A 57671-nucleotide genomic window follows, 5' to 3' on the forward strand; every position below is an offset into this window, starting at 1 on the left:
GTGGTTCGTGCTCAAGAATTGGATGCGTCAACGCTGGGATGAATTTGATAGCTTTCGCGATTGTGTCGATGCTGCCTTCAACCATTGTTCGAACGTGTATCCGTAAAGCTATAGAGAACAACGTTTTCCTGCTCATTAGGATCGTTTCGAGCAACCAGCGCGTGAGCAGGTTCAGTGTCACTCAGGTTATGAGGCTGATGGGGAACGCCCGGAGGGATGAAAATAAAATCACCTGCTTCGTTGATAACTGTTTGTTTGAGTCCCTGACCATAGCGAGTTTCAACGCGACCTTTAATCAGATAAATCGCTGTCTCATAGTCACGGTGTAAATGCGGTTCTGCTGAACCCCCTGGGGGAATGATTACCAGGTTCATCGAGATTCCCTTTGCGCCTGCTGTGGTTTCAGAGATGCCGATAAAGTAGGGCAATCGTTGACGGGTCAGGGTTTCAGCATCAGGGCGTACGGTAACGATTTCGGTTGGCTTGCCAGCAGATTGGCGATGCGAAGCAGTTCCCCCTTCAGGGTAATCGGTATCAGAATGATTAGAAGATGAATTTTTTTGCAGTGTCATAAAATGTCTTCCTCTCTGGGTCTCTACTCTTCGTACTCTTCCTCGCTGTATTCCTCCTCTTCCTCATTGTATTCCTCTTCTTCCTCGCTGTATTCCTCCTCTTCTTCGCTTGCGTCTGACTCTTCCTCGCTGTATTCCTCCTCTTCTTCGCTTGCGTCTGACTCTATGTAGTAGCCATAGTCCTCATCGCTCGCGTAATTTTCGCAGAGAGTGTCTAACTCCTCAAGAAATTCATCTGGGTCATCGATCGTCAAATCAAAGCTATTGACGTGAACGATGTATTCCTCTTCGGTTTCTTCCTCTTCGTAATCGAAGTAGTAATCTTCTTCGGTTTCAACATAGTTTTGGCACAATGCGTCAAGCTCCTCAATAAAGCCTTCAGGATTGGTGGTGCGAATGTAAAAATCGTAGAGGAGGAGTGATCCTTCATCTGCAAAAACAGAGTCTCCTTCTTCCCAAACATCCACACTAAAATCGAGATCGTTTACGGCTTTAATAATCCAGGAGTCGTGACCGTTGTAATCCAGGTGCATCACATAGTCATAGGGAATGTAGCAATAGCCTCGATCGCCCCACGCTACGCCCCAGGAGTTTCGCACAATAAACATTCGATCTTTGTCAGAATAGCCAACACATAGCATCGCGTGCCATCCATGCGTTTCCCGCACGTTATCCAATCGCTTGGGCATGGGAACGCGACCCCGATTTTGGGTGGCATCATCAAATGACTCAAAGGTGTTTAACGCAAACGCGATCGGATATCCTTCTGCTAAGGTATGCCGCCAGAGATCTAAATCAGTTTCGATAAACTCTGCTTCTGTAATTTTGAAGTTTGCAGCGTGTTCGTAGGCATTTGTATCGGGTTCTTCGCAGATTAGCGATTCATCATTTGCCCAAATGTCTTCGCAGCAAGCCCCGTATTCAATCAGACTATCGATCGCACAATACATTTGTGAGCCGCAATCGCCGTTTTCATAGCCTTCTCGTGCCCGTGCATTGTAGTAGACAAAAAGACGGCTGACATTGCCCGCTTCGCCCAGATCCCGTTTGGCAAGATATTCATATGCACCGACAAAGGCATTGGCAACGCAGCTATTGCCGACCTGCTCTTCCACTTCGGTCATGTGCTTTCGCAGATCGACTTTGCGGGGAAGCTGATCCGCCTGAAAGCGATCGCTGTGATGATATTTCGTATTCTCTGGCTTCCGCCCAGGACGATAACCCCCGATGCGATATTTCCGATTCTGCAGTGAACTCAGCACCATCCTCGCGGCTCCTTCTTCAGCATTGAGTATTTCTACTAACGCTAAAATGCCCGGACGGGTAACATGGCTCACGATTTGTTTGTGAAGGTTTGTTTGCGAAAGTTAGTGATCGTAATAAACCTGTTCAATTTCCGCAGGATCACACAAGCCACAGTTCTAGTTTAAAAACCTATCTGAACCGATCGCTCTAAAATGAGCGGGAACTGAAGCCCTACCCCAAGCATCAGACGACGCACTCTTCCCGCAATTTAGTCTTGCACGTTGACAAACACCTTTTGTGTTTTGCCACGACGTTGCTGAATTGGAGTATGATTAGCCCCCCTAGCCCCCCAAAATTGGGGGAAACTGATCCTCAAAGTCCTCCAGCATTGGGGGATTTAGGGGGCGATGCAGGGTCTCAAGTTGTGTCTTCATCCTTCAATTCAGCAACGCCTGTTTTGCCACAACCAGAAACAAAGACTTCTCTAACGTTCTGCTTAACCCGCCGTAGATAGCTTGAACACTTTATAGATTAGCCCTCAACGGTCGGGTTCAAGCGGGTTGTTAGCTGCAACCGCAATTTGCAGCAATAGTTACCTCTGTGCGTCCTAGTTGACTAAACTGATTTCGCCTGTATCCAGGTCATAGTAGGCACCCACAACTTTGAGTTTACCTTCTTGTACGGCTGAAGCAATTACAGAAGAGTTTTGCAGCCGCTGTACCTGTAAGCTCACATTTGACTTGATTGCGTTTGTAAGGCGATCGCCCGATTTCCCCTCCGAAGCTTGAACTGCTGGTCGAATTGCAAATACCAGTGATTCAATGACACCTGGCAATTCTCCCCCTTCCAGAGCCGCTGCCACGGCACCACATCGCTCATGTCCCAGAACCATCAGTAGGGGTGTTCTCAAGACACCAACCGCATACTCTTCACTAGCAATGTCTTCAGTGATAGCAATATTACCAGCAACACGAACTACAAAGAGATCTCCAATTCCCTGATCAAAGACAATCTCTGGCACTACTCGTGAGTCTGCACAACTCAAAATAGCGGCAAAGGGTGCTTGCCGTGACGCAACTTCAGCTAGGCGGGCAGCATCTTGATTAGGATTGAGCCGCCTTCTTTGAACAAATCGCTGGTTTCCTTCCATAAGTTGCGCTAGCGCCTGATCAGGAGTCAAAGTACTTTGGGAATGGGCACTCCCAGGATCAGCATTAACAGATTGGGCTTGCTTAGTACGGGATGACTGATCTTCGGCAGCTTGGGCTAATGCGCCCGTTCCCAACCAAGCTGTTAGCGAACCTGTACCAATCAGTCCTGCACTAAATTGAAGAAGATTTCTTCTTGAAAGCCTTTGTTGATTGGAGGATTGTTTCATAATTGTGTCTTGAACAACGAAAGCATTTTTAGAACAAGCGCAAATCGTTTAAAGCTCATTCTTAAATTGAATCTTCTCTGTACAGGTGACACAAAAACTGCTGTTGAAGTAAATCTTTAAACTCAAGCGAAAGTTCTGAAGGGACACGCAGGCTAACGACCCGCTTCACCCGCCACCAGTAACTTCTCGAACTCAACCAATCATATCTAAACGGTCGGTGTGCAAGCGGATTGTTAGATGGCGGGTTACGGCTACCAACTTATGATAAGTGGCAATCCAGGGCGAAAATCTATTTGATGCCCCTGCACTTCCTCATCAAAACCAAGCTCTACGCAATATTCTGCTCCTAATCGTACCCTGACCTGATTGGTGTCGATCACCGTTTGATATTCTGGTGACGGATTATCTGCGGTAGGACTGACCAACTCTACACGAGTTATTTCGCGCAAACCAACATGATGCTTTAGAGGCTGTGCTTCTTCAGCCGGGTATTGGTCTGGACGTTTACCAAATGGAGTTTGAAAGAGCATTGGCTCTGTTAGCACATCACTATTTGTACCCACCGCAATACTTAGTGTTTCAGGCAGATAAGGTGGACGATATGCCCAACTGGAAAATGCAGCGGTGTCACCATCACTTGTTCCTGAACGCAAACAAACTCCAAATGGACATGTGCCATCCTTCCGATTTGTCCATCGCTCCCAAAGACGAGTAGGGCGAATTGGCTCTGATTTCGCCTCTTCTGTATCATGAACCCACAACAATTCCAACAATGCGTTGTGGAAGAAGAAACGGCGATTGGCTGTTCCTTGCCCAGGATGTGTATTAGATGCCCCCTCCACTAAACCAAATGATACTAAACGATCAGCTTCGTCAGCACCAATATCAGTACAGATAAAGAGATGGTCAAATTCAAACGCCATAGTTTCAAAGCTACTTTAAGGATAAGCTTACTCAGCTTCTCAAGTTTAATGAGTCTAATCAACAAACTCCAAGTACCGTCAACACCAATAACTGAAGCCACCTAACGACCCTGCTCACCCGCCGCAAATAACCTTTGCAACTTAACCGAGTATATTGCTACGTTCCGGTGCAGCACTGTTGTTCGGCAGCTGTTGGTGAGTTCAGCAATGTCTTTTGCCGATGTTTAGAGTGAAGTTTCATAAGTTGTCTTCGAACTCCTGTATGAACCACGCAACATCTTCGCGCTTGAGGCCGGTCGCTTGATAAAACGCAACAGCACGAGCGTCATCGGCCATTGCAGGAATATAGAGTGCGCTCAGGCTGCGCGAACGACATAGATTTCTGGCGAACTCAATCAAGGCACGCCCCACGCCCTGCCGCCGATGCGCGGTGGCAACGCCGACCTCGTAGACGAACAATTCCGTAGCCGCTTCGGTATACATCTCCAACTCATAAGCTGTCAGTCCGCCGATGGCTTCATCCTCGCGCAACGCAGCAACGGCGTGAAAATCGGGGCGTGACAGCAAGCGCAGCAGAGTTTCAGACGAAGGCGGCGGTTTGGTCACGTTGTCCTCTTGCCGCCACATCTCGAAAAGCTGCTGTGCCGTTGCCAAATCGTTTGGGCCAAGTTCTCGAATGGAAAATGTCATTTCAAATAGCCCAATAGACATGGAAGGGATTTGCAGTTCATCAAGTCCTTCCGCATGTTACACACTGAGTTTTCTGGTGCAGCCAGGCCGTGCGCAGCAGCCGAACGGTTCTGGTCAGCGGTTGCAAACAATCTGAGCAATGCACTAAGACCTCTCGTCAATCCACTCCAAGCGAATTGTTATGCTGTCCGTTGCTAAGAGTATTTTCCAAGATAGTCAGATTATAATATGCCCTTCCAGATACGTTATTGCTTCTCCTGAGATTAAAACTCTTTCACCTACATCTTTGCAAAACAGTTTTCCAACTCTCGATGATAATTGCAAGGCAACCATAGAATCCTTACCAAGTTTCTCACTCCAATAGGGAATCAACGAGCAATGAGCAGACCCTGTTACGGGATCTTCAAAAATACTCGCCTGCGGTGTGAAAAAACGTGATACAAAATCTACCCCTTCTCCTTTGGCTGTCACAATGACACCACCGGGGTCAAGATTGATTTGGTTAAGAAGGCTTTGATCGGGTTCTAGATGTCGAATCACTTCTTCATCTTCAAACACAAGCATATAGTCTCTAGACTTCAAAATCTCTACAGGCTTATGCTGAAGCGCATCCAAAATTACTTGTGGAGCTTCCCTCGGTTCAGGTTTACGAGAAGGAAAATTTAAGGTTAGTAACTTCTCCTCAACTGCCACTGTAAGCTCTCCACTTTTCGATCGAAACTGGATGAAAGGTCGTGAGAAATTGAGATGCCTTGCTATGACGTGTGCTGTTGCCAATGTTGCATGTCCGCACCAATCCATTTCAATTTCTGGTGTAAACCAACGTATCTCAAAGCCCTTATCTAACTGAATGAAGAATGCTGTCTCAGCAACAAAATTCTCCATTGCTATTCGCTGCATAACATCATCAGGTAGCCACTGTTCAAGAGGGCAAACAGCAGCAGGATTGCCACCAAACACTTTGTCTGTGAAAGCATCAACTTGGAATATTGGCAATTTCATAACAAACCTGAAGCACTGACAGACACTTTTCAGAACACTACCTTACTAATAACTAAAGGCGGCATAACGATACAGCTCAGCCGCCGCTAGAAGCGTAGTGAGGAACAAACGAAGCTGTAAGCGGTCGGTTGCAGCGCCTGGTTCTGCTGCTTGATAGTGACTCTTGCGAATCCTCAATTCTGTGTCGGATGTACGTCCTACGCGACGTCAATCACGACTTTGCCGAAATGCTGTCCACTTGCAAGGTACTCAAAGGCCGCTTTAGAATCAGCGAAGCCAAAGGTCGAGTCGATGACGGGATGCAACTGATGAGCCTCTGAGAAAGCGATGAGGGCTGCCAAATCAGAGCGTGAGCCAGCGTAGATGCCATCAAGGCGGACATTGCGCACCATGAGAGGAAACAAACTCCCGCTTGGCGGACCAAATCCGGTGAGCACCCCAATGAGGCCAATTTGGCCTCCTGCTGCGACACAGTTCGTCGACTTTTCGAGGGTACCAGAGCCCCCGACCTCAATCACATGATCCACACCTTGGCTCTGGGTGTGGCGCAGCACCTCTTGGTCCCACTCAGGGGTGGTCTTATAGTTCACGGTCTCCCAGGCCCCCATTTCGCGTGCTCTGGCCAACTTTTCATCGCTGCTTGAGGTCGTAATAACCCTGGCTCCGGCAGCGGAGGCTAATTGCAGCGCGAAAGTCGAGACGCCACCAGTGCCCAATGTGAGAACCGTGGCGCCTGCTTGCAAGTGACCGCGTGTAAAGAGTGATGCCCATGCGGTCACGCCTGCCACTGGCCATGTGGCAGCCTCGGCATAAGAGAAAGTCTCCGGAACTGGCACCAGCGCCCATTCCGGGGTCGCGATCGTTTCGCGCAGCACGCCGTGAATCGAGCCACCACCAGAAGCCTTGTGATAGTCGAGCGAGAAGCGACCTTCTATCCAATCGCGAAAAAAGCCTCCGACGACTCGGTCCCCTACCTGGAATCTAGTTACCTGGGTGCCGACTGCGACCACCTCACCCGCTCCATCGGAACAGGGGATGAGCGGCGGTGCCAGATTGCCCGGCCGCGCGTTACGTAGGGTGCCGAGATCGCGGTAATTGAGCGAGACCGCTTTCATCGCGACCAAAACATCATGGGGACCGAGTTCAGGCTGCGGCCAATCCACAAGAGCTAGGCCATCTGTATTTCCATGCGCTTCAATAATCCAGGCTTTCATCACGATTTAAGACTAAACAATTCAAGAAACACCTGCAACCACACCGTAACGCGACCGTAAAGCGTAGATTAGGCTGTCACATTGGGTCTGTAATTCTATAAAGGCAACACTGGACGCAAGCAGCAGAACTATTCATAGACTGAAGATTTCCGCCTAAAATCCCATAGTAGGTGGATAGGCAGAATGATTCTGCATAACATCCCAAACTTACTAATTATGCAGATTATTTCCGCATAGTACGCGGCTTAAGCTGAATAGCCAGAATCTTTCCGCATATTTTCAGATTCCTCATGGAGGCGATTACCCCGCAGGGGAACTGCTTCGCACTGCCGTGATCCAACAGTGTGACGATATTTATTAACTGGTCGTGAAGCTACTGTATGGGAGCGGGCTTCGCTTAATTGAAGGTTTGCGATTGCGAGTCAAGGATGTTGCCTTTGCTCAACAGCAAATTGTAGTCAGGGACGGCAAAGATAGCAAAAGTCGTGTGACGATACCGCTATCGAGCGTAGCAGAGGAATTGCGAGATCATCTAGTGGGTGTCTAACTACAGCACCAGCGGGACTTGAGCCGAGGGTTTGGAGCCGTGAATCTGCCGTTTGTGCTTGAGCATAAATATCCGAACGCCGATCGCAAATGGATCTGGCAGTTTGTATTGCCTGCAACTGGTCTGACTCGCGACCCTTCCATATCCCCCTAAAAAAAAGAGGACGGTCAAGCCGCCCCCTGATTTAATCTATGAAATTAGCGAAGTGGTATCAGATTCATTAAGGAATCGCTGCCACTTTCACATCGCTGGTTGCCAACAGCTCTTGCAGTTCTTCCGAGTCTACGGTTTCCCGCTCAATCAGCATATCTGCCAGCATGTTTAGCACCGCGTGGTTTTCTTGCAGTACTTGCTTTGCTCGACGGTATGCCTGGTCTACCAGGTTTCGCACTTCGTCATCGATCGCCGCCGCCGTTTCTTCGGAGAAATCGCGCTCAGCCATAATGTCGCGTCCGAGGAACATTCCGCCCTGAGCGCGACCAAGAGCAACGGGTCCAAGACGATCGCTCATGCCGAAGCGAGTCACCATTTGCCGTGCCACCCGTGCCACCTGTTGCAGGTCGTTCGAGGCGCCGGTGGTGACTTCTTCTTCGCCGAATACCAGCTCTTCCGCAATGCGTCCGCCGAGGGCAACTGCCATCTGGTTTTGCAGGTAGGAGCGAGAGTATAAGCCAGAGTCCATCCGGTCTTCACTGGGAGTGAACCAGGTCAAACCGCCTGCGCGTCCACGAGGGATGATGCTAATTTTTTGTACCGGGTCATAGTCCGGCATCAGGGCACCAACGAGCGCGTGGCCGGCTTCGTGATAGGCAACGAGGGTTTTGCGCTTTTCGCTCATGACGCGATCTTTCTTCTCTGGACCTGCCAGGACGCGATCGATCGCATCGTTGACTTCATCCATTGAAATTTCGGTCAAGTTGCGACGAGCTGCCAGAATTGCGGCTTCGTTCAGCAGGTTAGCCAGATCCGCACCCGTGAAGCCGGGAGTCCGGCGGGCAATTTTCTCTAAATCCACGTCCTTCGACAGGGTTTTGCCGCGAGCGTGAACGTTGAGCACTTCCAGTCGTCCGGCATAGTCGGGGCGATCGACTACGACCTGACGGTCAAAGCGACCGGGGCGCAGGAGAGCTGCATCCAGCACATCGGGACGGTTCGTTGCCGCGATGATGATGATGCCTGTATTGCCCTCAAAGCCATCCATTTCAGTGAGCAACTGGTTCAGAGTTTGTTCACGCTCATCGTTGCCGCCGCCTAAGCCTGCGCCGCGCTGCCGTCCCACTGCGTCGATCTCATCGATAAACACAATGCAGGGAGCGTTGGCTTTTGCTTGCTCAAACAAGTCACGCACACGAGATGCGCCCACCCCAACGAACATCTCTACGAATTCAGAACCCGAAATGCTGAAGAAAGGAACACCTGCTTCGCCTGCAACTGCCTTTGCCAGCAGCGTTTTACCCGTTCCGGGCGGACCGACAAGCAGTACACCTTTCGGAATCTTTGCGCCTACAGCTGTAAAGCGATCGGCATTTTTGAGGAAATCTACAACTTCTGCTAGTTCCAGCTTTGCCTGCTCAATGCCTGCCACATCGTTAAACGTGACTTGCGTTTGCGGCTCCATCTGGACTCTAGCTTTTGATTTGCCAAAGTTCATTGCCTGACTGCCAGGACCGCCCTGTGCCCGTCGCAGCACAAAGAACAGCACCACTAGCAACAGGAACGGAATCAGCAGCGTGCTGAGGACTCGTGCCAGGATATTGTCGTCTGCCTGACGAGAAACGGCAATATCGACACCATTCTCTTGCAAAATATTGAGCAGTCCGGGGTCGTTGGGCAAATTCACCGCAACGCGCTGACCATCGCTGGTTTGTGCCAAAGCTTTGGTGCGATCGGCACTGATCATGACCTTCTCAACCTGACTAGCCTCGACGCGGTCGATAAACTGGCTATATTTCCAGGTTACTGCTGACTGGGGCTGCCGCTCGATTAACGTCGTTGCCAAAAACAGAACAACGATAATTAAAAGCGCGTAAAGCCCCGCATTTCTCCACCGTTTGTTATTCACCGGGGGTTCTTCCTCCTAAAATGTCCGTGCGAGGGGGGAATCTAACCTCTTAATATTAATTAATGTAACTCAATCCTATCAGGATTCTCAGAAAGTGGGTTGGACTCTCTGTTATTCCTATTCTGCCACTCGAAATAAAGGATGGTAGGCGCAGAAAGGCAGGGATTTGCAGCAGGGGCAGGCAGCCGTGCCAGGGCAAGGTGTAACGGCAATATGAACATTGGGTGGGGAATTCGTCCTGAAGATAGACGGGGCGGTCGGTTTCCCAATTCCCTTGGTAGAGGTTTGTAGCGGGCATAACTCTTTACACTGCCCAATGTACCTAGAGATAAAAGTTCGATCCCTTTGCCTTCTTATTGGTTTGCCTTCTTATAGCTTGAGAAAGCTTGGTTGAGAAAGCGGCTTCAGGAGCGATCGACGTTTGAAACTACACTCTCGAAATCAAGGCTTATTATTACAATGAAAGACTTTAATCGTATTGCTTTTGTGAAGCGTTTTGCAGGCGTTATCAGTGCTGCTGCCCTTGCTTCGGCAGTAAGCTTGCCTGCGCTAGCACAAAGCCGTACCGAGCAGCCGTTCCAATCTCCGATTGGTCCCAGTGAATCTCCCTCGGGCAGCCCCAGTGTTCCTGGTTTTTCCTCGGTCGATGACCCCGGTATGGGCAATGGGACGAATCCTGGCATGGGCAACGGGATGAATAATGGTTCCTCAATGGAGCGCGAGTCTTCTAACAGAGTAGAGAGAAATTCATCGCGATCGATCCAGTCAGGTGATCAGGTTCGCTCCCTGCCGTTCCGCACAATTCCGGGACCGAGTGAAACCCCTTCGGGTTCGCCTGCGGTCGTTGGCAGTAACTCCTCTGATGACCCAGCGCGGACGCTCGATCGAAGCAGTGCAGATCGGGTTGAGCAAGCAGAAAGACGGCTTGAAGCGCGAAACATCAATCCAGACTCAGGAGCATCTGAAACCCAAGAGAATAACAGCCGCTCCACGCAAATGAACCAGGGCATGCAAATGAATCAGGGCATGCAGATGAATCGGGGCATGCAAATGAACCAGGGCATGCAGATGAATCGGGGCATGCAGATGAATATGCCGATGAACCAGCAGGGTGTCGATCGCAATTCTTCCGGCGGCATGATGCAAAACGGCATGATGACCGTAAGCAGCCTCGATCGTGAGTTCATCCGTATGGCAGCGCAGGGCAACAACGCAGAAATCGCAACTTCTCAGCTCGCTTTGCAAAAGTCGAACAACCAGGAAGTGCGTGAATACGCCCAGCGCATGATCGATGAGCACACCCTTGCTAACCAGCAACTTCAGCCGATCGCAGCTCGGTATGGTGTTCAGCTTCCGACGGGTGTTGACCCTCTGAGTGCTGCTATTTCTGAGCGTCTGTCCCAACTGTCAGGTGCAGAGTTCGATCGGGCATATATGGAAGCTCAGACCACGGCTCACCTGCGGACGGTTGCTCTGTTCCAAACTCAAATTGCTCAAGGACAGGCACCCGAAGCAAAAGCCTATGCTTCTACCCTGCTGCCCAACATTCAGGATCACTACCAGATGGCAAACGCCATGAGCAATACGTTTAGTGCTCAGCGCATTACGCGATAGGAACTTGTCGGGATCATTCGCCAAACGTAAGCGATCGATCGAGCCTTTCATCTCCTGATGCAATCCTGATGGAATTTAAGGGCAAGGAAAAATCGATCGCAATGTTAATCAGCCGGAACGGAGGACGTATCTTGTCTTCTGCTCCGGCAATTTTCTTTAATATTAAACTTAAGTATTGAACTTATCTTTATTAGTCTAAAGCGGGTAGATAAATCGCGTAGCCCTGTGAGGTGTAAAACACCATGAGAATTCTTGAATCAGGTTATACAATTCGTTCTGCTCGTGCTGAACAACTAACCCTACTGTCTCAGGTTGAGCAATTAGCAAATCGCTTATTTCTTGACACTCCCTATTCTTTCCTAGTGAATGCTGAACCCCTGCCACTCGACTTGATTCGAGAAAGATTTCAAGCAGGGCAGGTATGGGTTGCAATCGATAACCAGGATGCTGTGGTTGGGTTTGCCATTACTCGCGAAGTTGATGACACCCTCTATCTCCAGGAAATTGATGTGAATCCTGCACATGGGCGAAAAGGCATCGGATCAGCACTCGTGAATACGGTTTGTTCCTGGGCAAAACTTCAGGATTATCGGGCGGTAGCGTTATCGACTTTTCGGCACATCCCCTGGAATGCGCCCTTTTACTCAAAATTGGGATTTCGCATTTCTGACGAATCAGAACTAACAATTGGTTTGCAGCAAATTAGACTTCAAGAAAGGGAAGCCGGATTACCAATCTCCGATCGCGTGATAATGCAACTTGAGCTATAGCTCTGATTTGGCTGGACGTACCATTCACCATAGAGCCATTACAGCTAAAATCGATTCATCGCCCTACTATTAGCCAATACAGGAGAGTTTAATACTGTAGAATTTACTCTATTTCAGTAGTTAAATTCGCAGCGAATTTCAGCAATTAAAGCAATTAACCAGTAACAAGAAAGAAGATATGAGCGCGATCGTTTTTGACTGTGATGGCGTGTTAGCGGATACCGAGCGCGATGGACATCTGCCTGCATTTAATCAGATGTTTGCGGAGTACGGGTTGCCTGTGCAGTGGTCAGAGTCCGACTATACCGAGAAGCTCAAAATCGGCGGCGGCAAAGAGCGTATGGCACGTTTGCTCACGCCGGAGTTTGTAGCACAGGCTGGATTGCCCACAAACCCAGAAGAACAGCGTCAATTGCTTGCTGAATGGCACAAGCGCAAAACTGCCATTTACAAAGAAATGGTGCAGAGCGGCAAACTGCCTGCCCGACCGGGGATTAAGCGAATTACAGAAGAAGCGATCGACGCAGGCTGGACGCTTGTTGTTGCTTCCACGTCCGCAGAAGAATCGGTGCGATCGGTGCTGGGGTTTGTGGTGGGAACAGAGCAGGCAAAGCACTTCAAGGTTTATGCCGGGGATATGGTGCCGCGCAAAAAACCTGCCCCTGATATTTACCTATTGGCAAAGGAGCAGTTGAACTTATTGCCTGAAAGTACGCTAGTGATTGAGGATTCGCGCAATGGACTAGTGGCAGCGATCGCAGCAGGATTTCGCTGTCTGGTGACGACTAGCAGCTATACGCAGCAGGAAGATTTTCACGAAGCGATCATGGTGGTTTCAAGCCTGGGCGATCCGGCTCTACCAATGCAAGTGATTGAAAATCGCAGTGCTAGTCAGCCCGGAGATTACCTGACGCTTGCAGAGATTGAAGCCTGTTTCAAATTGCCGTTTCAAAATAGGGCGTAGTTCAGATAAAGACGATCGCCTTACGCCAGAACATTCTTACTGCCCTTGCAGGATAGGCATTTCACCTGTTTAAGTAGTGCAGGCAAGATGCCAACCCCGCAAAGCGCAGTAGGTTATGAGAATGCAGGAATCGTTCCAGTCCAAAAGTCTACGCCGACTTGCTTTTATCGCGGTTCTGGAAGGTTTTGTGGGTAATCCACTGCATCACGCCGGGGAGAATGCTGCTTACGCCCAGCGATAGCTTTGCTGAACCGACGACCACTTCTGTTTTTTGATTTTTCACCGCATCCCAGATAGAGTTTGCCACATCTTCCGGCTTTTCCACCACGGGCACTTGCAGCACTTGCTCAAGCTGTCTGCGGCGATCGGCTTCGTCCTGCTCATCAATGCCCCGAATCACTGCCTTCCCTATAAAGTCGGACTTGATGATGTTGGGGTAAATGCCGCAAACCGTAATGCCTTTGGGCGACAGTTCTGCATGGAGGGATTCGGTGAGTCCTGTCACGCCATACTTGCTGGTGACGTAGGGAACGAGATACGCCGAGGAAGATTTGCCAGCGATCGAGCTGAGATTCACAATCATGCCTTTGCCGCGAGCAATCATGTGAGGCACAACCGCATGAACCATGTGAATATAGCCCCAGAGATTGATATCGATAATCGTATGCCAGTCTTCCAGCGAGAAATGATCAACTGGTCCAGTCGCAAAGATTCCGGCATTGTTAATCAACACATCGATCGCACCAAACTGCTGAATTGCCTTTTCGACTAGATCTTTAACTTGATCGGGGTTGCGAGTGTCCGCAGGCATGGCAAAAACAGGATGATTTGCGGCGCGAAAGCCTTGCGCTACTTCTTCGAGGAGCTCAGCTCGACGTGCGGTGAGAACAAGATTGTAGCCATGCTGGGCAAACAGATTTGCGGTCGCTTTGCCAATGCCCTGCGAACCGCCAGTAATGAGAACGGTGGGAGCCATAAAATTCTTGAGGAATAATACTACAACAAACTTTATCTTTCTAGTCTGAGCAAAGGACGATCGGAAACCGTCTCACTTTTGCGGGATCTTTTTGTTGATAGGAATTTGTGAGCTGCACGAAGCGAACGCGATAAAACGCTGTGAATCCGACGCAGAATTTGAGGCAGTGTCGATGGTGGAACTCCCGATCGCCCCGCTTGCAAAAACACAGCATCTCTGGATTGCGATCGATCAAATCATGGCAACTCAAACCGTTCTACCTGGATTATCGCCCTGGCAACTCTACTGACTTGAGCGACGCTTCGATCGCCTGCTGGCAAACTTCCACAGGCTGACGCTGTTCCATTGCCGTCACCAGAGCCTTATACGCAACTGTCTGGTCTTGCAGCAGTGTTTTTGCCTGAAGCAGTGCCCATCGCTGTTTGAGATCGGCTTCCCCCATCGATCGCTGAAGTTGCATCCACAGCAGTCGAATTTTCTGGCGATCGTCTGTGCCCCCCTCAGCATTGCCGTATTCGATTTGTTCCGCCGCGATGCCCGACATCCAAACCGTGCAGTAGCGATCGATAAGCTGAGTCGAAAGCTTCCCAGTCGTAATTTGTGCTTCCAGTTCTGCTGCACCAAAACTGACTCCGCCCTGCCCGGCTTGCCCTTGCCGTAAAGCTTCCCAAGCATTGAGCGTGTAGCCCGTCACCGGAATTTCTAACAAATGCGCCGCCAAAAAATGTCCTGCCTCATGGCGCACAATCCGCGATCGGTGTTCCTCGGAAAATTGGGCGATCGTGTCTACGACCAGTGTTCCTAATCTGCCCTGAAGCGAGAACGCATCGAGCGTGGCAATGCTGAGCAGACTAAATGCCGCGACTGCCGGAACAACCGGAGACAAATGCAGCAATGGACCCAGCAGACTCGCCATCACCAGGGAAAAGATCGTGATCGCAATCAGGTTTAGCGTAGTCTGGCTCATTGGGGTTTTGGTGGGGTGGTCTGCTTTTCTTGGGGTCTGCTTTTCTTACTGTAGAGGAAGTAGAGGAATTGGTGGGAGAGTGGGGAGGTGAGGGAGCGGAAAGATGAGGGGTAAGGGGGAGTTAAGGTCGGGGGGTTTCTCTTGCGCGGTAAAAGGTTTCCAGGCTGTTTCGATCGCCTACAAATCGCCAGTGCCAGGGTTCGTAGCTCACGCCCATCGAGTTGTTTTTAGGAAAGGACAGCTCAAAGCTATAGAAGGCGGCATTCTGCTGGAGCCAGCGATAGGCAGCCGTGGTCTCAAAGCTTGTTTGCAGGTCAGAGGCAGGTCGCTTACCGTCGCCGATGTCGATCGCATAGCCGGTGTGGTGTTCGCTGTATCCAGGAGGGGCACTGACGGCTGCCCGTTTTTCGGGATCTTCACCGCGCTGTGCTTTCGTATCAAAAAAGACGTGATCTTGCTCTGCGATCGATCGAAACCCGGAAAGGGGAGCCAGGATGACTCCGTTTGCTTTTGCCGCTGCCGCCATTTCCTTGAATTTAGCTGCCGCCGAGCGCCGAAGTAAGACCTGTCCATCGGATGAAACGGGCTTCAGGTCAGCACGGGGTGCCTCTGCATAGGGCAGATGATTCAGTAAAGGGGCAGCCTGTCCGTTGAGTAGGACGATCGCCTGTCCCATAATCTGCGGAGTGATGTTTGCGAGAGGTTCGATCGGGGCAGAAGCCGCTCGCAGCAGACGTGGCATGAGCCACAGCCCAAGCAGCAGCAGGGCAATCAAGCCTGAGCCTAATCCCCACAGAACTTTTGTTTGTTTATGAGAGGAGGAAGTTTCTACGAGCGGCATTTCCCGCACTGCCTCAGGAATATCTGAGTGCGGCAGATCAGCATAATCGGGAATTTCAGCCGATTCTTGCGGTATTCCTGGGGGTAATCCTGCATTATTCACAGGCCATTCCTCCTATATCTGGTGGCAATCCTGCTTATTCTAAACCGAGCTAGTTTTCGTACCACTTTACCGTAATGGAGGAATGCAAACGAGCCGCAAGTTCTTAGGATCACTTCATGAACCAAATGATGCGCCTGCTCGGACTCTATCTACCCCTGGTTGGCTGGGTCGGCTTTGGCTTATTTCTAGGACGGGTGCTGCCCCCGCGCATTCCTGCTCTGATGGGCAAGTTTCTGTTTTGGGTGGGTATCCCGATCGGGATTTTTGCATTTTTGCGGCAGGCAAATCTATCGGCTTCGGTGTGGCTGGCTCCGATTGCCGCCTGGGGAGCAATGCTGTCTGCTGTGCTGCTGGCATGGGGCTGGATTAAAGCACAAAACTACCTGTCACAGAGGATTCAACACCAGCGATCGCATCCCTGGACAAAATATTTGATTTCAGATCAGTTGCAGCAGCGATCGACGCAGGGCAGCTTTTTGCTGGCAGCAATGCTGGGCAACACAGGATATTTAGGCTATCCGATTTCGCTGACGCTAGTGGGACAGAAATATTTTGGCTGGGCGGTTTTCTATGACACGCTGGGCAGTACCCTGGGCGCGTACGGGCTGGGCGTTTTGCTGGCAGCCTACTTTAGCGATCGAGCGCAGCAGCCAAACCAGACTCGCTGGAAACAGATCGGGCAAGCTTTGATTAACAATCCGGCACTCTGGAGCTTTTGGATTGGCTTAGCAGGTCGCTCGCTTGCACTGCCTCAATCAGTCGAACTGGGACTGAAAGGATTCGCCTGGGGCACGATCGCTCTCTCACTGCTGCTGCTGGGAATGCGGTTAAGTCAATTGGCTTCGTGGCAAAAAATTCAGCCTGCGATCGTCAGCCTGATGATTAAGATGCTGATCGTACCGCTGGTGCTAGGGCTAGAACTGTCGCACTTGGGCTTGTCTGAACTGCCACAGTTAACGATCGTGCTGCAAATGGCAATGCCGCCTGCGTTTGCAACGCTATTTATTGCTGAGGCTTATGACCTCGATCGCAGTTTTACTGTAACTACGCTGGCACTGGGATCGATCGCGCTACTGCTTGTTTTACCGCTCTGGCTCTGGCTATTTGCGCCTTGATGTTCTTTTTGCCTACGCCACTATCACGTTTTAACCTATCGCGTTTTAACCAACCCAGTTCACTTCACTATCCGAGGAATTTATAGGCGGCAGGGGTTTGGCGATCGGTGCATCCCGACGCACAAAGGGCCTTGCTCCATTCGCCGTGGTTTCAGAGGGCTTTGGCGGTTGAGCAGTGGCTCTGGAAGACTGTTGTTTTGCTTGTTGTTTTGCCTTTTGAGAAAGCACAGTCTGGATTGCTTTACGCTCAGGCTCGATCACCTTTGCCATGATCCATTCGATCGTTTGTTCTTTGAGCCAGCCTCTGGCAACAGCAATATCACCAAACCGCATTCCAGTTGCCCGCTGGTCATTCAAAATGACCTGAATCTGGTCAGCCGTCAATAGCCCTGCTTCGGTCAGATAGCTGCCGATTCGCTTTGGCGTTGAAAGCCCACCCGGTGAGCCTTGATAGAGTGAGGAATTGAGCATGGGTCACTCCGGGAAAAATTAGAGCGGCGATCGAGGGAGCAGATGCCCGATAACAAAAAGGTTAAGAACTGGTTTAAGAGATTCTACCTAGTATAGCAACTCTGTTTATTCGACTTGAGCTACAGTTCATCTTTTCGGAAAGAAGAAAAATGAAGTTAAGCTAAGCATTCCGCAATACTACTGAGCCTTCTAATTTTTATACCATCAGCGATCTAAGTATAAACATCTGGATGAGGACAGAGAAAAGCAGAATAGTAATCTATACAATTTGACCGAAGGCATCAGAGCAAGGGCATCGTTTCCACACCCTGTTTCTTGGTGTTCTGACGCACGAGGCGATCGTCACTGGATGAAACTGGATGAATGGGTGTATAAATTCGATCGCGTGTTAGTTCAGTTGGGCGATCGGGCATGACTAAGCAGGATGTTTTGTCGGGTCTGCATCGTGCCTCTTCCTTCACCTCCTCCTTCACGTCTGCTGAATTCGCTCTGGTTTCGCGGGTTGGTTTTGTTTGGGTTGGGGCTACTGCTCGTGTGGCTCGTCTCTGCCCGTCGTCCGGTCGCTGCCTTTCGTCCCCCTTTGCCGCCCCTGCCGCAAGATCCGATTATTCAGGTGTATTTCAATCAGTCACAATCCTCGTTTTACACAGAACCTTATCGACAGCAGCAGCGATTGGGCGATGACCTCGAACAGGTGATTGTGGAGGCGATCGATTCAGCTCAAGTCTCTGTAGATCTGGCAGTGCAAGAGTTTAATCTGCCGAAAATTGCTCAGGCCTTAATTGCGCGGCAGCAGGCAGGCGTTCCAGTACGGGTGATTGTGGAACATGAATATCGCCAATCCCTGAGCAAACTTACACCCCAGCAGGTTTCTCGGTTAGACGATCGCGCCCAGAAGAAATATCAGGAGTTTGTGCAGTTAGTCGATCTGAATCGAGACGGTCAGCTTGCCCCTGAAGAACTGGCGCAGCGCGATGCGATCGGGATGCTCGAAACCGCCAAAATTCCCCTGATTGATGACATGCAAGACGGTTCGCGCGGCAGTGGCTTGATGCACCACAAGTTCCTGGTGATCGACGGGCAAATGGTGCTGACGGGATCAGTGAACTGGTCATGGAGCGAGGCTCACGGGGATTTCCTCACGCCAGAAAGTTTAGGCAACGCAAACCATCTACTCAAAATCCAGAGCGGCAGAGTCGCTCAACTCTTCACCCAGGAATTTAACCAGATGTGGGGAAACGGCACCCCCACCAGTCGCAAGTTTGGCTTAAAAAAGCTCTACCGTCCGCCGCAAACTATTTCCCTTGCTCCCAATTCCTCAATCACCGTGCAGTTTTCGCCCACTTCGACTCGTCAACCCTGGCAACAGAGCGGGAATGGGCTGATCGGTCGTGCCCTCAGCCAAGCGACTCAAGCCGTTGACCTAGCTCTGTTTGTGTTCTCAGATCAGCAACTGAGCAATATTCTGGAAGCCGATCGTCAGCGGGGAGTCCAAATTCGCGCTCTGATCGATCCCCAGTTTGCTTTTCGGGAATACAGCGAGGGACTAGACTTGATGGGCGTTTCGCTACCGGACAAAAACTGCCGTACCGAAGTCGGAAATCGCCCTTGGAAGCCGGGGATCAATACCGTCGGCATTCCAGCTCTGACACGCGGCGATATCTTGCACCACAAAGTCGGCATTATCGATCGCCGCTGGATCATTACGGGATCGCAAAACTGGAGTGAAGCCGCAAACGCCACAAACGACGAAACGCTGTTGGTCATTGACAATCCTACCGTCGCAGCCCACTTTCAGCGCGAGTTCGATCGCCTTTACAGCACCGCAATCTTAGGTCGATCGCCCTCCCTTCAGCGCAGACTCCGGGAGCGGGAACAGTGTCGAGTGCAGACCTGATCGAATGCAAATTCCTCCAGAGTATTAATCGATCGCCTGAAAATCTAAAGGAAATTAAGAGAGCCAGATGTCTATAAATCAGCAGATGTTAGACTGCTGGCAATCTTACATAAGAAAAGAAGGCTTGAGAAAAGAACGATCGTCGCTGCAAAAACTAAATCAGTATCGATTGACTCAAAGCTTTGAGACTGTAAGCCTGATCAAAAGCTTGACTGTGAACTTAACGAGAAGAACTTAGTTACAAGGAGATTGAATCATGCCCGTTAAAGTGGGAATTAACGGCTTTGGTCGCATTGGGCGACTCGTCTTTCGGGCAGGCGCGAAAAACCCGAACATTGAATTTGTCGGCATTAACGATCTGGTTCCGCCGGACAACCTGGCGTATTTGCTGAAATATGACTCCACCCACGGTCGCTATGACGGCACAGTTGAGGCAAAAGAAGACGGCATTGTCGTAGACGGCAAATTTATTCCCTGTATGGCGATGCGCGATCCCGCAGAACTGCCTTGGGGCAAGCTGGGTGCGGATTATGTGGTGGAGTCAACCGGGCTTTTCACGACCCACGATGGGGCATCCAAGCATCTACAGGCAGGCGCGAAGCGGGTGATTATCTCAGCTCCCACTAAAGACCCGGATCAAGTGAAAACGTTTGTGGTCGGCGTCAATCATCAGGAGTTTGACCCCGCAAAGGATACGATCGTCTCCAACGCAAGCTGCACCACCAACTGCCTTGCTCCCGTTGCCAGAGTCATCCATGAAAACTTCGGGCTGGCAGAAGGCTTGATGACCACCATTCACTCGATGACTGCCACTCAGCCGACGGTCGATGGTCCCAGCAAAAAGGACTGGCGCGGTGGACGGGGAGCGACCCAAAACATCATTCCTGCCTCCACCGGAGCCGCAAAAGCTGTCACGCTGGTACTGCCTGCCCTCAAAGGCAAGCTCACCGGAATGGCACTGCGCGTCGGCACGCCCGATGTGTCTGTCGTAGACCTGACCTTCAAAACTGAGAAATCCACCAGCTATGAGGAGATTTGCGCAGCAGTCAAAGCGGCAGCCGAAGGCGAGCTGGCAGGCATTCTTGGCTACACCACTGAGGAAGTGGTCTCAAGCGATTTCATCACCGATCCCCATTCCAGCATTTTTGATGCCGGGGCAGGAATCCAGCTCAATCCCAATTTCTTCAAGGTTGTGTCCTGGTATGACAACGAGTGGGGCTACTCTTGCCGCGTGATTGATTTAATGCTGTCGATGGCAGGCAAAGAAGGCTTGCTCTAGGCTTACTTAGCTCGCGTTAGCCGTTGTCGTATTGCAGAGCCAGGCTAGAACGCAGGAAAAATCTAATTTCTATGCAGAAGGCGATCGCTACTTGTGGGACGATCGCCTTTTTTCATCACTTCTCTAGGGGGATCGCTATGCTGAGCGAGCTTACACCGCGTCAGGTCGCAATTTAATGCAATTTAACTGGGATAGCCCATTTCCCCTGTAAACACTAATTCTGCGGGTCCAGTCATATATAGCCGATCGTCTGCCGCAGACCATTCAATTTCTAAACAGCCACCCGGCAGTTCCACCGTTGCGCGGCGATCGCATCGTTCAGTCAGCACGCCTGCCACCAGCGACGCACAGGCTCCAGTTCCACAAGCCAGTGTGATCCCAGCTCCTCGCTCCCAGACGCGCATTTTTAGATAGTCAGACTTCACGAATTCAATAAACTCGGTATTGGTGCGTTGAGGGAATACCGAATGATGCTCAAACTGAGGCCCGATCACCGCTAGAGGAACTGCGGCCACATCGTCAACAAAGGTGATGCAGTGAGGATTGCCCATGCTGACACAGGTGACTTCCCAGGTTTGCCCTGCCACTTCAAGCGATCGACTAATCACCTTTTCTTCTGCTTCCGCTAGCGTTGTAGGAATTTCCTTTGCCAGCAAGCGTGGTAGCCCCATGTCCACCGTCACCCGTCCATCGGCTTCCAGTTTAGGGATGATCACGCCTGCGAGGGTATGAATCTGATAGGCGATTGTATCCGTCGCGGAGCGTCCTTCCAGATCGGCAATGAAACGAGCCAAACAGCGAATCCCGTTGCCGCACATCTCAGGCTCAGAGCCGTCTGAGTTAAAAATTCGCATGGTGTAATCAGTGTCGCCCTGTCCGGGTAGCGCAAAAATTACGCCGTCTGCACCAATTCCAAAGTGCCGATCGCACCACTTCACCGCCTGCTCTGGCGTAATGCAGGGTTCGCTCTGGTGGCGATTGTCCACCAAAATAAAGTCATTGCCTAAGCCGTGATATTTCGCAAACTGAGAGGTCATGGGCGACTCCGGTTAGAAATTGCAGGAGGTGATGCGTCTCCTGTCGAGTAATCAGGATCAAAAGTTATTGTTGCACAAACAGGATTCTGACCCAATTCAGACCAAGAGAAGGGAAAGACGGTAACGAAAATTTGTATTTTTGCGGTGAATCTGGGTTTTATAAAACGGGAAACTTAGAATAAACACATCATCGATCGTATTAGCCCCACTTTTTTATGACTACCGACCTGCCTACTGGATTACCAAGTGTCCGCCAGATTCAAAGCCTGATCCGCGAAACGAGCGAAGTCGAAATTATGATCAGCACCAAAGATCTGCTTGTGGGCAAGATTCGCTGGCAGGATACCGACTGCATTTGTCTGGTAGACCACTACGATCAGCCAACTATTATCTGGAAGCAGGCGATCGTTTACCTGAAGCCGAAAGCGTAGAGTTATCCATAATCGACACAGGCTTTGTCTCCCTTAGGCCGAGAGCTTAGACTCTTCTTCTGTTAGGGGTACATCGATCGATAGCAGTTCTGCCACAGGTGTATTGGCGATTGTCCCGTCGGAGAACTGCGACGCAGCCGAGATTGGCAGCACCGAGGCTTCAGAGCGGCTGGGAGCAATCCACCGACTCGCTTCAGCCAGAGCATGAAACTTACCACATAGGAGAAGCCGATCGCCAATTTGCAGGTCGCTCTCGCCGTGGGGAAAGCTGATGAACTTACCTTCGCGCCGGATTGCCTGCACTAGAATGCCAAACTGTCTGCGGATATGCAGATCTGCCAGCGTTTTGCCAACCACCGGGCTGTCTTCAGGAACCAGCAGCCACTGACAGGACGCATTCTCGGTCGGAATTGCTGCCTCGCCTCGTGCCAATTCAGTCAGTGCTACCAGCTCACTTGGTTCGCCGACTATCAAAAGCCGATCGCCTTCTTCGATAATAGTTTTGGGTTCTGGATAGTCAATTTCTTCGCCGTGGGCGCGACGAATTGCCATCAGACTGACTCCTGTAAGGCGGCGCAAATTGGTTTCTTCCAGCGTCATTCCGGCTAAGGGTGACCCGGCAGGTAGACTGACCCACTTGCTGTTCATATCTCTGGCTGCCACTTCCAAATCATGCGACACTTGACGGGGCGATCGCTCCGATCGCAGATCGAGATAGTGGGAGCTGCGAATTTGCTGTGCCTCGCGCTGAATAATCGGCAGGGGGATGCCCAGCCCAGTCAGAAGATGGCTGGATAGCTCCAGGCTTGCTTCAAATTCTGGCTGCACCACTTCTTTTGCGCCAAGCTGATACAGCAGTTCAATATCCTTATCCTGGTTTGCTCGCACAACGATATCCAGATCCGGCGCGAGTTCCAAGGCACGCTTAATCGTGAGGCGAATGCTCATCGGGTCAGGAAGGGCGATCGCCAATCCTTTTGCCTGCTCGACTCCGGCAGCCTCCAGCACATGCAAACTGGCAGCATTGCCATAAACATAAGGAATTCCCGCGTCCCGAAGCTGCTGAATCACCTGCTCCGACTGGTCGATCACCACCACAGACTGGTCATGGCTTTGCAAAAGCTGCAAAATATTTCGCCCGATACCACCATAGCCACAAATCACTAGATGCCCCTGTCGCGGCAGATTCTCAGGCACCTCCATTGGCTCCTCGCCCCCATCCAGCAACGCTTTCAACCAGGGAACTGCATCTGCCCAAACGACCAACTGAGGCACCAGGCGCAGCACAAAGGGCGTAATCACCAGCGTTACCGCAGTCGTTCCCAGAATCAGCAAATAGACACGGCGAGAAACTAATCCCAAAACCTGACCCTTACTGGCAAGCACAAAGGAAAATTCCCCGATCTGCGATAGCCCCAGTCCCACAATTAGCGAGGTTTTTAGCGGATAGCGGAAAGCGCGAACCAGCGGGGTTACAATCAGGAATTTGCCAATAAACACGATCGTCACCAGTCCCAGAATCAGCTCCAGGTTGTTCCAGATAAACACTGGGTCGATCAGCATCCCAATCGCCGCAAAAAACAGACTGGCAAAAATATCCCGAATCGGCTCCACGTAGGTGAGCGTCTGGTCGGCGTATTCCACCTCCGAGATCATGAGTCCAGCGATGAACGCTCCCATCTCGATCGATAGCCCCAGATACTCAGTCATCAGCGCAATGCCGAGACAGAGGGCAACTACCCCCAGCAGAAAGAGTTCGCGGCTTTCGGTTTTTGCCAGAAGGCGCAGCAGGGGAGGAATCAGCCAGATCCCGGCAACGATCGCCCCACCCGCAATCAGAGCCGTTTTCAGCAGGGCAATGCCCACTGCCAGCCCAATTTCCTCAGACGGACGGTTAAGCGCGGGCAACACCGCCAGCATTAGCCCCAGTGCGAGATCCTGCACGACCAGAATTCCCAGCATGACGCGCCCGTGAGCGGTTTCGGTTTCACCCTTTTCCATCAGGCACTTCAGCACCACTGCCGTCGAAGACAGCGACAAAATCGCGCCTAAAAAGACTCCCTGGGTTGGAGACTCCACCCAGCCCACACCGATCGCCACCAGTGTCGTCACTAGGATTGTGGTGAGAATTTGCAGACCGCCGCCGCCCAGACTAATGCCCTGAACTTTTTTCAGCTCCGCAAAGGAAAACTCAACGCCCAGCGCAAACAGCAGAAACGCCGCGCCAAACTGTGCCAGGGTTTCCACCTGAATTAGTTCTTTCACCAAGCCGAGTCCCGCTGGACCAACGATCGCTCCACCTAGCAAATACCCAAGCAGCACGGGCTGTCTCAGTAATGCCGCCAGCAGCCCCCCGCCTGCCGCAGCCGCAAGTACCACCACCAAATCGACAATCAGCCGAAAGTCTTCTTGCACAGGTTTCTTATCAGAGTGAGAAAAAAGTTAAAGTCTTTTAATCTAAAGCATACAGACTTTTCCGTGCCCTGGGGATCTCCCTTACAAGGATTGCGTGATAAAACCTGCATTCTGGTTGGAACTCTGGGGCAAAAATGCTAATCTTCTGTCCAAAATGCCCTATCCCTCCTCACACCCTATGTCCTACCTTGTTTCTCGCGCTGGCTTAGTTCGGCGTTTTCTGTGGAAATTTCGGCTTCAGCTTGGAATTTTGCTGAGCAGTGCGGCGATCGTTCTCTGGCTTTCGACTCCGGCGCACGCAATCCAGGCGCAGATCACTCCAACCAATCCTCAGCTTGGCGATACCCTTTCCGTTGTTGTGCAGGGCGATGGGGCAACTGTTCCCACCGTCACTTTTCAGCAAAAAACTTATCCCACCTTTGCGATCGGCAATAACCGCTACCGGGCACTCTTGGCAACCACGCCGCTCGATCGTCCCGGACAATTGACGATCCAGGTGAAAGCAGGCGATGCCGTGCAAAATCTGGCAGTCCAGCTCCGCAGTCGATCGTTTCCGAGTCAGAGTATCTGGGTGAGCGGCGGCGGCTCCGATGGCACGAATGCTGAATTCGATCGAGTGGATGCGTTTAAGGCGATCGTCTCTCCGCAGAAATTCTGGAACGGAGCATTTGTGCGTCCGAACCAGGGGGAAATTACGTCCGTGTACGGAGTTCGCCGCTACTATAATGGCGAGTTTGCTCAGGACTACTATCACCGGGGCGTAGATTACGCCGCTCCCACAGGTGATCCGGTAGTGGCTCCAGCGGCGGGGCGAGTTGCGCTGGTCGGGCGTGAAGCTGAGGGTTTTCGGCTGCACGGCAATACGATCGGCATTGATCACGGTCAGGGAGTGACGAGCATCTTTATTCACCTCAGCCGGATCGACGTGAAAGAAGGCGACTTTGTGCAGTCAGGTCAGCGCATTGGCGCACTGGGCGCAACCGGATCGGCAACAGGACCAAATCTGCACTGGGGGCTAAATGTGCATGGCGAGTCCGTAGATCCCGTGCCTTGGCGATACACGGGCTTTGAGTAATGCTCATTTAATCTTCACTGAATGCGGTTTTTAGCGATGTGATTTTTGTTAGGAGGCGGGCAAGCTAGAAGCACAGCAAGCTTTCAAGCAGCTCGCGATCAACTCAATAACGGCTCGAATTGAAATACCAGGCTGAAACTACCGCATTTCCAGGAAGAATTCTATGAGTATCGAGAAAATTGTTGAACAGGCTCTTGAAGATGGCTATCTCACGCCTGCAATGGAGGCTGAAGTGGGGCGCATCTGCGATACGACGGCTGAACTGTCGATCGAAGAGTACATGGCACTCGATCGCTTAATGGGAGCCTTACTCACCGGAGAAGTGGTGGCAGTGCCGCGCAAGCAGTTTATTAACTTGATGGAAGAGCTAGTGCTCACGGAAGCGATCGCCCGCGTTGCTGAAATCGAAGCTGCCAGCGATTGCACCCTCGATCTGGGCGATATTGCTGCCTACGCGCTCAACCGCCTGCCGCCGCTCTATGCAACCACCGAAGAAGGCGCAGACTATCAGCGGTTCCGTGCCAGAGAGGAGCTTCAACCCCTGATTGAAGAGCAAGTCAAAGAGGCGATCGCTTGCAACCTGAATCAGCCTGTCTTCTTCCCAGAGCGACAGGCAATCGCTAAAAATAGCGGTAGAGAACTTTTAGACCAGGTGAGCGACCTGCTCAAGACCTATGCCTATCAGTTTGAGGCAAAAGCATCTTAATGCCATGATCTGGATGCCATTCTGATCCTGCACGGGCTGTAAACGACTGCATGAATTACTGGTTAATGAAATCTGAGCCGTCGGTCTACGGCATTGACGACCTAAAACGTGATCACCAATCCCTGTGGGACGGGGTGCGAAACTACCAGGCGCGTAATTTTATGCGGTCGATGCAGGTGGGCGATCGGGTGTTTTTCTATCACTCCAATACCACGCCTCCCGGCATCGTGGGGCTGATGCAAGTCGTACAAGTGAATCTCGCTGATCCCACTCAGTTTGATCCGCAAAGCGAATATTACGATCCCAAGTCAACCCCCGACAGTCCCCGCTGGCAAACCGTTCAGGTGGAGTTTGAAAAAAAGTTTACCCAAATCCTCAGCCTGGAAATGCTGCGGCAGCAGTTCACCCCCGAAGAACTCTCGGTTATTCGTCAGGGAAATCGATTGTCAGTCATGCCGGTGGAAAGGGCGATCGCGCAAAAAATTCTGAGTCAGGTGCAGATCGTTTAGGCACAGTTCACTAGCTTTTGATTGACTGGCTTTTGGAAGCTGTTTAAGAAGTATCGGAAACCCTGCATCGCCCCTAAATTCCAAACTTTGGGAAGCTTTGAGCAAGCAAGGTAATCAGAATTTTCAGACGTGATTCAATCAAACCATTGCGGTTCTTGCGGTTTGGAGTCCTGTCATCACGGCTGAAGCGATCGCTGTCCAGCCAACGATACCTCCTTGAGCGCGAACCATTTCTAGCGTCGCCTGCTTAAATTCGGGGAAATAGCTTTCGGTGCAGTCTTCAACCATCAGGCATTCATAGCCGCGATCGTTGGCTTCGCGCATCGTCGTTTGCACACAGACTTCGGTTGTAACCCCTGTAAACAGCAAATGGGTAATGCCGCGCTCCTGCAAAATCGACTGAAGCGGCGTCGCGTAAAATGCGCCTTTTCCAGGCTTTTGAATCACAATTTCGTCAGGGAGCGGCTGAAGCTCTGGAATAATGGCATTTCCCGGTTCATCTGCGATCAGAATACGTCCCATGGGTCCCGCGTCGCCGATCTTGAGTGTGCCTTTTCCTCGATCGCGCTTTGCCAAAGGACAGTCGGATAAATCTGGTCGATGACATTCCAGCGTGTGAATTATAGGTAGACGGTTTTCCCGAAAACAGGTCAGCAGCGATTTGAGCGTAGGGACGATCGCCTGAAGTCGCGTGACATCGTTACCCAAGGCATCACCGAAGCCGCCCGGCTCTAAGAAATCGCGCTGCATGTCAATGATTACAAGTGCCAGACGATTTAATTCATCAGGAAGGCTGTACGGATAGGGCTGTGCATTAATTAAGGTCATATTGTTTCCAGAAAAGAAACTTTATTTGCTGGGAGAACCTGTCAGAGCGGTTGCCATACCCAGCCCAATGTAGGTTCCACCTGCGACATACTTTTGCGTTTTACGAAAGCGGCGATTTTGGCTGAGCCAGCCACCCAGCGTTCCTGAAATGAGGGCATAACCGCTGTCGATTACGTTAGCAACAAGGGTGAACACTGCACCCAAGAACAGCACCTGCGCCAAAACACTTCTCGTTGGATCGATGAACTGCGGCAAAAACGCGACAAAGAACAGAGCGGCTTTCGGGTTCAGGGCGTTGACGACGAATCCCTGAGCAAAGATTTGTTTAAGGCTTTGGGGTTTTGGCGTTTGGAGGGTGGGGTCAGGCGATGGGAAGCCATTCCCCCTTTGAGGCGATCGATCGAGGAACTGCTGAATTCCCAGATAGATCAAATACGCCGCACCCAAATATTTAACGACGCTAAACGCCAGAGCAGAGGACAGCAGCAATGTTGAGATCCCGAGTGCGGCTGCCGCAATATGCACCAGATTCCCCGAAGCAATGCCCCAGGATGAGACAATGCCTGCTAATCGTCCCTGATGAATGCCTCGCGCCACAATGTAGAGCGTTGCAGGCCCGGGGATGAGGGCAAGGGTCATGGCAGCCAGGGAGAAGAGAAGGAGGGAGGTGGGGGGAAGGGACATGGATGAGGATGGAGAGATGGAGGGGGAGGAATTTAGAGGGTTAGGGTTAGTGTCCTGCCATGCTGTGGCTGATTTGGGCAAAATCGGCAGTAGCAGTGGGACTTTCGTAGGCGAACTGTCCGCCGCTGATCACGATAAGGCGATCGGAGAGGGTGAGCAACTCGTCCAGGTCTTCGCTAACCAGTAGAACCGCGACACCGCGATTTCGGGCTTCAACGATCTGGGCATGAATGAATTCGACAGCAGAGAAATCTAAGCCAAAGCAAGGGTTTGCCGCAATCAGCAGATTGATTTGCTCTGAAGATAACTCTCGTGCCAGGACTGCTCTTTGCACATTGCCGCCGGAGAGATTGTGAATTGGCGTTTCGGGAGAAGGGGTTTTGACAGAGAACTGTTGAATCAGCCCGACTGCCGCCTGCCGAATTGCCCGCAGAATGAGCATGATGCCTTTGGATTGCGGGGGGCGATCGAAGGTGCGGAGTGCCATGTTTTCAGCCACACTCATGTGAGGCACACAAGCATTGCGAAGGGGTTCTTCGGGCAGCACAAAAACGCCCTGCTGGGCAATGTCAGTGCGGGTGGCGCGGTAGGGTTTTCCGTTGACTAGCACCTGTCCTGCGGTTGCCGATCGCTGACCTGCCAGCACTTCCACCAGTTCTTTCTGTCCGTTACCCGATACGCCTGCAATGCCGACGATTTCGCCTTTGTGAACGGTCAGGTTGACTCCTTTGACCGCTTCGACGCCGCTGTCTTTATCTGCGTGCAGATCGATGATTTGCAGCACAGGAGTTTTCTGTTCCTGAGGCGTTTTGGGCACTTCTCGCGGTTCGCGACGTTCCCCCATCATCATTTCTGCCATGTCTGCCACGGTCAGGTCAGAAACATAGCCATGTCCGGCAAACTTGCCTTTGCGAAGCACGGTCACTTCATCGGCAAAGGCGGTCACTTCCCGGAACTTGTGGCTAATCAGCAGCACACTCAGCTTTCCGGCGGTTACTTCCTGGCGAATCAGCCCCAGCACTTCATCCGCTTCGTCGGGGGTCAGCACCGAAGTCGGCTCATCCAGAATCAGGATTTTGTTCTTCAAGTAAAGCTGCTTTAGGATCTCAAGCTTCTGCTTTTGTCCAGCAGCAAGCTGGGCGATCGGCAAATCGAGCGGAACCTGGAATGGGGCACAATCCATAAATGCTTGCAGGCGATCGAACTCCTGTTTCCAGTTGATCAGCCGCGAACCGTGTGCCTGGGACAGCACCAGATTTTCTGCCACGGTCATCGCCGGAACCGACGTGAAATGCTGGTACACCATGCCAATGTGGTATCGCTGGGCATCGCGCGGACTCTCGATCGATCGCGCCTGTTTTTGAAGCAGCACTCCGCCTTCATCAGCGCGGTAAAAGCCCATAATGCACTTCACAAGCGTACTTTTTCCGGCTCCGTTTTCGCCCAACAACGCATGGAATGTGCCGGATTTGAGCGAGAGGGAGACGCGATCGAGGGCAACCAAGCTCCCGAATCGTTTGGTCATATTAACGACTTCGAGTTCGGGGGGTTTTTCGGTTTCGGCGATCGATTCAAGGGCAGAGATAGTGGTTGTCATGGGGTCAGTGGGGGAATGGATTCAGGGAGAGAGGGGAGTTAGGGGGAGACGGAAAGGAGGATGGAGGATTCGATCGCTTCCAGGACAGCCTCGGAGGTGGAGACCGCACCGAAGACCCCGCCCTGCATCGTCACCATTTTGAGGGCAGCGAGGTAGTTGCCATAGTCGGTTGCACCTGTGCAGTCGGAGAGGATAAGGCATTCGTAGCCGCGATCGTTTGCTTCGCGCATCGTTGTGTGGACGCAGACATCAGTGGTGATGCCCGTGAGAATCAGGTTTTGGATACCTTTGCGCTTCAGCAGCAGATCCAGATCGGTCGCGTAGAAGGAGCCTTTGCCCGGTTTATCGATGATCGGTTCGCCGGGAAGGGGAGCAAGTTCGGGGATAATTTCCCAGCCAGGTTCGCCTCTAACCAGGATTTTGCCGCAGGGTCCGGGATCACCGATGCCTGCACCGATTTGCCGCGATCGCCACTGCTTGTTCTCCGGCAGATCAGATAGATCGGGGCGGTGTCCTTCGCGGGTATGGATAATGTGAAAGCCCGCTTCGCGCATGGTTTTAAGCAATCGCTGGAGAGGGGCGATCGGTGCACGGGTGAGGGACAAATCATAGCCCATACGATCGACGTAACCACCTTCACCACAGAAGTCGATCTGCATATCGATGATAATCAGGGCGGTGTTAGCAGGGCGGAAGTCACCGTTGTAGGGGTAGGGATAAGGGTCGGCGGGGAGGAAGATACCCATAGTTGGCAAAAGTTTTAGTTGGCAGAAGTTTTAGTTCGTAGGATGGGTTAGCGAAGCGTAACGTATGGGTTTCAGGGCTTTGGGGGCGATCGGACTAAGCAGGGGTTAGATGGGATTAGCGGTTCTACATTGCCCCCTAAATCCTCCAACTTTGGGGGACTTTGAAACAGTTAGAACTGCCTGTTACAAGCTACCTGTTACAAAAGGAATGCCTGCATTGGTTCGGTTCCCCCCAGAATTGGGAAACGAAGGGGGCGGCGCGGGTCAGGATCATCCCTTTTTGAAACATCTTCCCTGGAGATTTCTGTTAGTGAGAAGGCTCTGGAACCGAAGCAGGCATTCCTTCGTAGGTGCGGGTGGGAGCGGGAAAGCCACAGGATGTGCCGTCGGTGTGGACGACTGAATCTTCCCAGGGAAGGCGATAGTTGCCGTTAACAAGATCCTGCATATAGGTGTAGGGGCAGTCCTGTGCGCCGCCTTTAACTGCCACATAGCCACGATGTCCGAACTGGTAGATGTTATTTTCGACGCTCCATTGCTGACGGGCTTCGCGTACCAGATCGGGGCGCAGTTCTGCGGTAATAATCTCATCCGGGCGGTGGCTGCCCATCACGAGCGGCGTGCCGTCGAAGTTGACAAACATTCCTTCGCCCATCGAGTCAAACGTGCCGTCGCTGCCACACATACAGACCGAAGCGGTGTACATCAGATTACAGAAAGCGTTTGCTTGGTTGGTGATTTGCCAGGAGTGGCGAATTGGAGCTGTGTAGCCTGCGGTGCGAATCATGATTTCTGCGCCTTTGTAGGCACATTCTCGCGCCATTTCGGGGAACATTCCATCGTGGCAGATGATAAGGGCGATCGTGCTGCCATTGGGTCCCTCACAGACCGGAATTCCTAAATTGCCTGGCTCCCAAGGTTCAACCGGAACCCAGGGATGCAGCTTACGGTAGTAGAGCTTAAGTTCGCCTTTGTCGTCAATGATGATGCCGCTGTTGTAGGGGTTGCCCTGCGGATTGTATTCCATGATCGAGAAGCAGCCCCAGATTTTGTTGTCGCGGCAGGCTTGCTGAAATGCCCCAACTTCTGCGCCATCCAGCCGACACATGATTTCTGGATTAGTGTCCATTGAGAGCCCATGCAGCGAATATTCCGGGAAGACCACCAGATCCATCGTCGGCATATTTCGTCTTGCTTTTGCCACCATGTGGCAGATGCGCTGCGTTTGCGCTGCCAGATCAGCGGGCGTGACGACGACGGGAAGCTGAAGCTGCACCAGTCCCATCACGACACCATTCGGAGTTTTGTTTAAGCCACCCAGTCCACTCATGATTGGATTCCTCAGAGTTACAAGAATGAATTCGATCGATCGCCCCGCTAATTCTCCATGCCCAATGCCCCTGGTGCGCCAAAGAGCGATCGTTTGGGAGAGCAGGTGAAGATCATAATGAACAACGTCAGTACATAGGGCGCGGCATTGAACAGGTAATAGCCTTCCTTGATGCCCACCGATTGCAGGGCCGGTCCAAGCGCCTGTGCGCCGCCAAACAGCAGCGAAGCCCAGAGACAGTTGACTGGATTCCAGCGGGCGAAAATCACCAGCGCGACCGCCATCAAGCCTTGTCCGCTTGAAATGCGCTCTGTCCACACGCCCGGATAGTAGAGCGATAGTGCCGCGCCGCCGATGCCTGCGAGAAAACTGCCAACAATCACGCTGATTAGCCGCACTTTGAAAATCGAGATGCCCATTGCTTTCGCTGCCTCAGGGCTATCCCCGGCTGCCCGGATGTAGAGGCCCCAGCGGGTCGATCGAAAAAACCAGCGCATTACAGGAGCGATCGCCAGCCCCAGCAAAAACAAAGGACTAACTGCCAGCGCAGACTGTACTGCCGGATTACCGCTCCAGGCTCCCAGATTAAAGGTGGGCAACTGCGGTGCAGAAGGCTGAATAAACGGCTTTCCAAAGAAAAAAGCGAGTCCGCTGCCAAAAATAATCATGGCAATGCCGACCGCCACATCGTTGACCCGAAACTGCTGCGATAGCCAGCCGTGAATGCAGCCCAGAAACGCTCCTGCTAATCCTGCCGCTAGCACTCCCAGCCAGGGCGAACCTGTGAGATAGGATGTGCCGTAAGCCGCCATTGCACCCAGCAGCAGCGTTCCTTCTAAGCCAAGGTTAATTTTGCCGCTCTTTTCGGTCAGGCATTCTCCCAGGCTGACAAACAGAAAGGGTGTGCCGCCGCGCATGGTTCCTGCAATGATCGCCAGCGGAACGCCCCACCAGCCAAGTGCCTGCGTAACTTCTGTAGTCATCGATCGACTCCTTTTAGATGCTGCGGGGTTCAGGTGGGAACAGTGGGACTTTGCACAGTCGGGGCAGGGGGCGGGGAAGCCGGACGCTCCTTAAAAAAGGCAAACTTGCCAAATAGGGAATCGCTGTACAGCACGCAAAGGAAGATAATCCCCTGGAACACCAGCACGGTGGCATCGGGTAGATTGTGGGCACGCTGAAGAATGCCGCCGCTTGCCAGAATGCCGCCCACTAGCAGCGACACCAGCACCGCTGCTAAGGGATTGTGTCTTGCCGCAAACGCGACGAGAATGCCGCCATAGCCATACCCGACGTTCAGGGATTCATTCGCTGCGCCCTGCACGGCTGCGACTTCCACCATGCCTGCGAGTCCAGCACAGGCTCCTGCCAGAAAGCACACCATCAGCGTCAGCTTGCCGACGGGAAGACCTGCAATCCGCGCCGCTCGAATGTTGCCGCCTGCCGTGCGTGCCGCGAAGCCAAACACCGTGCGCTGCATTAGAAAATAGGTAATGATGCAGGCGATCACGCCAAACACCAAGCCCCAGTGAACTCGCATTCCCGGAATCACGCTTAGCATATTCACTTCTGCCAAGGGATAGGTCGAGGGTTTGTTGAGCGAGTTGGGGTCGCGCATCGGTCCGCCCACCAGATGACTCAGCAGGGCGATCGCAATATAGTTCAGCAACAAACTGCTAATCGTTTCATTTACCGCGCGGTAGTGGCGCAGCCCACCTGCAATCGCAATCCAGATACCACCTGCGATCATGCCTGCGATCGCCATGCCAATTTGAACGATTGTGGGCGCAACCGAGGTTCCCAGTCCTAAACCGATCGCCACTGCCGCCAGTCCGCCGACCACGAGTGCCCCTTCGTTGCCAATGATCACCAGTCCGAGTCGAGCGGGTAAGGCAGTACAGAGGGACGACAGCATCAGCGGAGCCGCCCGGATCAGCGTATTTTGAAACGTATTCCATCGACCAAAGGCAGATTTCCAGATCGAACCATACACGGCGATCGGGTTTGCGCCCACTGCCGTACAAAAGACACCAAACAGCAGCAGCCCCACCAGAATGGCAGCGATCGGCAAACAGACTGCTTCGAGCGTTCTTCGCCAACTTTGCATAGGGTTAAGGGAAATGATAACTGAGTGAAATGTTGAGTTCTGAAGTCTCACAGGATGCGTTACGGCAATGCCTAACCCATCGGTCTTCCAAGCGATAAAAAAGCGGGCTTGTTTGGATGTATCCCACGATCTGTAAGGGTGCGTTAATGCTTGGCGGGTGAGGCGTTACACTGCGTTAACCCATCCTGCGACTACAACCTACTAACCGAGCAGAGGCTTGATTAGCTGCCGATCGACCCAATCACTCCTTCCACGAGGTAGTTCATTTCCTCCAGTTTGGGATCTTGCTGCTTTTGGTCCTGTCCGGCAGGGATAATCACATTGCCTTTGTTGTCCTTCAGTCCGCCCTTATAAATGACCATGCTGCCGTCCATAAACTGGGCTTTCACGGCATCGGCTTTTTGCTTTGTTTCCGAGCTGACTGCCGGACCATAGTCTGAAACTTTACAGAATCCATCTTTCAAGCCGCCCCGCAGTAGATGGGGAATGCTGCCATCGCTGAGGGTTTTGCCTGCTTTCACATCCTGAGTGATGCGCGAGTAGATATTCGTCCAGTCCCACTCTGCGCCCGTAAGATAGCCTTTGGGAGCCAGCGCAGACTGATTAGCATGGTAGCCCGAAGAGAAAATGCCGCGCTTTTCGGCGGTTTCCATCACAACTTTGGGGCTATCCACGTGGCAGGTGATCACGTCAATGCCCTGGTCTGCCATGCTGTTTGCGGCTTCGGCTTCTTTGATCGGCTCTGCCCAGTTGCCTGTGAAGACCACCTGCGTCGTGGCAGACGGCTTGACGCTCCGCGCTCCCAGGGTAAAACTGTTGATGTTTCGTAGTACTTGCGGAATCGGCTTTGCCCCAATGAAGCCCAGTTTGCCCGTCTTCGAAGTCAGTGCGGCAACAACACCTGCCACATATTGCGCTTCATCGATGTAGCCAAAATAGCTGCCGACATTCTTGGGATGCGTCCCTTCTTTGTAGAGCCCGCCTGCGTGGAAGAACTGTACATCTGGGTATTCCGCTGCCATCTTGAGAATGTGGGGATCAAAATAGCCAAAGGAGGTTGGAAACAGCACCTTCGCGCCGTCGATATCGATCATGTTGCGCATTGATTCAGCAACGGCTGTGGTTTCAGGCACATTTGCTTCTTCGAGCAGCTTTACACCTGGGACTGCCTTCGCCGTGCCTGCCGCGCCTTGGGCATGTGCCTGGTTATAGCCATAGTCATCCTTGGGGCCGACGTAGATAAAACCAACGGGCAATTCCTCAGCGCCCCCGGCTGCACTGCCACCCACACTGGCCTGATTCGTTGTGCCAGACGGACTACAGCCCGTGCCCAACTTTGCAGTGATGCCAAAGGCAGTGGTTGCTAGCAGACCCCGAACAACCTGACGACGCGATAGACCAAAATACTTTTTACTACTCACTAGCCCAATCTCCAATGTGCTTGCAATACTGATCCCGACAAACTTGTTCCCGACTGCCTGTTGTCCCGATTCACTGTTATGGTTTCAGGATTAGAGCTTCCCTAAACTCTTCTCGCCGATCGCCCGACGCGACTTTTTTTCAGCCAATTGCCCTTAAGGGAAACTGCTTTGCCTCGCTCTCATTCCGACCTCACAGGGCTCATGGCAACCTCTTTCAAAGCCTGACCCCACACTGCTGTATCCAGACATTTCTACAGCAGCATTATATTTATGCTGTCCTTGTTCGTTATCCTCTAAAGCAGAGTGAGATTCGGTAGCAGAGAGCACAATCTAAAAGAGGAGACAGTAAATCCTTATCCAGAAACGATCGCAGCGGTTCCCCGTTAGGTAATCGAATAGGCAGTAATTCAGAATCCTCCATTCGGGTGTAGCGGTAACAGTTCAGGCATCCAGTATTCTGAGAAGCACTTTGGAACATGTCAGTTTATGCAGCGATCGAGGTGTTGAGCCTTTCTGTTAAAAACCTTAAGATTCATAAAGAGATTCATAAACTGTAAAAAACGCTCTTCGGCTCGGTCAGACTACGAAACTCATTCCCTGCGAATTATTGCAGTCAATTTCCTCAAGTAATCACTCCTAAGTCATCACTAATCATCGTTTGAGAATGGTTTGAGAGAAGCACCGCAAAAGCTTTCACAAAGGACGATGTTATGAGCTAGCGCATCTTTCAACCCGGACAAGTTTGGCAACTCGGACCATTTTGGGTCAGCCCAATTCTCTCCCAGGAATCTGCCCAGCAAACCGCTTTTCCCTCTGCTTTTTCCTTAAGTTCGATTTTTCCTTAAGTTTCGATCGCACTCATTTCTTCTTCTGGTGTTCAGCATGGCTAAATTGAGCAGGCTCCCCCTCTCTTTGTCGCGTCAGATCCTCGGCGCAACGCTAATGATTTCTGCGATCGTGACTGGATGCAGTCGTGGCGGCGAAGGCGGACCTCAAGGACCCCCCGCTTTTCCCGTTCAGGTACAACCGATCGAAACCAACCGGGTTGAGACCACTTCTGAGTTTGTCGGCGCGTTAGAAGCCCAGCGTAAAGTTGAGCTGCGTCCCGAAACCGATGGGCGAATTGTGAATCTTTTTGTCGCGTCAGGCGATCGGGTGCAACCCGGTACACCGATCGTGGAGCTGAGCGCAGAGCAAAATCAAGCCGAAGTCAGCGGCGCAGCGGCAGATGTAGCAGCAGCTCAGGCAGCTCGCACCACGGCACAGGCCCAGGTGAGTGCAGCCCAGGCAGAAAGACAGCGTGCCCAGGCAGATGTGCGGCTGCAAGAATCGGAGTTTGCCCGGTTCCAGCAGCTTACTGCAGAAGGGGCTGAGTCACGCCAAAACCTCGATCGTGCCCGGAACAACCGCGATACGGCGGTGGCTGCCCTGCAAGCAGCAGAACAAAACGTGCGGGCGGTGGTGGCTGCTTTGAATGAAGCAAATGCCCGTGTCGGTCGTGCCCAGGCAGATCAGGCAACTGCCGGAGCGGATTTGAGTGAAAGTCGGGTGACTGCCCCGATCGCTGGAGTAGTCAGCACCATCCCGGTCAAGGTGGGTGACTTTGTAACGTCGAGCACCGTGATCACCAACATCATTCAAAATCAAAATCTGGATTTGAATATCTCTGTACCGATCGAGCGTGCGCCTGAACTCCGCATCGGGTTGCCGGTGCAGTTGGTGAACGAGCAGGGACAGGCGATCGGCTCTGGACAAATTAGCTTTATCTCGCCGCAGGTTAATACGGCACAGCAATCGGTGCTGGCAAAAGCGAGTTTTCCGAGCGGAGGTCAGTTGCGCGACGGACAGTTTGTGCGTGCCCGCGTGATCTGGAACAGTCAGCCTGGCGTGCTAGTTCCAACCGATGCAGTAACGAGGATTGCAGGTGAAACATTTGTATTTGTGGTAGAACAGGGTCAGCCCGGACCCGATGGACAACCCCAGCAAATTGCTCGTCAGCGCAAAGTCGAACTGGGCGACATTCAAGGCAACGCCTACCAGGTGCGATCGGGCTTGAATCCGGGCGATCAGGTAATTGTCTCTGGCGTGTTGAACCTGACCGATAGCGCACCCATCACGATCGCTCCCGCAGGCAGCCCGTCTCCCAGTCCTGCCACCAGCCCAAGCCCATAAGGAATTCACGCTCCATCCCTTTATTCCCTATCCCATATATTCCCCATCCCACTATTTCCCATCCCACAAGAGATTCAATCCGCAATCCTCAACTTTCCAATGCGCTGGCTCTTCTGACCTCTCACCCGCAATCCTCATGTTTGCCAAATTCTTCATCCAACGTCCGATCTTTACCGCTGTCTGTTCCATTGTCATTGTGTTTCTGGGGCTGATCGCGCTGCCCACACTGCCGATCGCCCAATTCCCCGACATCAGCCCCAAACAGGTGGTCGTTACGGCAAACTATCAGGGCGCAGACGCAGAAACAGTCGAAAGCGGCGTCACTAACGTACTGGAGCGCGAAATCAACGGGATTGAGGGAATGCGCTACCTCAGCTCGTCTAGCGGCAGTGACGGCACTAGCCAGATTACGGTTACGTTTGCTGCCAACCAAGATCCGGACATTGCCACGGTAAACGTACAAAACCGGGTATCGCGAGTTGAACCGCTTCTACCGGAATCGGTGATTCAAACCGGGGTGACGGTTAACCAGCAGCAAAGCAACTTTTTGATGGCGATCGCCCTTTACAGCGAGAACGGCGAATACGACAGCCTCTTTATGAGCAACTATGCCGATCTGCTGATGCTGGACGCGCTGCGGCGGATCGACGGTGTGGGCGATATCCAGATCTTCGGGGAACGGCGATATGCAATGCGGCTCTGGCTTGACCCAAATCGATTGGCAAGTCGCAGTCTCACCGTGCAGGATGTGGCAAGCGCAATCCGCGAACAAAATATTCAGGTCGGAGCCGGACAAATCGGTCAGCAGCCTGCGGCGGATAACCAGGACTTTCAGCTTAGCCTGCGGGCAGTGAGCCGCTTGAATAGTGCTAGCGAATTTGAAAATCTGGTGCTGAAAACGGGCAATGACGGCAGCCTGACTCGCCTTAGAGATGTCGGACGGGTCGAACTGGGCGCGGAAAACTACGGCACGTTCCTCACCTATAACAACCTGGAAGCCGTGGGTCTGGGGGTCACTCAGCGTCCAGGCACAAACGCAATCCAGGCAGCCGAAGCAATCCGTAGAGAGCTAGAGCAGCTCAGCAAAACCTTTCCGCCCGGCTTGAAGTACGCGATCGCCTTTGATACCACCATGTTCGTGTCGGAATCGCTGCGCGACGTGGTGCAAACCCTGGTCGAATCGGTGATTCTGGTCGTTTTGGTGCTGTTTTTGTTTCTGCAAGACTGGCGCACCATTATCGTGCCGACAGTGGCAATTCCTGTTTCGCTGCTGGGAACCTTCCTGTTTGCGAAACTCTTTGGCTTTTCCATCAACACGCTAACCTTGTTCGGCTTGACCCTGGCAACGGGGATTGTGGTGGACGATGCGATCGTGGTTGTCGAATCCGTCGCCGCCAAAGTGCAGGATCGAGGCATGACTCCCTATCAAGCTGCCGTGCAGTCCATGAAGGAACTGAGCGGAGCCGTGATTGCAACTTCGCTGGTGCTGATGGCAGTTTTCATTCCCGTGGCATTTTTTCCAGGAACCACCGGGGCAATTTATCGGCAATTTGCCTTGACGATCGCCTTTTCGATCACGATTTCTACCTTTAACGCGCTCACGCTGTCGCCGATGCTGTCTGCTCTGCTGCTGCGAGAGCGTCGTGAAGGTCGCGGACCTTTAGCCGGATTCTTTAGAGGGTTTAACCGCTTTCAGGAAGCATATCGCCGCCGCTATCGTCGCCTGTTGCACAGCGTGATCCGCTTCCGCTATTTAATGGTGGTCTTTTTTGTGGCGGCACTTGCCTTTACTGCCTGGTTCTATCGTTTCGTTCCCTCGGCGTTTCTACCTGCAGAAGACCAGGGCTACTTTATTACGCTGGTGCAGGCTCCCGAAGGCGTGTCGCTCAACTACACGAAGCGCATTATGGATCAGGCATCGGAGCAGGTGCGGCAGTTGCCCGAAGTCGAGTCTAACTTTGCGGTGACAGGCTTCAGCTTTGCCGGGGTCGCGTCGAACCAGGGCATTATGTTCACGTTGCTGAAACCGTGGGAAGAGCGAACCGCCGCCGAACAGCGCGTCGAGTCAGTGATTCAAAAAGCGCAAATGGGCTACTTTGGCATCCCGAAAGCGAGAATCTTTGCGCTCAATCCACCGTCGATCGAGGGAGTCGGCAACTTTGGCGGCTTCCAGATGGAGTTGCAGGATCGGCGCGGCAACCTGCCCCTAACGGCGTTTTTGGGCGAGATGCAAAAATTCCTGGGTGCGGCAAACCAGAATCCGAGCGTGCAGGGCGTGTTTACCACCTATTCCGCCAATACACCGCAGCTCACGATCGAAGTCAACCGCGAACGGGCAAAATCGCTCGGTGTCAACATTGACGATATTTTCAACACGCTGCAAAGCTTTCTGGGGTCGCAGTACGTCAACGACTTTAACCTGGATCAGCGCAACTATCGCGTTTATCTCCAGGCAGACCAGCAGTTTCGAGCGAACCCCAATGACATTGGGCAGTTCTACGCGCGATCGGCAAGCGGACAGATGGTTCCCCTCAGTAACTTGGTCACGGTGACTCCGGCAACGACCGCCCAGACCATTACCCACTACAACCTGTTTCGATCGATTTCGATTCAGGGGAATGCGGCTCCGGGCGTGAGTTCCGGTCAGGCACTTGACACAATGGCACAAACCGCTCAGCAAGTTCTTCCCGCAGGCATGGGCTTTGAGTGGACAGGAACCGCGCTAGAGGAAGTCGAATCGGGCGGTCAGGCTCCGATCGTCTTTGGCTTAGGGATTATTCTGGTGTTTCTGGTGCTGGCAGCGCAGTATGAAAGCGTAGTCGATCCAGTGATCATTCTGCTGACCGTGCCGCTTGCGGTGCTAGGTGCGCTGGGAATGCAGTATTTCCGGGGCTTGTCGAACGATATTTACTGCCAGATCGGTCTGGTGGTGCTAATCGGCCTCGCCAGCAAAAACGCGATTCTCGTCGTGGAATATGCCAACCAGCTCCGCGAAGAAGGACTGACGACAACCCAGGCGGCGATCGAAGCTGCCCAGGATCGTCTCCGCCCGATTCTGATGACATCCTTTTCGGGTCTGGTGGGCTTCTTCCCACTCCTAATTGCAACTGGAGCCGGAGCAGCCAGCCGTCAATCGATCGGTACTGCCCTGTTCGGCGGCTATTTAATCTCGACCTTCCTCAGTCTGTTCATTCTGCCGATCCTGTACATCGTTGCGAAGAACGCGACTGATCGCATCTTCCCGAAACACAAGCGCGATTTTCGTGACCCAGAGCCAGCGACAGAATTGGAGCAGCCAGAAACAGTGAGGTCGGAAGTCTAGCTCCCATGCAGATCCGCCTTGCCCGTTTAGACGACATTGAGACGCTGTTTCACATCCGAACGAGCGTGGTGGAAAACCATCAGTCGCGGGAGGAACTGGCAAGGCTGGGCGTGACTCCTGAAACGATCGCCCAAATGCTACAAACCCATTGCCGCGCCTGGATTGCAGAAATCGACGGGCAGGCAGTGGGCTTCTCTTTTGCAAATGCGGCTGAACGAATGGTCTTCGGGCTGTTTGTCTTACCTGCTTTTGAAGGTCGCGGCGCAGGTCGGGCACTGATGCAGCAAGCAGAAGAGTGGCTCTGGTCACAAGGCACAACCAAAATTCAGCTTTACACCGGAAATCAGCCCAGCTTAAGAGCATACGGCTTTTATCAGCATCTTGGCTGGGAAGTTGGGGAAGTGCAAAGCGATCGACAAATCAAATTTGTGAAGCGAAAACCTGTTTAAGTCCGATCGTAGATCTTGTAGGATGCGTTAGCGACAGCGTAACGCATGACCCAAACCCCAAACACTCCCCTCAAACATCCAACAACCCTTAGCGCAACATTCTCATCATCCATCGCCCCCTTCCAAAAACGGCACCCATTCCCCCCGCATTCCCCAATCCTTCGAGTACACCCCCTGCGCCACAAACCGGTGAAAACTCGAATACTGCCAATCCACTGCCCGATTACCTCAGAAGGGGAACTGCAAAGCAACCGCATAACCCATGTCGCACCGGGTTGTAATGAATATAATCACAATGCCGCGCAATCCGCCTCATCCCGAATCGTATGCTCCCAAAAGCGTTGCTTTACGCTACCAATTTGATCACAATTTCCCAATGCAATTCTGTTAGGTGGGATTCACAAAATCATTCAAGATGTCTTCTGGAAGAGGTGCGTTAAAGTCAGGGGCAATCATCACTCTGCCTTTGTCCTGTCCAGGAATCCGAGGATGGGTGGGAACCAGGTGAGCGATTGCGACTCCTTCTTTGATCAGCAAAAGCTCTTCGCCTGCCTGGATGCGATCGATTAAAGCCGCAAGTTGTTCAGGGGTTTCAGGTAGGTTGACGCTGATGGACATAAACGCGGAGAGTTGTTTTGTGCTTTATTGTAGCGAAGGGGTTGGAAGGCAAGCGTCTGAGGACTGATAGCAATATCTTGGCTAAAACTATTCTCACCGCTTCACTCATACGGGAAAAATCCAGTTCCCCCCAATACTCTATTAAAAGTTTCTTTCAGAGGCTCTGGAATTTCCGATGGCAATGATTGATGTTCAATTACCTGTTCATTCTTAAAAAAGATGAGTGTACATTCAGAACGTACAATATCAATCCGGTAGCCAACAAGCCCCTGAGTATTGCTAATCGTTGCGAGCCAATCCAGGAGGAACCATCCCACGTTGTAGAACGTGTCGTCGTCTAGCAAAACTCGAAAGCAAAGCTGATTATTGCTCAGTACACTTCTGCAAGCCTGAGGAGAAAAATCCTCTCCGCCCCGTGGGTAATTATTGGCAATGATAATTCTCCATTCGTCGCCAAAGTCAACATCAAAAAAAAGGTGGCTAATTGCTTTAGGAAAATCGTAATCCTGTGAGCGCGTTAGATAGTTTAAAGTCTCCATAATTTGCGGAGACAGAGTAGGTTTTAGGTTACAAACTAAAGCAACTTCGTATGCTGTTCCCATAATTTCTCCGATAGTTCGTCTCGAATTCCTCAAGCCGTCATATAGGGCAGCGGGATCATGCATTACGCTGTCGCTAACGCATTCTACAAGAGCCTAGCCAATTACAGCCTTGATGAGATCGTCATCATTAAGAGTTAGAAGCAGTTCAGTGCCGGTACTAGCCTGCTGATACTTTTCAAGCTGACTGTTAACAAAACTATAGTAGGTGTAGAACCTTTGTGATAGCGGGGATGCTGACTCAGATCTGTTAAACCCATTGATGAAAGTACGAAAGTGTCTAAAGGCTTCCGCGTATGTGCATCCAAGCAAGTGTTCGACTGTTTCAAATGTCCCTACAATGATGTAAAACTCTGATTCCATGCATATAATCATCCAATTGGGTTTTTGGTCTCCACTAAATAATACAGGGCTAAAGGGTGAAGCCCCTAAAATAGAGTAGAATTCTTGAATTCCTTCGGATGATAAAGGAACTTCACAAACAGAAAAAGGGATACCAAATATCGGTAGAATAACACCATACAAATTCTTGTTATCAGTATTCAGTTGTGTCTGACTTTGATACTCTAAAATCAAGTTAAAATTTGGAAAGCTTAATGTAGGAACAGCGATCCATTCTGCTGTTTTTATGAGAATTAAATCTCTAATCAATGCTGATTTAGGTTCGGAACGAATTACCTGACTAATGCTTCTCTCAATTTGAATTAGCTTTTCAGAATCGTTAATTATTTGCAAAGTCTTCGTGCCAAGATGATTCATAGCTATTACCAAAATCAGGACGATCGCCCATCTATCAGGACACCTTAGCAAAAGTCCGGTTCCGCCCAGAATTAGGGGGCTAGGGGGGCGAGTTCGGATAAATTCTTCCAGTACGCTTGTGCGTATCAAGTCTTTGCCCTATCCTGATCAACACTGGTTTTTCAGTACCAGTAGACAAAGCTTAAGGTGAGGACGCTGATTAGGAGTGCGGGAACACTGCCTAACCAGCTAACCTAACTTCCTGAGTTGGCAGGAGGCTAGGCTGCATTGATTTTATTCGATCGTGCCTCGCTGATGCGAAATGAGTGGTTGGGAACCACGCCTTAGGCTTTTCTTCTCTACAGTTCACACTGCATCAGTGAGGTAAAAATATCATGACTACAGAGTTCAATGAACTGCTGCCGCTTTCGCCTGACGAAAAAGGTCAGGTCTGGATTGTTGGCTCAAGGGACTGGGTGAATCACAAGATCAACGAGTTCTATGTGAGGCGATTGGTGAACGACCGGGTTCACTTCACCCCCATTATTCCGGCTCCCTTTGCCCCAGGAAAATTTATGAGTGTGCTGGAGCAATAAGTTAGCAAAACGAAAGGGGCGAGACGATCGCCCCAAAAACTTTAAGAACCTTAAAAGTCATCCCCCTGCGCCGAACCGCCCCCCGAACCCCCCAGTTCTGAGGGAAACCGAACCAACGCAGACAATCCTTCTGCAACAGATAGGTTTAACGTTTCAAAGTCCCCTAGCATTGGAGGATTTAGGGGGCGATGCAGGAGCTTTGCGACTAATCAAACAGACTCTAAAACTCAACAAACTACAGCCTCAAGCTAAACTCCCTGCCGCAGCTTGTCCAAGACCGATCGATCTTCCAGGGTTGAAGTATCGCCAGAAACTTCTTCGCCAGCTGCCAGAGAGCGCAAGAGTCGCCGCATGATTTTGCCCGATCGCGTTTTGGGCAAGGCATCGCTGAAGCGAATTTCTCCTGGACGGGCGATCGCGCCAATTTCCTGACCGACGTGCTTTTTCAGTTCGGCAGCGAGTTCTGGGCTGGGCGAGTGGGTTCCTTCCAGGGTGACAAAGGCGACGACTTCGCTTCCCTTTAGCTCATCGGGTTTGCCGACGACAGCGGCTTCTGCCACAGCAGGATGAGACACCAGCGCAGACTCAATTTCCATCGTGCCCAGGCGGTGTCCTGCCACGTTGATCACGTCATCCACACGACCCATCACCCAGAAATAGCCGTCTTCATCCTGCCGTGCCCCGTCACCTGCGAAGTAGAAGTAGTTGCCCTCTCGCGGCGGAATGTGTTCCCAGTAGGTGCGTCGGAAGCGATCGGGGTCGCCGTAGACCGTTCGCATCATGCCAGGCCAGGGGTGCTTGACTGCTAGATAGCCGCCTTCATTGGCCGGAACCGAATTGCCCTCCAGATCGAGGATCTCTGCCAGAATGCCGGGGAACGGACGAGTTGCAGAACCCGGTTTTGCCGGAATGGCACCCGGAAGCGGGGAGATCATGATACCACCCGTCTCGGTTTGCCACCACGTATCGACGATCGGACAGCGTTCGCCGCCAATCACACGGTGATACCACATCCAGGCTTCGGGGTTAATGGGTTCGCCCACCGTTCCTAGAAGCCGCAGCGAAGACAGATTGCGAGCATTCGGTATCTCTTCCCCCGCTTTGATAAACGCCCGAATCGCCGTGGGAGCCGTATAGAAAATATTCACGCCGTACTTCTCGATCACATCCCAGAAGCAGCCCGGATTAGAGGGACGCGGCGCACCTTCATACATCAGCGTGGTTGCCCCGTTCGACAATGGACCATAAACGATATAGCTGTGTCCGGTGATCCAGCCCACATCTGCCGTACACCAGTAAACATCCGTATCGCGCAGATCAAAGATCCACTTGGTGGTTATGTGGGTGTAGAGGTTGTAGCCGCCCGTGGTGTGAACCACGCCCTTCGGTTTGCCCGTACTGCCCGACGTATAGAGAATAAACAGCATATCCTCGCTGTCCATCGGCTCTGCGGGACAGTCTGCCGAAGCATTCGGACGCAGGTCATGCCACCAGTGATCGCGTCCGGGTTCCATTTGAATCGATTGCGCCGTTCGCTGCACCACCAGCACGTTTTCCACGCTTGGAGCCGCCCCATTTGCCAGTGCTTTATCCACCTGTTCTTTGAGGGGCACGATCGCATCTTTCCGCCACCCTCCGTCTGCGGTGATCACCAGCTTTGCTTTGCCGTCGTTGAGCCGATCGCGCAGGGCATCCGCACTAAATCCGCCAAACACCACTGTATGCGGCGCACCAATTCGGGCACAGGCAAGCATCGCGATCGCTGCTTCGGGAATCATCGGCATATAAATGCCCACTACATCGCCCTTTTTCACGCCCAACTGCTTCAGCACATTGGCAAATTGACAGACCTCCCGATGAAGCTGGGCATAAGTGAGCGTGCGCGAATCGCCCGGTTCGCCTTCCCAGATCAGCGCAGCTTTGTTGCGTCGCTCGGTGGTCAGGTGGCGATCGAGGCAGTTGTAGGAGATATTAATTTTGCCATTCACAAACCACTTGGCAAACGGTGGCTGCCAGTCCAGCACTTTGTCCCACTTTTGAAACCAGTGCAGCTCCTGTTCTGCCAGTTCTGCCCAAAACGCTTCTGGGTCAGCTTTGGCGCGATCATAGAGCTGCTGGTATTCCTCCAAGCTCTTGATCTGGGCCTGCTGGGCAAATGCGGCAGTCGCGGGGAATAAACGATTTTCTTGCAGAATGGATTCGATCGTGGATTCACTCATAGCGCATCTAAAATAAACGCAATAAAATGCCGAAGCTGGGACAGTTAGAGTCTTGCCCGCAGTGCCCCGATCTAAAAACATACTGGGCTGGTGTCCCTTTTGAGTCAATTAATTAGGGATTCTTCAAGTTCTGAACGCAGCAGAGAATTAGGTTTTGCGTTTGGCAGATTGTAAAGTTGCATTGGCTAAACTAATCGGCATTAGTCATGTCTAACGCTCATCCTCAACCTAAAGTGAGGAGACATTAACCGGTGCGAGCAGCCCGGCAGAGCCTATTTGAAAAGTCGCAATCGAGATCTGAATAGCACTCGATTCAAATCTCCCTCCTTTGCTACAGGTTGAGATCTCTTAGATCTATCGCGAGAAGATTGAGTCTGATTTTGGTAAGACGATATACTTCACAGCATTCTTTCAAATGCAAAGACAGTTTATGGAACTTGCTCAACCGATTCAGCCAATGCGGGCAGTCATTCGCTGTAAGGCAAAGCAACTGCTGATTGCTGACTCAGAACTGCGGGAAACGATTTCCTGTTTTGATGCAGCATTGTTTCAAGAGTTAGTCATCACGCTGTTCCGAGCAGAAAGTTACCAGAAGCTAGCGAATTCCTGTCGATCAAAGCAAACCGCAGCCGCGATCGAAGACCGTCTCGCAATGGGTTTAGCGATCGCTTACAAACGGATTAAGCAACAGCAGCGCGATCCGCTCGTACAGCAGCTCAATCAGCTTTTAAAAACTGCCGGATAGTTAATTCTTGCCAGGAAACTGCTTTGCATCAACCTCTTGCTATCGAGTGATTGCCCTAAAGCTAAACCAGAGCTAGATTAGAAGTACGCTGGTTTATTGTTACTGTTTTCCATCATTAAGTCTGTGCAAAATCGTTTCGATCGCTCATCGTCTGCGTCTGAGACTTCCTTTGATCAGGGCTTGCAAAAGCTGATTCGACGGCTGTCGCACAATCTTGAGCGCGATGATTTAGTCCAAAAAACAGCCAACGAATTGCGCGAACAGCTTCAAGTCGATCGCGTTGCCCTTTATTACTTCTATCGAGAATGGGAAGGGCGCGTCACCTTTGAAGCTCTAAGCGACACAAAATATTCCATCTACGGCGAAACCGGACCCGACGAGTGCTTTAACGGCGAATATGCAGAGCAATATCTAAAAGGCAGAGTTCGAGCCATATCTGATATTGACACTGAACCGATCGCCGAGTGCCATCGGAGTTTCCTGAAAGGAATGCAGGTACGAGCGAATCTCGTCGTGCCGATTCTGGTTCCGCTGCAAGATGAATCAAATCAGCAGGTGCGTCTGTGGGGATTACTGGTTGCTCATCACTGCCAGAGTCCGAAAGACTGGCGAGAAATCGACGTGCAGACTATGCAGCAGGGTGCAAAAACGCTATCAACGTCTTCTGTGATCGTGAATATCGATCGCCGCAAAACAGCTCTGCTTGAGGATTAGCCTGGAACACAGCATACTTTTCTCACTGCAAAACCTTAGCGCCGATGTTTGAAGATGACCGAAATTGAATCGGTTTTTGCTGTGGTAGTTTATATCACTCGTTCAAATCGCTCTGCGACTCTTGACGAGTACCCAAGGGGAAGCAAGCAGTCCATGAGCCCCCATAACTGCCTGCCCCGGTCTTGGGTAGGGTAGTCACTCACCCTGCTATCAGCCTAATAGGCATCTCCTGAAATTGGTCAAAGTTGCCATAAAGAGATAGCAAGAAAATCATGAATCTCTAGCAGATAGCTGTGTTGCCCTACCCCTTTTTCTAATTCAGGCTCTTCTTGTGGGTTGAGCGATCGCTTTTGCAAGGTTCTTCTTCAGAACGATCGCTCAAAATCAAATTTTTCAGCTTGGCGAAAGTATCCTTGAAACAAAAATATCTTTGAAGCAAAAAATACAGTCAGACTTCAACTACGAACCTGAACAGGCATCACCAGGTAGGTCATCTTCACGCCGCCCACTGGGGTCAGAATGGAGGGGCTAGTTGCCGTATTAAACTGCATCTGTATCTCTGTGGTATTCAATGCCTTCAGCCCTTCCAGCAGGTATTTCACGTTAAAGGCAATCTCTAGATCGTCACCAGAAATTTGAGCGGCGATCGCCTCCCGCCCACTACCTACATCCTGCGCGTCTACCGAGAGGACAAGCTCCTGCACAACGCTGTTGAGGCTGAGTTTGACAATGCTATTTTTCTGGTCTGCCAGGACTGCAATTCGTTCCAGCGCGCTAATGACCTGGCGGCGATCGAGTGTCATCTGGCGGGAAAACTGGCGAGGAATAAGCTGGCGATAGTTGGGATACTGCCCTTCGAGCAGGCGACTGGTGAGGCGTTGATTGCCTTCCCAGACGAAGATAAGCTGTCCCTGGTCAAACCGTACCGTAATCGCTGTTCCAGTTCCATTAGTTTGCAGCATCCGCTCCAGCTCCCGCAGTGCCTTGCCGGGCACGGTGACGCCAAACTCCGCCTCGTTTTGATTATCCTCACTCACGGTCTGCACCACGGAGAGGCGATGTCCATCAGTGGCGGCAAATTCTAATCCGTCGGCTTCTGCGGTAATGTGAACGCCCGTGAGCACCTGCTTCGACTCGTCAGAACTGGTCGCAAAGAGCGAACCGCGCAGCCCTTCAATCAGTGCCTCAACAGGAAGCTGGGCAATGTTTCCATCCTCGATCGCAGGCAGTTCTGGATAATCTTCTGCCCCCATACCCCGCACCTGATAGCGTCCCGATGAACAGGTGAGCGTCACCAAAGCTTCATTGCCCTCGTCAGACAGGGTAATTTCGCCTTCGGGCAGCCGAGAAACGATGTCTGACAGTAGCTTTGCCGGAAGCGTTAGCGTTCCTGCCTCCTGAACCTGTGCTGCAAAACTGGTTTGAACGCCCAGGCTCAGATCAAAGCCTGTTAGACTGACCTGCTGGGTTTCGTCATTCGCGGTCAACAGGACATTTGCCAAAACCGGATGACTCGGACGGGAAGGAACCGCGCGACCGACCAGGGAGAGATGCGTATTCAGTTCGCTTTGGGTGCAGATGAGTTTCATGGACGGAAGTGAACGTAAACGGGGGAGGAAATCGCAGACAGGCGGAACACGGTTTGACTTCGGGTTGCTATGCCAAAGAACCCATGCTGGCAGAAATATAGCGTGGATCTGAGAAAGTGAGTAAAGGATTTCTCAGGGTTTGCCTACACGCTTCCAATCTGGATGCAGATCGTAACACCCTTGTCGATTCGCATTCAATCAAGCCTTTTTGCTCGATCGCTCGATCGTTTGATCTGATTATTCTTAAATAGTTTTAAAGAGATCTAGCAGTAATAGAGCCTGTGGAAAATAGGGAAAAAGTTGCGAAATGCTTAGATGAGTTGAGGTTCAAGTGATCGTTCCTGTGGAAAACCTGTGGGAAAACTGCTGCTTTTATCACATAGGTAATTATACTCACTTTCGCTATCCCCTTTAAAGAATAGCTTTTCCACTACTTTTCAACAAGTTTTCCACAGGAAAGACGCAAGTTTTCCACAGGCTAAATTTGCTTCACATTTCTTAACTTTTTGCAGTAAAGTTTGTTTTTAGTAATGGTAGTTTTTACCAAAACTTTTAAAATGGAAGTGTGACAGTTGCTCGCTCAGGTTAAACGATAGCGAACAAACGATCGCTATCGCTGCAATTGCAACGTTCCCCTGCTGCCAAGACGATCAATTGCCCATTGTGCTTGTTTCTATCAAACGCTCTATCAAACCTATCGAGTAATCTCAGCGAAAGTGTCAGAGTTAAGTACTCAAATCACAGTTTTTTGTGTCACTTTCTATTGTTGCAAGCTTTTTCTTTCCTATCTTTAATCAGATAGCTTGAAATAGACGCTGTAATTCGCGCTCTCGTTCAATTACCTATCCCTGTCAGAAACATCCCTGCATAAGTTTCCCGGTCTTAGCTCTACCCCAGGGAATCAAGCTTGTCGGTAGTTCTCGTGTACCCACAAGCTTCAGAGAAAGAAAAAGCCCCTCCTGAAAGGAATAGGGCAAAAATTATGACCATTTAGTTATTTCTACAATAGTAGGCAGTGATGAAATTGCGATGAAATCCTTGCTTAGTGTAGCGATCGGACTTTGACTACCTGTAGCCCTCTTCCATCATTTAGGTAGGGAGTAATTAGACTGGAAGAGTGTGTCTACTGGGGTATACCGATCGTCTCCAGGGTGAAAGTGGCAGCAACTTCATCAGATTTATCCTGGGCATTCCCCTTTTCTAGGACTTTGAGACTGAATCGTTTGCCCTACTTGAGGGGCCACCACGATACTTTATCTCTGGTTGCGCTGTAGGTTTCCTTTAAACCTTCTGCATCAATCACGCGCAAAATATCATTTGAGGTATCGCTATCTTTTGTGGGTTCAACCAGTCCGACTTTGTGCATTCCTTTAATCACTTGCTCGACGGTGCGATGATTTAACTGACAAGCACGGGCAATAATGTCGATCGGTAAATCAAAGGTATAAATGCCTTCTCCGTTTGGTTGATTGCCCAGCGATCGTTCCTGATACACGAGTGCTCGCAGCAGTGATGCTACAGCTTGAGGTGGGTAGGTGCTGCAATTGAGCAGGTGATATTGAAACTTTTCGCGCAACTCGAACAGCTTATCGTAGCGACTGCGGAAGGTTTCATTTGTTTCGTAAATCTGTTGTAAAACGGTGAGCGGAATTTTGATCACGCTTGTCGTTTTGTATGCTTCAACTTGGCTGGGAAACGCATAGCCTGCACTGCCATAACCAACAGGTAAACTGCGCATCCCAAAACAGCCGCCCGGATAGCTGAGGGCAATAATGCGATCGAGTGGGGCACTACGAATAATCACAGGTCCGCCTTCCAGAATCAGGTACAGCACCTCAATGTAGGAATCGGGACGGAACGCGGTGTAAACCAATCGATTGGAATAGATCTTTTCGGCAACCAGAGTCTCGACCGGAAGGTGTGCTGCCAGCCATTTCTTATCCAGATTCTTGAACAGGTAATTCTGTTGAACCAGGATGTCTAGCAGGTTGCGTTCGGTGCGCTTGCCCATCGCCCAAAGTGCCAGTCTGAAGGTCAGATTTGCCGCTCAACTATCTACCCATCATCGCATCTTCAGGGGGCGGCTTCAAGGGACTCTGCTCTTGACATAAATTCTGGCTGAATTACAATTCAATTGAAATTCAATTTCGTTTCATCCAAGCAGCTCAGAAACATTAGCCAGCAAGATTAGAAGGATTGGAGAGCCTGCATGACTCATTTGATTGATCCTCAACTGCTTGATTACACCGAGCGTGAAACGGCTTCACAGTGGCTCAGCGATCGGACGATGCGCACTACAATCCCAGCAAAATCGTTCGCCTCAGCTTCTATGAGGATCGGCATTGTGGGTGGTGGGCTGAGTGGCGTTATGGTTGCTGTTCATCTACTGAAACAGGCAACTAACCCTCTAGAGATTTTTTTGATTGATCAAAATTCGATCGGTGAAGGAGTCGCGTACGGAACCAGGCAGGATTGCCATCTGCTTAATGTTCCTGCCGGTAAGATGAGCTTCTTTGCGGATCAGCCAAATCATTTCCTGCACTGGCTCCAGCACAATTTCTCGTCCGATGCTGATATTGCTGCTTTCGTTCCCCGCCGAATTTATGGGGAATATATTCAGTCGGTGCTACAGGATGCAGTCAGGTATTCCTCGATCGCTCATTTACGATGTCATAGAGATATCGTCACGGCAATTCATCCCCAGCAATCTCAGCTAGAACTTGTTTTACAAACCGGAATCTCTCTCGTTGTCGATCGCGTTGTTCTTGCTTTTGGCAATCCACCACCTCGTAACCCGGCGATATCAGATTCTCGTTTTTATGAGAGCGATCGATATGTGAGATCAGCCTGGAATGAAGATTGGCTCAGCCGTTTATCCTCCTCAGCCTCCGTTCTCCTGATTGGGTCAGGGTTGACGGCGATCGATCAGGTAATGACCCTGAAGCAGCGCGGACACTGCGGAGCAATTCATCTGGTTTCCCGTCGGGGTTTAATCCCCCAATCACACCAATTGGTTCCGGCTTACAACGTTTCTTTGCCTGAAGGCAGGACAGTGCGATCGCTCTGGCGATGGGTGCGGCAGGAAGTCGACCGGGCAAGACTTCAGGGGTATGACTGGCGATCGGTCATGGATGCACTGCGCCCCCAAACAGAATCGCTCTGGCAGCGTTTGTCCCTAGAAGAACAGCGTCGCTTTTTGCGGCATCTGCGTCCCTACTGGGAGGTGCATCGACATCGAGTTGCGCCCACGATTGCCCAGGAATTGAATCAATTGCTGCATACTAGACAACTTCAGATCCATGCCGGACGTATTCAAGCTTTCCACGAAACGCGATCAGAGGTGACCACAGTCATTCGCAAACGCGGAAGTCAGGATTTGATCGAGGTGCGATCGCATCTGGTGTTGAACTGTACTGGTTCTGAATGTGACTATCGCCAAGTTAATAGTCCTCTGATTGAACAGCTTCTGGCTACAGGACTTGTTTGTTCTGATCCGCTTCATCTGGGCTTAGCAGTTGCAGAAAATGGGGCATTGATCGATGACGAGGGCAGGATCTCTCAACAAATTTTTACGATTGGTTCTCCCCGAAAGGGCAATTTTTGGGAAACCACTGCTGTTCCAGAAATTCGCATCCAAGGGCAGCGAGTTGCCCAGACGCTCCTCAAATCCTTTACCAATAACAAATCTAAGTTCAGCGGCAACGAAGCAGTTTCTTCCGATGAAGCAATTGATTACCGAAAGAAAGTGATAGCCTGCGACCACTAACTTGCGATCTCTAATTCAAGCCAGATCGAATTGAAAAACGCTTGCAATTGCGATCGCACTATGGCATAGTGCTGTTTATGCAAATATCGGTAACCCTACCAAATTACCGTAGATTCGTTTCTGGCTCTTCCTTAGTTCAGGATTGCTTTAAGGTCAATACAAAGCAAGTTTCCTGGAAGAAAAAGGTTGATTCAGCATCAAGAACACTTCCCCAAAGGACTTGATTTACAGCCTTAAATTGATTGGTTTTGAACAGATTGATTTGTACAGCTCGATCGCAATAGCGCACATTAGTTGGACTTCAAGCAACGTTTAAGGCTTCTTACTCAGACTTAACTTCTTCTGGAAATTCTCATGTGGCGATGGTTTGATTCTCTTACGGTAAAGCTTTTCTCTGGCGCATCCCGCTGCTATCAAGCAATGACACCCTCCAGGATGCGCCTTTCCCCTACCCGACGCTTCTTCTTGCTCATGGTAGTAAGTTTGGGCTTAAGTCTGGCGGTCGCTGCCTGCACGGCTCCCAGTGCAACCAATCGCCCTACAAATGCGCCTGCGGCTCCTGCGGCCACCAACTCGGTCGTGAGAATCGGTTATCAGAAGTCGGCAACGGCTCTGAATCTCCTTAAAAGTAGGGGTGATTTGGAGAAACGCCTGCAATCAGAAGAAACAACCGTCGAGTGGAACGAGTTTGCTGCGGGACCGCAAATGCTGGAAGCGTTGAACGTGGGCAGTATCGACTTTGCCTACACGGGAGAAACGCCACCTGTTTTTGCTCAGGCAGCAGGCGCACCGCTGGCTTACGTTGCCTATGAGCCATTGGGTGGAGCCGCAGAAGCAATTTTGGTTCGCAAAGATTCACCAATTCAAAGCGTGGCTGATTTAAAGGGCAAGAGAGTCGCGCTCAACAAAGGCTCCAACGTCCATTATCTGCTGGTAAAAGCGTTGGAGGAAGCAGGTTTGAGCTATACCGATGTGCAAACAGTGTTTCTGCCGCCGGGTGATGCGCGTCCTGCTTTTGAGCAAGGTGGTGTGGATGCCTGGGTAATTTGGGATCCGTTTTTTGCCGCGACCGAAAAGGCACTTGGTGCAAGAGTCCTTCGTGACGGCAAAGGCATTGTGGCAAACCATGGTTTCTTCCTGTCCACCCAGAAGTTTACAAGCGAACAGCCTGCTTTGGTAAAAGCTGTTGTGGATGAACTGACGAAGGTAAGCGATTGGGCAAAAGGGAATGCTAATGAAGTAGCGCAGTTTCTTTCAGCGGAACTAAAGATCGATAAAGCGTCATTGGATCTGGCAGAAACGCGACGAGGATACGGTGTTAAACCGATCGATTCCCAAGTGGTGAATGGTCAGCAGCAAATTGCAGATACATTCTACAAGCTGAAGCTAATTCCCAAATCAATCAACATTAATGATGCTGTGTGGAAAGGTTAAGAACTTGTTTGAGAAGTGAAAATTCTGCATTGCCCCCTAAATTCCACTAGGAAACTTCGAACCGATCAGCAAGTGCAGTTTCCCAGAATTAGATAGCTAGAAAGGCAGTTTGGATCAGCACACCACCTTCTCAAATAAATTCTGAATGACTTGACTCACTCAGGCTAACTCAATTGCTGCAACATTTGGTCGTCAAACGAATTTGAGGCATTTTCGATGAATGTACTTTGGTTTATTCCCACTCACGGAGATGGTCGTTATTTAGGCACCTCGGTCGGCGGCAGAGCGATTACGCCCGAATACCTGCGCCAATTAGCAGGCGCGATCGACTCACTGGGCTACTTCGGGGCACTGCTTCCCACGGGCAAATCCTGTGAAGATGCCTGGATTACAGCTGCGTCTTTAGTTCCGGTGACGAAGCGAATGAAGTTTCTGGTGGCGATTCGTCCCGGTTTGACTTCTCCTGGCGTTGCGGCTCGGATGGCAGCTACATTCGATCGCCTGTCTCAAGGTCGCTTACTGATTAACGTCGTGACAGGTGGCGACTCCGCAGAAATGGCAGCAGACGGTGTGCATCTCGGCCACAGCGAACGCTATGAGCTAACGGATGAGTTTCTATCGGTTTGGCGCGAAGTGATGCAGGGTGAAACCGTTAACTTCCAAGGTCAACACCTGGATGTGCGAAACGGCAGACTGCTATTTCCCCCAGTGCAAACACCCTATCCACCGCTGTATTTTGGGGGATCTTCTGCGATCGCCAAACAGGTTGCCGCAAAGCACGTCGATCTCTATCTCACTTGGGGCGAACCGCCTGCACAGGTTGCAGAAAAAATCAGCGAGGTGAAGCGATTGGCAGCCGAGCAGGGACGCACCCTCCGATTTGGAATTCGGCTACACGTTATTGTCCGTGAAACGACAGCGCAAGCCTGGGATGCAGCCAATGATTTGATTAAATATCTAGACGATCAGACGATCGCAGCAGCACAAGCAGCCCTGGGTAAAGCCGAGTCAGAAGGACAGCGTCGGATGTTACAGCTTCACAACGGTAAGCGTGACAGCCTGGAGGTCAGCCCTAATCTTTGGGCAGGCGTTGGTCTAGTACGGGGTGGTGCAGGAACTGCTCTGGTTGGTGATTCGGATACGATCGCAGCAAGAATGCAGGAGTATGCCGATCTTGGCATTGACACCTTTGTGCTGTCCGGCTATCCCCATCTGGAAGAGGCATATCGCTTTGCCGAACTTGTTTTTCCGAAACTGCCGCTGGAGAATGTACCGCTGTTGGCTCCCAGTCGTTATATGAGCCCGATCGGGGAAATTATGGCCAACGACAAGCTCCCCGTCAGTCCCAGCTAGAGAAGTATCTTGTGTTTTGCATTCCCCTCTAAATTCCCCATTTGTTGATTGCTGCTTTGAAAGCGCAAGGGGGAGACTTTGAAAATTTTAGGAGTTGTTTGTCATGTCGAAGGTTGTTCTAATTGGTGGAAGTCCGGCGCATCCCTCCCGAACCTACGCAGTTCTAGAGTACGCTCAGAAGATTCTTGACCGTGAACAGATTGATCACCAGATTGTCTCCGTTCGAGACATCAATGCGGAGGCTCTGCTGTTTGCTAAATTTGATCACCCGGATATCAAGCAGGTTGTTGCTGCGATCGAATCTGCTGATGCAGTCATTATCTCTACACCCGTCTATAAAGCCGCTTATACAGGCGTATTAAAGGCATTACTCGATTTGCTGCCGCAGAATGCACTCTCTCGTAAAGTCATTCTTCCAATCGCAACAGGAGGCACGATCGCTCACCTTTTGTCGATCGACTACGCACTGAAGCCCGTTCTCTCCACACTGGGTGCAAGAAGTATTCTCGCAGGTGTGTACATTGTGGATTCGCAATTACAAAAGCAAGACAGCGGCGAATACCAGTTTATTGATAGCGAAATTGAGCAGCGTTTGCAAAATTCTGTGTATGAGCTGGTTTCAATCATTCAACCTACTCGCTTCGCGGTTGGCGCAGGTCGTTAAATAACGATTGTGAACCTAAACTGCAAACATTCTCTTCCACTTTACCTATCTCATTAATCCGATCGCCCCCCATGAAAACGTTCAGTCGATTCATCGATCTCAAAGCAATCCGTCGCCGCTTTACGGCTAAATATCTACCCGGATTTGCGGCTCTATTTTCCGTTGCGCTTAGTCTAGTGCTGGTCGTTAGCAGTTGCAGTAGTCAAACGGCTCAGACGGCTCCAGATGGCTCGGCTGCTGCTAAACCTGACACAATTAAAGTGGATTATGCTTACTACAATCCAGTAAGCCTAGTTCTCAAAGAAAAAGGCTGGCTGGAGGAGGAGTTAGCGAAGGATAATGTCAAAGTAGAATGGACTCAGAGCGTCGGCAGCAACAAAGCTCTAGAATTCCTCAATAGCCGCAGTATTGATTTTGGCTCAACCGCAGGGGCAGCTGCACTGCTTGGAAAAGCGAATGGAAATCCTATCAAAGCAGTGTACGTTTACTCGAAGCCAGAGTGGACGGCTCTCGTAACGCGGGCAGATTCCCCAATCAACAAAGTTGAGGATTTAAAGGGAAAGCGTGTTGCAGCAACCAAAGGAACTGATCCTTACATCTTTTTGCTACGTGCTCTAGATGAAGTTGGGCTCTCTGAGAAAGACATTGAACTGGTTCCACTTCAACATACAGACGGTCGAGCGGCTCTGGAGCGGGGCGATGTTGATGCCTGGGCAGGACTCGATCCCCACATGGCAAAAACGGAGCTAGAGAAAGGATCTCGCCTGTTTTATCGCAACCCAAACTTCATTAGTCAAGGCGTTCTGAACGTGCGGGAGGCATTTGTTCAGGAATATCCTGCTTATGTGGAACGAGTGATCGCAGCCTACGAAAAGGCGCGGCTGTGGGCGATCGACAATCCTAGTGAATTGAGGGCAATTCTGACGAAGGAAGCCAAGTTGAGCGATGCAGTGGCAGCAAAGCAGCTTGGGCGAACCGATTTATCGAACTCTACGATCGGCGATAGTCAAAGAACCGTGATTACAGCCGCCGGAGATGTACTGAAAAAGAGCGGTGTAATTCAGTCTTCGATAAACGTGGAGCAAGTTGCAACAGACTTAATCGATCCAGAATTTGTGAAAAAAGTGGTCAAGCCTTAGAACAGCTTTTCAAATTTTCCAGTGAATCTTTCCAGTGAA

52 protein-coding genes and 2 pseudogenes are annotated in these 57671 nt (G+C 51.3%); 24 read left to right on the forward strand and 30 right to left on the reverse strand.

From position 1 onward, the window contains the following. Positions 1 to 106, forward strand: a pseudogene (locus tag NDA02_RS21225) (IS630 family transposase); the annotation flags it as partial. Here NDA02_RS21225 and NDA02_RS21230 read toward each other — a convergent pair. The 7 genes from NDA02_RS21230 to NDA02_RS21260 form a co-directional block, all read right to left on the reverse strand. Continuing rightward, complete coding sequence (locus NDA02_RS21230; protein ID WP_348255787.1) at positions 78 to 572, reverse strand: cupin domain-containing protein; 495 nt, start codon at positions 570 to 572, stop codon at positions 78 to 80. The pseudogene NDA02_RS21225 and the gene NDA02_RS21230 sit on opposite strands and share 29 nt — an antisense overlap. Before the next feature lie 23 nt (positions 573 to 595). Beyond that, positions 596 to 1909, reverse strand: a complete 1314-nt coding sequence (locus tag NDA02_RS21235) for a C1 family peptidase (protein ID WP_348255789.1) — start codon at positions 1907 to 1909, stop codon at positions 596 to 598. Between the two features lie 515 nt (positions 1910 to 2424). Further along, positions 2425 to 3195, reverse strand: a complete 771-nt coding sequence (locus NDA02_RS21240; protein WP_190794649.1) for a carbonic anhydrase — start codon at positions 3193 to 3195, stop codon at positions 2425 to 2427. Between the two features lie 251 nt (positions 3196 to 3446). After that, the gene (locus NDA02_RS21245; protein ID WP_190794648.1) at positions 3447 to 4118 is read right to left on the reverse strand and encodes a VOC family protein; all 672 of its coding nucleotides are present in this window, start codon (positions 4116 to 4118) and stop codon (positions 3447 to 3449) included. A 237-nt stretch (positions 4119 to 4355) separates the two neighbouring features. Continuing rightward, the gene (locus NDA02_RS21250) at positions 4356 to 4808 is read right to left on the reverse strand and encodes a GNAT family N-acetyltransferase (protein ID WP_348255790.1); all 453 of its coding nucleotides are present in this window, start codon (positions 4806 to 4808) and stop codon (positions 4356 to 4358) included. A gap of 216 nt (positions 4809 to 5024) precedes the next feature. Continuing rightward, positions 5025 to 5810 carry a PhzF family phenazine biosynthesis protein gene (locus NDA02_RS21255; protein ID WP_348255791.1) on the reverse strand — a complete coding sequence of 262 codons (786 nt, stop codon included), beginning with the start codon at positions 5808 to 5810 and terminating at the stop codon, positions 5025 to 5027. A gap of 197 nt (positions 5811 to 6007) precedes the next feature. Further along, positions 6008 to 7024 carry an NAD(P)-dependent alcohol dehydrogenase gene (locus NDA02_RS21260; protein WP_190793133.1) on the reverse strand — a complete coding sequence of 339 codons (1017 nt, stop codon included), beginning with the start codon at positions 7022 to 7024 and terminating at the stop codon, positions 6008 to 6010. Between the two features lie 367 nt (positions 7025 to 7391). Between NDA02_RS21260 and NDA02_RS21265 the strand changes: the two genes are divergently transcribed. Further along, the gene (locus NDA02_RS21265; RefSeq protein ID WP_199296690.1) at positions 7392 to 7571 is read left to right on the forward strand and encodes a tyrosine-type recombinase/integrase; all 180 of its coding nucleotides are present in this window, start codon (positions 7392 to 7394) and stop codon (positions 7569 to 7571) included. A gap of 220 nt (positions 7572 to 7791) precedes the next feature. Here the strand turns inward: NDA02_RS21265 and ftsH3 are convergent, their stop codons facing one another. Then, positions 7792 to 9633, reverse strand: coding sequence for an ATP-dependent zinc metalloprotease FtsH3 (gene ftsH3, locus NDA02_RS21270; RefSeq protein ID WP_190793134.1), 1842 nt, complete (start codon positions 9631 to 9633; stop codon positions 7792 to 7794). Between the two features lie 459 nt (positions 9634 to 10092). On the opposite strand from ftsH3, the gene NDA02_RS21275 reads away from it, so the two are divergent. From NDA02_RS21275 to NDA02_RS21285, 3 genes are all read left to right on the forward strand, one after another. Beyond that, on the forward strand, positions 10093 to 11247 hold the full coding sequence (locus NDA02_RS21275) for a DUF4142 domain-containing protein (protein WP_190793135.1): 1155 nt from the start codon (positions 10093 to 10095) through the stop codon (positions 11245 to 11247). Positions 11248 to 11489: 242 nt separating this feature from the next. Then, positions 11490 to 12017 carry a GNAT family N-acetyltransferase gene (locus NDA02_RS21280; RefSeq protein WP_348255793.1) on the forward strand — a complete coding sequence of 176 codons (528 nt, stop codon included), beginning with the start codon at positions 11490 to 11492 and terminating at the stop codon, positions 12015 to 12017. A 178-nt stretch (positions 12018 to 12195) separates the two neighbouring features. Then, positions 12196 to 12981, forward strand: coding sequence for an HAD-IA family hydrolase (locus tag NDA02_RS21285; protein WP_190793137.1), 786 nt, complete (start codon positions 12196 to 12198; stop codon positions 12979 to 12981). Between the two features lie 148 nt (positions 12982 to 13129). Here NDA02_RS21285 and NDA02_RS21290 read toward each other — a convergent pair whose 3' ends face one another. Further along, on the reverse strand, positions 13130 to 13957 hold the full coding sequence (locus NDA02_RS21290) for an SDR family oxidoreductase (protein ID WP_348255794.1): 828 nt from the start codon (positions 13955 to 13957) through the stop codon (positions 13130 to 13132). 91 nt (positions 13958 to 14048) lie between these two features. On the opposite strand from NDA02_RS21290, the gene NDA02_RS21295 reads away from it, so the two are divergent. Continuing rightward, positions 14049 to 14246: a hypothetical protein gene (locus NDA02_RS21295; protein WP_348255795.1), complete on the forward strand. Its 198-nt coding sequence runs from the start codon at positions 14049 to 14051 to the stop codon at positions 14244 to 14246. Here the strand turns inward: NDA02_RS21295 and NDA02_RS21300 are convergent. Together NDA02_RS21300 and NDA02_RS21305 are read right to left on the reverse strand one after the other, a co-directional pair. Then, positions 14223 to 14924 carry an ATP-dependent Zn protease gene (locus NDA02_RS21300; RefSeq protein WP_348255797.1) on the reverse strand — a complete coding sequence of 234 codons (702 nt, stop codon included), beginning with the start codon at positions 14922 to 14924 and terminating at the stop codon, positions 14223 to 14225. The two genes, NDA02_RS21295 and NDA02_RS21300, sit on opposite strands and share 24 nt — an antisense overlap. 121 nt (positions 14925 to 15045) lie before the next feature. After that, positions 15046 to 15867: a M15 family metallopeptidase gene (locus NDA02_RS21305; RefSeq protein ID WP_347277901.1), complete on the reverse strand. Its 822-nt coding sequence runs from the start codon at positions 15865 to 15867 to the stop codon at positions 15046 to 15048. A gap of 116 nt (positions 15868 to 15983) precedes the next feature. On the opposite strand from NDA02_RS21305, the gene NDA02_RS21310 reads away from it, so the two are divergent. After that, on the forward strand, positions 15984 to 16982 hold the full coding sequence (locus NDA02_RS21310) for an AEC family transporter (protein WP_242067453.1): 999 nt from the start codon (positions 15984 to 15986) through the stop codon (positions 16980 to 16982). 45 nt (positions 16983 to 17027) lie between these two features. Here the strand turns inward: NDA02_RS21310 and NDA02_RS21315 are convergent, their stop codons facing one another. Then, positions 17028 to 17453, reverse strand: a complete 426-nt coding sequence (locus tag NDA02_RS21315; protein WP_190793141.1) for a hypothetical protein — start codon at positions 17451 to 17453, stop codon at positions 17028 to 17030. A 281-nt stretch (positions 17454 to 17734) separates the two neighbouring features. After that, positions 17735 to 17866: a hypothetical protein gene (locus NDA02_RS21320; protein WP_277879216.1), complete on the reverse strand. Its 132-nt coding sequence runs from the start codon at positions 17864 to 17866 to the stop codon at positions 17735 to 17737. A 32-nt stretch (positions 17867 to 17898) separates the two neighbouring features. Here NDA02_RS21320 and NDA02_RS21325 point away from each other — a divergent pair, with 32 nt between their 5' ends. Beyond that, positions 17899 to 19350 carry a phosphatidylserine/phosphatidylglycerophosphate/cardiolipin synthase family protein gene (locus tag NDA02_RS21325; protein ID WP_347277902.1) on the forward strand — a complete coding sequence of 484 codons (1452 nt, stop codon included), beginning with the start codon at positions 17899 to 17901 and terminating at the stop codon, positions 19348 to 19350. 253 nt (positions 19351 to 19603) lie between these two features. Further along, positions 19604 to 20629, forward strand: coding sequence for a type I glyceraldehyde-3-phosphate dehydrogenase (gene gap, locus NDA02_RS21330; RefSeq protein WP_190793159.1), 1026 nt, complete (start codon positions 19604 to 19606; stop codon positions 20627 to 20629). Positions 20630 to 20811: 182 nt separating this feature from the next. On the opposite strand, the gene dapF is transcribed toward gap, so the two are convergent. Next, positions 20812 to 21666 (reverse strand): diaminopimelate epimerase, encoded by an 855-nt coding sequence (dapF, locus tag NDA02_RS21335; protein ID WP_190793143.1) that lies wholly within the window; start codon positions 21664 to 21666, stop codon positions 20812 to 20814. A 215-nt stretch (positions 21667 to 21881) separates the two neighbouring features. Between dapF and NDA02_RS21340 the strand changes: the two genes are divergently transcribed. Continuing rightward, positions 21882 to 22097 (forward strand): RNA-binding protein hfq, encoded by a 216-nt coding sequence (locus tag NDA02_RS21340; RefSeq protein WP_190793144.1) that lies wholly within the window; start codon positions 21882 to 21884, stop codon positions 22095 to 22097. A gap of 33 nt (positions 22098 to 22130) precedes the next feature. Here NDA02_RS21340 and NDA02_RS21345 read toward each other — a convergent pair whose 3' ends face one another. Continuing rightward, positions 22131 to 24512, reverse strand: a complete 2382-nt coding sequence (locus tag NDA02_RS21345) for a cation:proton antiporter (RefSeq protein WP_190793145.1) — start codon at positions 24510 to 24512, stop codon at positions 22131 to 22133. 178 nt (positions 24513 to 24690) lie between these two features. Here NDA02_RS21345 and NDA02_RS21350 point away from each other — a divergent pair, with 178 nt between their 5' ends. The 3 genes from NDA02_RS21350 (at position 24691) to NDA02_RS21360 (ending at position 26802) form a co-directional block, all read left to right on the forward strand. Next, on the forward strand, positions 24691 to 25587 hold the full coding sequence (locus tag NDA02_RS21350; RefSeq protein ID WP_190793146.1) for a M23 family metallopeptidase: 897 nt from the start codon (positions 24691 to 24693) through the stop codon (positions 25585 to 25587). 163 nt (positions 25588 to 25750) lie between these two features. Next, positions 25751 to 26293, forward strand: coding sequence for a late competence development ComFB family protein (locus NDA02_RS21355; RefSeq protein ID WP_190793147.1), 543 nt, complete (start codon positions 25751 to 25753; stop codon positions 26291 to 26293). A gap of 50 nt (positions 26294 to 26343) precedes the next feature. Beyond that, on the forward strand, positions 26344 to 26802 hold the full coding sequence (locus NDA02_RS21360; protein ID WP_190793148.1) for an EVE domain-containing protein: 459 nt from the start codon (positions 26344 to 26346) through the stop codon (positions 26800 to 26802). A 138-nt stretch (positions 26803 to 26940) separates the two neighbouring features. Here NDA02_RS21360 and NDA02_RS21365 read toward each other — a convergent pair whose 3' ends face one another. From NDA02_RS21365 to NDA02_RS21400, 8 genes are all read right to left on the reverse strand, one after another. Then, on the reverse strand, positions 26941 to 27630 hold the full coding sequence (locus NDA02_RS21365; RefSeq protein ID WP_190793149.1) for a cysteine hydrolase: 690 nt from the start codon (positions 27628 to 27630) through the stop codon (positions 26941 to 26943). A gap of 21 nt (positions 27631 to 27651) precedes the next feature. Beyond that, a complete protein-coding gene (locus NDA02_RS21370) occupies positions 27652 to 28269 on the reverse strand; it encodes a LysE family translocator (RefSeq protein ID WP_242067454.1) in 618 nt (205 codons plus the stop codon). A 91-nt stretch (positions 28270 to 28360) separates the two neighbouring features. Beyond that, positions 28361 to 29911, reverse strand: coding sequence for an ABC transporter ATP-binding protein (locus tag NDA02_RS21375; RefSeq protein WP_190793151.1), 1551 nt, complete (start codon positions 29909 to 29911; stop codon positions 28361 to 28363). 38 nt (positions 29912 to 29949) lie between these two features. Further along, complete coding sequence (locus NDA02_RS21380) at positions 29950 to 30657, reverse strand: isochorismatase family cysteine hydrolase (protein ID WP_190793152.1); 708 nt, start codon at positions 30655 to 30657, stop codon at positions 29950 to 29952. A 307-nt stretch (positions 30658 to 30964) separates the two neighbouring features. Next, complete coding sequence (locus NDA02_RS21385; RefSeq protein WP_190793153.1) at positions 30965 to 31987, reverse strand: formamidase; 1023 nt, start codon at positions 31985 to 31987, stop codon at positions 30965 to 30967. Between the two features lie 47 nt (positions 31988 to 32034). Next, positions 32035 to 32970 carry an ABC transporter permease gene (locus NDA02_RS21390; protein ID WP_190793154.1) on the reverse strand — a complete coding sequence of 312 codons (936 nt, stop codon included), beginning with the start codon at positions 32968 to 32970 and terminating at the stop codon, positions 32035 to 32037. A 29-nt stretch (positions 32971 to 32999) separates the two neighbouring features. Then, a complete protein-coding gene (locus tag NDA02_RS21395) occupies positions 33000 to 34094 on the reverse strand; it encodes an ABC transporter permease (protein ID WP_190793155.1) in 1095 nt (364 codons plus the stop codon). A gap of 221 nt (positions 34095 to 34315) precedes the next feature. Then, entirely contained in the window at positions 34316 to 35515 is a 1200-nt protein-coding gene (locus NDA02_RS21400; RefSeq protein ID WP_190793156.1) for a BMP family ABC transporter substrate-binding protein, read from the reverse strand. Between the two features lie 912 nt (positions 35516 to 36427). Between NDA02_RS21400 and NDA02_RS21405 the strand changes: the two genes are divergently transcribed. From NDA02_RS21405 to NDA02_RS21415, 3 genes are all read left to right on the forward strand, one after another. Beyond that, complete coding sequence (locus NDA02_RS21405) at positions 36428 to 37687, forward strand: efflux RND transporter periplasmic adaptor subunit (RefSeq protein ID WP_190791602.1); 1260 nt, start codon at positions 36428 to 36430, stop codon at positions 37685 to 37687. 136 nt (positions 37688 to 37823) lie between these two features. Further along, positions 37824 to 41009 (forward strand): efflux RND transporter permease subunit, encoded by a 3186-nt coding sequence (locus tag NDA02_RS21410; protein ID WP_348248270.1) that lies wholly within the window; start codon positions 37824 to 37826, stop codon positions 41007 to 41009. 5 nt (positions 41010 to 41014) lie between these two features. Continuing rightward, on the forward strand, positions 41015 to 41458 hold the full coding sequence (locus tag NDA02_RS21415) for a GNAT family N-acetyltransferase (protein WP_190792733.1): 444 nt from the start codon (positions 41015 to 41017) through the stop codon (positions 41456 to 41458). A gap of 105 nt (positions 41459 to 41563) precedes the next feature. On the opposite strand, the pseudogene NDA02_RS21420 reads toward NDA02_RS21415, so the two are convergent. From NDA02_RS21420 to NDA02_RS21435, 4 genes and pseudogenes are all read right to left on the reverse strand, one after another. Continuing rightward, positions 41564 to 41805: pseudogene (locus NDA02_RS21420) on the reverse strand (hypothetical protein); the annotation flags it as partial. Between the two features lie 40 nt (positions 41806 to 41845). Continuing rightward, complete coding sequence (locus NDA02_RS21425; RefSeq protein WP_190792732.1) at positions 41846 to 42076, reverse strand: type II toxin-antitoxin system Phd/YefM family antitoxin; 231 nt, start codon at positions 42074 to 42076, stop codon at positions 41846 to 41848. 101 nt (positions 42077 to 42177) lie between these two features. Then, positions 42178 to 42678 carry a hypothetical protein gene (locus tag NDA02_RS21430; protein WP_190792731.1) on the reverse strand — a complete coding sequence of 167 codons (501 nt, stop codon included), beginning with the start codon at positions 42676 to 42678 and terminating at the stop codon, positions 42178 to 42180. Positions 42679 to 42771: 93 nt separating this feature from the next. Beyond that, positions 42772 to 43434 (reverse strand): hypothetical protein, encoded by a 663-nt coding sequence (locus NDA02_RS21435; RefSeq protein WP_190792730.1) that lies wholly within the window; start codon positions 43432 to 43434, stop codon positions 42772 to 42774. Between the two features lie 374 nt (positions 43435 to 43808). Here NDA02_RS21435 and NDA02_RS21440 point away from each other — a divergent pair, with 374 nt between their 5' ends. Further along, positions 43809 to 44009, forward strand: coding sequence for a hypothetical protein (locus NDA02_RS21440; RefSeq protein WP_190792729.1), 201 nt, complete (start codon positions 43809 to 43811; stop codon positions 44007 to 44009). A gap of 248 nt (positions 44010 to 44257) precedes the next feature. Here NDA02_RS21440 and acs read toward each other — a convergent pair whose 3' ends face one another. Then, complete coding sequence (gene acs / locus NDA02_RS21445) at positions 44258 to 46228, reverse strand: acetate--CoA ligase (protein WP_348248266.1); 1971 nt, start codon at positions 46226 to 46228, stop codon at positions 44258 to 44260. A gap of 430 nt (positions 46229 to 46658) precedes the next feature. Between acs and NDA02_RS21450 the strand changes: the two genes are divergently transcribed. After that, positions 46659 to 46973, forward strand: a complete 315-nt coding sequence (locus NDA02_RS21450; protein WP_190792240.1) for a hypothetical protein — start codon at positions 46659 to 46661, stop codon at positions 46971 to 46973. A 123-nt stretch (positions 46974 to 47096) separates the two neighbouring features. After that, the gene (locus NDA02_RS21455; protein ID WP_190792241.1) at positions 47097 to 47687 is read left to right on the forward strand and encodes a GAF domain-containing protein; all 591 of its coding nucleotides are present in this window, start codon (positions 47097 to 47099) and stop codon (positions 47685 to 47687) included. 455 nt (positions 47688 to 48142) lie between these two features. Here the strand turns inward: NDA02_RS21455 and dnaN are convergent, their stop codons facing one another. Continuing rightward, positions 48143 to 49276 carry a DNA polymerase III subunit beta gene (dnaN, locus tag NDA02_RS21460; protein ID WP_190792242.1) on the reverse strand — a complete coding sequence of 378 codons (1134 nt, stop codon included), beginning with the start codon at positions 49274 to 49276 and terminating at the stop codon, positions 48143 to 48145. A 1228-nt stretch (positions 49277 to 50504) separates the two neighbouring features. Beyond that, the gene (locus NDA02_RS21465) at positions 50505 to 51287 is read right to left on the reverse strand and encodes a Crp/Fnr family transcriptional regulator (protein WP_348249676.1); all 783 of its coding nucleotides are present in this window, start codon (positions 51285 to 51287) and stop codon (positions 50505 to 50507) included. 198 nt (positions 51288 to 51485) lie between these two features. On the opposite strand from NDA02_RS21465, the gene NDA02_RS21470 reads away from it, so the two are divergent. The 5 genes from NDA02_RS21470 to NDA02_RS21490 all read left to right on the forward strand — a co-directional run bounded on the left by NDA02_RS21470 (position 51486) and on the right by NDA02_RS21490 (position 57632). Next, positions 51486 to 53042: an FAD/NAD(P)-binding protein gene (locus tag NDA02_RS21470; RefSeq protein WP_190793123.1), complete on the forward strand. Its 1557-nt coding sequence runs from the start codon at positions 51486 to 51488 to the stop codon at positions 53040 to 53042. Positions 53043 to 53462: 420 nt separating this feature from the next. Continuing rightward, complete coding sequence (locus tag NDA02_RS21475; RefSeq protein WP_190793128.1) at positions 53463 to 54476, forward strand: sulfonate ABC transporter substrate-binding protein; 1014 nt, start codon at positions 53463 to 53465, stop codon at positions 54474 to 54476. A gap of 216 nt (positions 54477 to 54692) precedes the next feature. Further along, entirely contained in the window at positions 54693 to 55829 is a 1137-nt protein-coding gene (gene ssuD, locus NDA02_RS21480; protein WP_190793124.1) for an FMNH2-dependent alkanesulfonate monooxygenase, read from the forward strand. 103 nt (positions 55830 to 55932) lie between these two features. Further along, a complete protein-coding gene (gene ssuE / locus NDA02_RS21485; protein WP_190793125.1) occupies positions 55933 to 56493 on the forward strand; it encodes an NADPH-dependent FMN reductase in 561 nt (186 codons plus the stop codon). A gap of 71 nt (positions 56494 to 56564) precedes the next feature. Beyond that, on the forward strand, positions 56565 to 57632 hold the full coding sequence (locus tag NDA02_RS21490) for an aliphatic sulfonate ABC transporter substrate-binding protein (RefSeq protein ID WP_190793126.1): 1068 nt from the start codon (positions 56565 to 56567) through the stop codon (positions 57630 to 57632). The last annotated feature ends 39 nt before the right edge of the window (positions 57633 to 57671 follow it).

Origin of the sequence: Leptolyngbya sp. ST-U4 (assembly GCF_039962215.1) — a bacterium.
GTDB lineage: Bacteria > Cyanobacteriota > Cyanobacteriia > Elainellales > Elainellaceae > Leptolyngbya_A.

Bases quoted from the DNA above. Each gene is read 5' to 3' on its own strand.
- NDA02_RS21230 (WP_348255787.1), bottom strand. From the start codon at position 572: ATGACACTGCAAAAAAATTCATCTTCTAATCATTCTGATACCGATTAC.
- NDA02_RS21240 (WP_190794649.1), bottom strand. From the start codon at position 3,195: ATGAAACAATCCTCCAATCAACAAAGGCTTTCAAGAAGAAATCTTCTT.
- NDA02_RS21245 (WP_190794648.1), bottom strand. From the start codon at position 4,118: ATGGCGTTTGAATTTGACCATCTCTTTATCTGTACTGATATTGGTGCT.
- NDA02_RS21250 (WP_348255790.1), bottom strand. From the start codon at position 4,808: ATGACATTTTCCATTCGAGAACTTGGCCCAAACGATTTGGCAACGGCA.
- NDA02_RS21255 (WP_348255791.1), bottom strand. From the start codon at position 5,810: ATGAAATTGCCAATATTCCAAGTTGATGCTTTCACAGACAAAGTGTTT.
- NDA02_RS21260 (WP_190793133.1), bottom strand. From the start codon at position 7,024: ATGAAAGCCTGGATTATTGAAGCGCATGGAAATACAGATGGCCTAGCT.
- NDA02_RS21275 (WP_190793135.1), top strand. From the start codon at position 10,093: ATGAAAGACTTTAATCGTATTGCTTTTGTGAAGCGTTTTGCAGGCGTT.
- NDA02_RS21280 (WP_348255793.1), top strand. From the start codon at position 11,490: ATGAGAATTCTTGAATCAGGTTATACAATTCGTTCTGCTCGTGCTGAA.
- NDA02_RS21285 (WP_190793137.1), top strand. From the start codon at position 12,196: ATGAGCGCGATCGTTTTTGACTGTGATGGCGTGTTAGCGGATACCGAG.
- NDA02_RS21290 (WP_348255794.1), bottom strand. From the start codon at position 13,957: ATGGCTCCCACCGTTCTCATTACTGGCGGTTCGCAGGGCATTGGCAAA.
- NDA02_RS21300 (WP_348255797.1), bottom strand. From the start codon at position 14,924: ATGAGCCAGACTACGCTAAACCTGATTGCGATCACGATCTTTTCCCTG.
- NDA02_RS21310 (WP_242067453.1), top strand. From the start codon at position 15,984: ATGAACCAAATGATGCGCCTGCTCGGACTCTATCTACCCCTGGTTGGC.
- NDA02_RS21315 (WP_190793141.1), bottom strand. From the start codon at position 17,453: ATGCTCAATTCCTCACTCTATCAAGGCTCACCGGGTGGGCTTTCAACG.
- NDA02_RS21320 (WP_277879216.1), bottom strand. From the start codon at position 17,866: ATGCCCGATCGCCCAACTGAACTAACACGCGATCGAATTTATACACCC.
- dapF (WP_190793143.1), bottom strand. From the start codon at position 21,666: ATGACCTCTCAGTTTGCGAAATATCACGGCTTAGGCAATGACTTTATT.
- NDA02_RS21340 (WP_190793144.1), top strand. From the start codon at position 21,882: ATGACTACCGACCTGCCTACTGGATTACCAAGTGTCCGCCAGATTCAA.
- NDA02_RS21350 (WP_190793146.1), top strand. From the start codon at position 24,691: ATGTCCTACCTTGTTTCTCGCGCTGGCTTAGTTCGGCGTTTTCTGTGG.
- NDA02_RS21355 (WP_190793147.1), top strand. From the start codon at position 25,751: ATGAGTATCGAGAAAATTGTTGAACAGGCTCTTGAAGATGGCTATCTC.
- NDA02_RS21360 (WP_190793148.1), top strand. From the start codon at position 26,344: ATGAATTACTGGTTAATGAAATCTGAGCCGTCGGTCTACGGCATTGAC.
- NDA02_RS21365 (WP_190793149.1), bottom strand. From the start codon at position 27,630: ATGACCTTAATTAATGCACAGCCCTATCCGTACAGCCTTCCTGATGAA.
- NDA02_RS21370 (WP_242067454.1), bottom strand. From the start codon at position 28,269: ATGACCCTTGCCCTCATCCCCGGGCCTGCAACGCTCTACATTGTGGCG.
- NDA02_RS21375 (WP_190793151.1), bottom strand. From the start codon at position 29,911: ATGACAACCACTATCTCTGCCCTTGAATCGATCGCCGAAACCGAAAAA.
- NDA02_RS21380 (WP_190793152.1), bottom strand. From the start codon at position 30,657: ATGGGTATCTTCCTCCCCGCCGACCCTTATCCCTACCCCTACAACGGT.
- NDA02_RS21385 (WP_190793153.1), bottom strand. From the start codon at position 31,987: ATGAGTGGACTGGGTGGCTTAAACAAAACTCCGAATGGTGTCGTGATG.
- NDA02_RS21390 (WP_190793154.1), bottom strand. From the start codon at position 32,970: ATGACTACAGAAGTTACGCAGGCACTTGGCTGGTGGGGCGTTCCGCTG.
- NDA02_RS21395 (WP_190793155.1), bottom strand. From the start codon at position 34,094: ATGCAAAGTTGGCGAAGAACGCTCGAAGCAGTCTGTTTGCCGATCGCT.
- NDA02_RS21410 (WP_348248270.1), top strand. From the start codon at position 37,824: ATGTTTGCCAAATTCTTCATCCAACGTCCGATCTTTACCGCTGTCTGT.
- NDA02_RS21415 (WP_190792733.1), top strand. From the start codon at position 41,015: ATGCAGATCCGCCTTGCCCGTTTAGACGACATTGAGACGCTGTTTCAC.
- NDA02_RS21425 (WP_190792732.1), bottom strand. From the start codon at position 42,076: ATGTCCATCAGCGTCAACCTACCTGAAACCCCTGAACAACTTGCGGCT.
- NDA02_RS21430 (WP_190792731.1), bottom strand. From the start codon at position 42,678: ATGGGAACAGCATACGAAGTTGCTTTAGTTTGTAACCTAAAACCTACT.
- NDA02_RS21435 (WP_190792730.1), bottom strand. From the start codon at position 43,434: ATGAATCATCTTGGCACGAAGACTTTGCAAATAATTAACGATTCTGAA.
- NDA02_RS21440 (WP_190792729.1), top strand. From the start codon at position 43,809: ATGACTACAGAGTTCAATGAACTGCTGCCGCTTTCGCCTGACGAAAAA.
- acs (WP_348248266.1), bottom strand. From the start codon at position 46,228: ATGAGTGAATCCACGATCGAATCCATTCTGCAAGAAAATCGTTTATTC.
- NDA02_RS21450 (WP_190792240.1), top strand. From the start codon at position 46,659: ATGGAACTTGCTCAACCGATTCAGCCAATGCGGGCAGTCATTCGCTGT.
- dnaN (WP_190792242.1), bottom strand. From the start codon at position 49,276: ATGAAACTCATCTGCACCCAAAGCGAACTGAATACGCATCTCTCCCTG.
- NDA02_RS21465 (WP_348249676.1), bottom strand. From the start codon at position 51,287: ATGGGCAAGCGCACCGAACGCAACCTGCTAGACATCCTGGTTCAACAG.
- NDA02_RS21470 (WP_190793123.1), top strand. From the start codon at position 51,486: ATGACTCATTTGATTGATCCTCAACTGCTTGATTACACCGAGCGTGAA.
- NDA02_RS21475 (WP_190793128.1), top strand. From the start codon at position 53,463: ATGACACCCTCCAGGATGCGCCTTTCCCCTACCCGACGCTTCTTCTTG.
- ssuD (WP_190793124.1), top strand. From the start codon at position 54,693: ATGAATGTACTTTGGTTTATTCCCACTCACGGAGATGGTCGTTATTTA.
- ssuE (WP_190793125.1), top strand. From the start codon at position 55,933: ATGTCGAAGGTTGTTCTAATTGGTGGAAGTCCGGCGCATCCCTCCCGA.
- NDA02_RS21490 (WP_190793126.1), top strand. From the start codon at position 56,565: ATGAAAACGTTCAGTCGATTCATCGATCTCAAAGCAATCCGTCGCCGC.